At 41.2% G+C, this 56,931-nt stretch carries 50 protein-coding genes; 44 read left to right on the top strand and 6 right to left on the bottom strand.

The window, feature by feature from the left end; genetic code table 11:
• Nucleotides 1-3,653, top strand: a 3,653-nt coding sequence (locus tag HMPREF2987_RS03350) for a ZmpA/ZmpB/ZmpC family metallo-endopeptidase (protein WP_075229331.1), incomplete at its 5' end; no start/stop codon positions are given.
• A 149-nt stretch (nt 3,654-3,802) separates the two neighbouring features.
• Here the strand turns inward: HMPREF2987_RS03350 and HMPREF2987_RS03345 are convergent.
• Both HMPREF2987_RS03345 and sstT read right to left on the bottom strand, forming a co-directional pair.
• Entirely contained in the window at nt 3,803-4,774 is a 972-nt protein-coding gene (locus HMPREF2987_RS03345) for an aromatic acid exporter family protein (RefSeq protein ID WP_075229330.1), read from the bottom strand.
• 63 nt (nt 4,775-4,837) lie between these two features.
• Nucleotides 4,838-6,043: a serine/threonine transporter SstT gene (sstT, locus tag HMPREF2987_RS03340; protein WP_075229329.1), complete on the bottom strand. Its 1,206-nt coding sequence runs from the start codon at nt 6,041-6,043 to the stop codon at nt 4,838-4,840.
• A gap of 149 nt (nt 6,044-6,192) precedes the next feature.
• Between sstT and HMPREF2987_RS03335 the strand changes: the two genes are divergently transcribed.
• From HMPREF2987_RS03335 to HMPREF2987_RS03215, 25 genes are all read left to right on the top strand, one after another.
• On the top strand, nt 6,193-6,759 hold the full coding sequence (locus HMPREF2987_RS03335; protein ID WP_075229328.1) for a mechanosensitive ion channel family protein: 567 nt from the start codon (nt 6,193-6,195) through the stop codon (nt 6,757-6,759).
• 51 nt (nt 6,760-6,810) lie between these two features.
• Nucleotides 6,811-7,716, top strand: a complete 906-nt coding sequence (locus HMPREF2987_RS03330) for a magnesium transporter CorA family protein (protein ID WP_049508908.1) — start codon at nt 6,811-6,813, stop codon at nt 7,714-7,716.
• 24 nt (nt 7,717-7,740) lie between these two features.
• Nucleotides 7,741-8,268, top strand: a complete 528-nt coding sequence (locus HMPREF2987_RS03325) for a YqeG family HAD IIIA-type phosphatase (protein WP_075229327.1) — start codon at nt 7,741-7,743, stop codon at nt 8,266-8,268.
• A 2-nt stretch (nt 8,269-8,270) separates the two neighbouring features.
• Nucleotides 8,271-9,377, top strand: a complete 1,107-nt coding sequence (gene yqeH / locus HMPREF2987_RS03320) for a ribosome biogenesis GTPase YqeH (protein ID WP_075229326.1) — start codon at nt 8,271-8,273, stop codon at nt 9,375-9,377.
• Between the two features lie 213 nt (nt 9,378-9,590).
• The gene (gene yhbY, locus HMPREF2987_RS03315; RefSeq protein ID WP_000060171.1) at nt 9,591-9,902 is read left to right on the top strand and encodes a ribosome assembly RNA-binding protein YhbY; all 312 of its coding nucleotides are present in this window, start codon (nt 9,591-9,593) and stop codon (nt 9,900-9,902) included.
• Between the two features lie 48 nt (nt 9,903-9,950).
• The gene (locus HMPREF2987_RS03310) at nt 9,951-10,580 is read left to right on the top strand and encodes a nicotinate-nucleotide adenylyltransferase (RefSeq protein WP_036759262.1); all 630 of its coding nucleotides are present in this window, start codon (nt 9,951-9,953) and stop codon (nt 10,578-10,580) included.
• Nucleotides 10,580-11,173, top strand: a complete 594-nt coding sequence (yqeK, locus tag HMPREF2987_RS03305) for a bis(5'-nucleosyl)-tetraphosphatase (symmetrical) YqeK (protein ID WP_075229325.1) — start codon at nt 10,580-10,582, stop codon at nt 11,171-11,173. The genes HMPREF2987_RS03310 and yqeK overlap by 1 nt, the downstream gene beginning before the upstream one ends.
• Nucleotides 11,174-11,674 carry a cysteine hydrolase family protein gene (locus HMPREF2987_RS03300; protein ID WP_075229324.1) on the top strand — a complete coding sequence of 167 codons (501 nt, stop codon included), beginning with the start codon at nt 11,174-11,176 and terminating at the stop codon, nt 11,672-11,674. It begins immediately after the preceding gene.
• A 12-nt stretch (nt 11,675-11,686) separates the two neighbouring features.
• On the top strand, nt 11,687-12,037 hold the full coding sequence (gene rsfS, locus HMPREF2987_RS03295; RefSeq protein WP_075229323.1) for a ribosome silencing factor: 351 nt from the start codon (nt 11,687-11,689) through the stop codon (nt 12,035-12,037).
• Between the two features lie 312 nt (nt 12,038-12,349).
• Nucleotides 12,350-13,090, top strand: a complete 741-nt coding sequence (locus HMPREF2987_RS03290) for a class I SAM-dependent DNA methyltransferase (protein WP_075229322.1) — start codon at nt 12,350-12,352, stop codon at nt 13,088-13,090.
• Between the two features lie 9 nt (nt 13,091-13,099).
• On the top strand, nt 13,100-14,197 hold the full coding sequence (locus HMPREF2987_RS03285; RefSeq protein ID WP_075229321.1) for a nucleotidyltransferase: 1,098 nt from the start codon (nt 13,100-13,102) through the stop codon (nt 14,195-14,197).
• A gap of 132 nt (nt 14,198-14,329) precedes the next feature.
• Nucleotides 14,330-14,584, top strand: a complete 255-nt coding sequence (locus tag HMPREF2987_RS03280) for a type II toxin-antitoxin system Phd/YefM family antitoxin (protein WP_180364493.1) — start codon at nt 14,330-14,332, stop codon at nt 14,582-14,584.
• 3 nt (nt 14,585-14,587) lie between these two features.
• Nucleotides 14,588-14,842 carry a Txe/YoeB family addiction module toxin gene (locus HMPREF2987_RS03275; RefSeq protein WP_075229319.1) on the top strand — a complete coding sequence of 85 codons (255 nt, stop codon included), beginning with the start codon at nt 14,588-14,590 and terminating at the stop codon, nt 14,840-14,842.
• Nucleotides 14,843-15,058: 216 nt separating this feature from the next.
• Entirely contained in the window at nt 15,059-16,672 is a 1,614-nt protein-coding gene (locus tag HMPREF2987_RS03270) for a ribonuclease Y (protein ID WP_075229318.1), read from the top strand.
• Nucleotides 16,673-16,808: 136 nt separating this feature from the next.
• Entirely contained in the window at nt 16,809-17,435 is a 627-nt protein-coding gene (gmk, locus tag HMPREF2987_RS03265) for a guanylate kinase (RefSeq protein WP_000775049.1), read from the top strand.
• 24 nt (nt 17,436-17,459) lie between these two features.
• Nucleotides 17,460-17,774, top strand: a complete 315-nt coding sequence (gene rpoZ / locus HMPREF2987_RS03260; protein ID WP_006146546.1) for a DNA-directed RNA polymerase subunit omega — start codon at nt 17,460-17,462, stop codon at nt 17,772-17,774.
• A gap of 84 nt (nt 17,775-17,858) precedes the next feature.
• Complete coding sequence (locus tag HMPREF2987_RS03255; RefSeq protein WP_075229317.1) at nt 17,859-20,255, top strand: primosomal protein N'; 2,397 nt, start codon at nt 17,859-17,861, stop codon at nt 20,253-20,255.
• 12 nt (nt 20,256-20,267) lie between these two features.
• Nucleotides 20,268-21,203: a methionyl-tRNA formyltransferase gene (gene fmt / locus HMPREF2987_RS03250; protein WP_075229316.1), complete on the top strand. Its 936-nt coding sequence runs from the start codon at nt 20,268-20,270 to the stop codon at nt 21,201-21,203.
• The gene (gene rsmB, locus HMPREF2987_RS03245) at nt 21,196-22,509 is read left to right on the top strand and encodes a 16S rRNA (cytosine(967)-C(5))-methyltransferase RsmB (protein ID WP_075229377.1); all 1,314 of its coding nucleotides are present in this window, start codon (nt 21,196-21,198) and stop codon (nt 22,507-22,509) included. The genes fmt and rsmB overlap by 8 nt, the downstream gene beginning before the upstream one ends.
• 15 nt (nt 22,510-22,524) lie before the next feature.
• The gene (locus HMPREF2987_RS03240) at nt 22,525-23,265 is read left to right on the top strand and encodes a Stp1/IreP family PP2C-type Ser/Thr phosphatase (protein WP_075229315.1); all 741 of its coding nucleotides are present in this window, start codon (nt 22,525-22,527) and stop codon (nt 23,263-23,265) included.
• A complete protein-coding gene (gene pknB / locus HMPREF2987_RS03235) occupies nt 23,262-25,145 on the top strand; it encodes a Stk1 family PASTA domain-containing Ser/Thr kinase (protein ID WP_075229314.1) in 1,884 nt (627 codons plus the stop codon). The genes HMPREF2987_RS03240 and pknB overlap by 4 nt, the downstream gene beginning before the upstream one ends.
• Before the next feature lie 86 nt (nt 25,146-25,231).
• Nucleotides 25,232-25,990 (top strand): threonine/serine exporter family protein, encoded by a 759-nt coding sequence (locus HMPREF2987_RS03230; protein WP_075229313.1) that lies wholly within the window; start codon nt 25,232-25,234, stop codon nt 25,988-25,990.
• Between the two features lies 1 nt (nt 25,991).
• Complete coding sequence (locus tag HMPREF2987_RS03225) at nt 25,992-26,441, top strand: threonine/serine exporter family protein (protein ID WP_075229312.1); 450 nt, start codon at nt 25,992-25,994, stop codon at nt 26,439-26,441.
• Nucleotides 26,442-26,621: 180 nt separating this feature from the next.
• Nucleotides 26,622-27,794, top strand: coding sequence for a hydroxymethylglutaryl-CoA synthase (locus tag HMPREF2987_RS03220; RefSeq protein WP_075229311.1), 1,173 nt, complete (start codon nt 26,622-26,624; stop codon nt 27,792-27,794).
• Nucleotides 27,794-29,068 carry a hydroxymethylglutaryl-CoA reductase, degradative gene (locus HMPREF2987_RS03215; protein ID WP_075229310.1) on the top strand — a complete coding sequence of 425 codons (1,275 nt, stop codon included), beginning with the start codon at nt 27,794-27,796 and terminating at the stop codon, nt 29,066-29,068. Before HMPREF2987_RS03220 ends, HMPREF2987_RS03215 begins: the two co-directional genes overlap by 1 nt.
• A gap of 35 nt (nt 29,069-29,103) precedes the next feature.
• On the opposite strand, the gene HMPREF2987_RS03210 is transcribed toward HMPREF2987_RS03215, so the two are convergent.
• Nucleotides 29,104-30,069: a LacI family DNA-binding transcriptional regulator gene (locus HMPREF2987_RS03210; protein ID WP_075229309.1), complete on the bottom strand. Its 966-nt coding sequence runs from the start codon at nt 30,067-30,069 to the stop codon at nt 29,104-29,106.
• Entirely contained in the window at nt 30,050-31,504 is a 1,455-nt protein-coding gene (locus HMPREF2987_RS03205; protein WP_075229308.1) for a sucrose-6-phosphate hydrolase, read from the bottom strand. The genes HMPREF2987_RS03210 and HMPREF2987_RS03205 overlap by 20 nt, the downstream gene beginning before the upstream one ends.
• A gap of 362 nt (nt 31,505-31,866) precedes the next feature.
• On the opposite strand from HMPREF2987_RS03205, the gene HMPREF2987_RS03200 reads away from it, so the two are divergent.
• Complete coding sequence (locus HMPREF2987_RS03200; RefSeq protein WP_075229307.1) at nt 31,867-33,750, top strand: sucrose-specific PTS transporter subunit IIBC; 1,884 nt, start codon at nt 31,867-31,869, stop codon at nt 33,748-33,750.
• A 140-nt stretch (nt 33,751-33,890) separates the two neighbouring features.
• A complete protein-coding gene (scrK, locus tag HMPREF2987_RS03195) occupies nt 33,891-34,778 on the top strand; it encodes a fructokinase ScrK (protein WP_075229306.1) in 888 nt (295 codons plus the stop codon).
• Between the two features lie 39 nt (nt 34,779-34,817).
• Here the strand turns inward: scrK and HMPREF2987_RS03190 are convergent, their stop codons facing one another.
• Entirely contained in the window at nt 34,818-36,008 is a 1,191-nt protein-coding gene (locus tag HMPREF2987_RS03190) for a cation diffusion facilitator family transporter (protein WP_075229305.1), read from the bottom strand.
• Between the two features lie 156 nt (nt 36,009-36,164).
• Between HMPREF2987_RS03190 and HMPREF2987_RS03185 the strand changes: the two genes are divergently transcribed.
• The 13 genes from HMPREF2987_RS03185 to HMPREF2987_RS03125 all read left to right on the top strand — a co-directional run bounded on the left by HMPREF2987_RS03185 (nt 36,165) and on the right by HMPREF2987_RS03125 (nt 52,508).
• Nucleotides 36,165-37,775: a hypothetical protein gene (locus HMPREF2987_RS03185; protein WP_075229304.1), complete on the top strand. Its 1,611-nt coding sequence runs from the start codon at nt 36,165-36,167 to the stop codon at nt 37,773-37,775.
• A gap of 1 nt (nt 37,776) precedes the next feature.
• Nucleotides 37,777-38,808: an acyltransferase family protein gene (locus HMPREF2987_RS03180; RefSeq protein ID WP_075229303.1), complete on the top strand. Its 1,032-nt coding sequence runs from the start codon at nt 37,777-37,779 to the stop codon at nt 38,806-38,808.
• A complete protein-coding gene (locus tag HMPREF2987_RS03175) occupies nt 38,801-39,769 on the top strand; it encodes a glycosyltransferase family 2 protein (RefSeq protein WP_075229302.1) in 969 nt (322 codons plus the stop codon). Before HMPREF2987_RS03180 ends, HMPREF2987_RS03175 begins: the two co-directional genes overlap by 8 nt.
• A gap of 190 nt (nt 39,770-39,959) precedes the next feature.
• On the top strand, nt 39,960-42,644 hold the full coding sequence (locus HMPREF2987_RS03170) for a cation-translocating P-type ATPase (protein WP_075229301.1): 2,685 nt from the start codon (nt 39,960-39,962) through the stop codon (nt 42,642-42,644).
• 108 nt (nt 42,645-42,752) lie between these two features.
• Nucleotides 42,753-43,163: a peptide deformylase gene (locus HMPREF2987_RS03165; RefSeq protein WP_075229300.1), complete on the top strand. Its 411-nt coding sequence runs from the start codon at nt 42,753-42,755 to the stop codon at nt 43,161-43,163.
• Nucleotides 43,164-43,282: 119 nt separating this feature from the next.
• Nucleotides 43,283-43,447, top strand: coding sequence for a DUF3953 domain-containing protein (locus HMPREF2987_RS03160; protein ID WP_060956070.1), 165 nt, complete (start codon nt 43,283-43,285; stop codon nt 43,445-43,447).
• Nucleotides 43,448-43,526: 79 nt separating this feature from the next.
• Entirely contained in the window at nt 43,527-44,249 is a 723-nt protein-coding gene (gene yaaA, locus HMPREF2987_RS03155; RefSeq protein ID WP_075229376.1) for a peroxide stress protein YaaA, read from the top strand.
• Nucleotides 44,250-44,388: 139 nt separating this feature from the next.
• On the top strand, nt 44,389-45,675 hold the full coding sequence (locus HMPREF2987_RS03150) for a homoserine dehydrogenase (RefSeq protein ID WP_075229299.1): 1,287 nt from the start codon (nt 44,389-44,391) through the stop codon (nt 45,673-45,675).
• A 1-nt stretch (nt 45,676) separates the two neighbouring features.
• Nucleotides 45,677-46,546, top strand: a complete 870-nt coding sequence (gene thrB, locus HMPREF2987_RS03145; RefSeq protein WP_075229298.1) for a homoserine kinase — start codon at nt 45,677-45,679, stop codon at nt 46,544-46,546.
• A 122-nt stretch (nt 46,547-46,668) separates the two neighbouring features.
• The gene (gene msrB, locus HMPREF2987_RS03140; protein ID WP_075229297.1) at nt 46,669-47,607 is read left to right on the top strand and encodes a peptide-methionine (R)-S-oxide reductase MsrB; all 939 of its coding nucleotides are present in this window, start codon (nt 46,669-46,671) and stop codon (nt 47,605-47,607) included.
• A 50-nt stretch (nt 47,608-47,657) separates the two neighbouring features.
• On the top strand, nt 47,658-49,382 hold the full coding sequence (locus HMPREF2987_RS03135; RefSeq protein WP_075229296.1) for an ABC transporter ATP-binding protein: 1,725 nt from the start codon (nt 47,658-47,660) through the stop codon (nt 49,380-49,382).
• 1 nt (nt 49,383) lies between these two features.
• Nucleotides 49,384-51,132 carry an ABC transporter ATP-binding protein gene (locus HMPREF2987_RS03130; RefSeq protein ID WP_075229295.1) on the top strand — a complete coding sequence of 583 codons (1,749 nt, stop codon included), beginning with the start codon at nt 49,384-49,386 and terminating at the stop codon, nt 51,130-51,132.
• 116 nt (nt 51,133-51,248) lie between these two features.
• Nucleotides 51,249-52,508 (top strand): TRZ/ATZ family protein, encoded by a 1,260-nt coding sequence (locus HMPREF2987_RS03125; RefSeq protein WP_075229294.1) that lies wholly within the window; start codon nt 51,249-51,251, stop codon nt 52,506-52,508.
• A gap of 335 nt (nt 52,509-52,843) precedes the next feature.
• On the opposite strand, the gene HMPREF2987_RS03120 is transcribed toward HMPREF2987_RS03125, so the two are convergent.
• Nucleotides 52,844-54,322 (bottom strand): oligosaccharide flippase family protein, encoded by a 1,479-nt coding sequence (locus tag HMPREF2987_RS03120; RefSeq protein ID WP_075229293.1) that lies wholly within the window; start codon nt 54,320-54,322, stop codon nt 52,844-52,846.
• A 124-nt stretch (nt 54,323-54,446) separates the two neighbouring features.
• On the opposite strand from HMPREF2987_RS03120, the gene mecA reads away from it, so the two are divergent.
• The 3 genes from mecA to HMPREF2987_RS11215 all read left to right on the top strand — a co-directional run.
• On the top strand, nt 54,447-55,181 hold the full coding sequence (gene mecA / locus HMPREF2987_RS03115) for an adaptor protein MecA (RefSeq protein ID WP_075229292.1): 735 nt from the start codon (nt 54,447-54,449) through the stop codon (nt 55,179-55,181).
• A gap of 512 nt (nt 55,182-55,693) precedes the next feature.
• The gene (locus tag HMPREF2987_RS03110) at nt 55,694-56,257 is read left to right on the top strand and encodes a TIGR01440 family protein (protein ID WP_075229291.1); all 564 of its coding nucleotides are present in this window, start codon (nt 55,694-55,696) and stop codon (nt 56,255-56,257) included.
• A gap of 1 nt (nt 56,258) precedes the next feature.
• Nucleotides 56,259-56,931 (top strand): YSIRK-type signal peptide-containing protein (locus HMPREF2987_RS11215; RefSeq protein ID WP_257375066.1); only part of this gene is annotated, 673 nt, incomplete at its 3' end.

Below are 56,931 nucleotides of genomic sequence, written 5' to 3'. Positions count from 1 at the left end.
GTAAAGTAGTTTCCAATGAAGTCACCACCTCCCCTGTATCAGAAATTATCGCAGTAGGCACTAAGGTAGAGTCCACCTCAATCCCAAGTGAAGGTGCACCAAGCTTGGTCGAGGTGAAACCAGAGCTTGAAGTTACGACAGAAGCCGTTGCTTATGACACTCTTCATCAGGAAGATCCAGACTTGCTTAAGGGTGAAATCCGCCTTATACAAACAGGAGTAGTAGGCGAGCGTACTATTTTAACCGAGGTTACGACTGTAGATGGCAAGGAAGTCCGCCAAGTCAAATCCAACACTGTAACCTTGGCGCCAGTTACCGAAATCATAGCAGTAGGCACTAAGGTAGAGTCCACCTCAATTCCAAGTGAAGGTGCACCAAGTCTTGTTGAAGAAAAACCAGAATTGGAAGTAACAAGAGAGTCAGTTCCTTATGAGACTATTCGAAAGGAAGACCCAACTTTATCTGACGACCAAGTTAGACTTGTTCAAGCTGGAGTCGATGGTGAACGTACCATCTTAACCGAGGTGACGACACCTAACGGCAAGGAAAGTCGCAAACTGGTTTCTAATGAAATAACAAGAGCCCCGGTTCCAGAAATCATCCTTGTAGGGACCAAAAAAGAGCCTCTGCCTGTACCACAACCAAAAATTGAAACCCAAACAATCCCCTACAAAATAATTTATCAAGCAGATGACAGTCAAGAAGTCGGTTCTAGAAAAACGAAAACACATGGTGTCAATGGACAAGTAGAAACCACTACCCGATATACAAGAGATCAAACAAGCGGCCAGATTATAGAGTCTAGTACATCAAAAACCTTGGTGGAAAAGGTAGATGAGGTTGTTCTAGTTGGGACCAAACCAAGTGTAGAAACAAAGGTCATCGCAAATAGTACGATATATGAAGCGGACCCGACACTTCCTTATCAAACAGAAAAAGTTGCTGTTTCCGGTAAGGAAGGAAGCGAAAAAATGACTACCACCTACCAAGTAGATGCTCAGACAGGTCAGGTTACAGAAAGAGATCACCAAAAAGAGGTAACAGCTCCGATTGATAAGGTAGTGAAAGTTGGGAATGTCGAAACCATCGTGATATCAATTCCAATCAAGGAGGAACGCCGTCAGGATTCAAGACTTGATAAGGATCTTGAAAAAGTAGAAAGCCAGGGCGATTCTGGCGAGACCACCACTACCAGAGTCTATGAAGTAAATTCTCAAACAGGTGAATTGCTATCACACACGGAAACAAGTGCTGTGACAAAAGCAATGAAGCCAAAGGTCATCTTGGTGGGAACCAAAGAAAACAAACCACATCTTCTTCCAGTGAATACGGAGTTAGAAAATGCTATCGATGTACGACCTGCTAGCCAAGGAATGAAGGCTGTGGATTTGCTTTCCAATCCTTACGTAACAAATGCCCTCAGACCAAATATTCTGGGACGAGATGTGATTAGTAAGAAAATTGAACTCAAAAAGACAAATCCTACTATTACAGATGAAGAGGTTAAAGAAGTCCTTCGCAAAGAATATCTAGAGAGATTATCTATTAAAGACGCGCTTGAAGAAACGAAAAAGACCCTAGATACAGACCTTAAAAAAGTTGTAGCCCATAGCTTGAGTGTGCTCGGAAATACAGCTGAAACCAGATCTAAGGTTCGGGCAGATCTAGAAGCTAATAAGGAAAAAATTCTCCTAGGTTTAACCTATATCAATCGTTTCTACAATATTGACTTTGGCAAGACCAACATTCGTGATATTCTTGCCTACAATCCAAGTTCCTTTGGTAAAAAGGTGACATCACTAGAGTGGCTAACATCTCTGGGTTCAATGAGCTATGATGAGATGAAGCTGGTCAATAGTCCACGAACATTTGAAAAATACTTTGGAAAGGTAACCGATAAGTCAACTCTATTAGACTTTCTTGACTATAACCGAACTACCTTTACAAGTATGGATGGCGATACTTGGTTGAAGGATGCTACAAAAGCTATCGTTGTAGAGAAGAAATCTAAAGAAAAAACAGACGAAAATGTAAGTCTCTACACGAAATTAACCTCTGACCCTGCCAAGTATGGGGCAGAACCTCAACAGATTGATAATCGCAAACAATATAACCTGGCTACCCTTCTAGGACTAGTGAATATCAAGGAACCAAGTATCTATGCTATTACAAATATGGCAACCGTTTCTTACGGGAATATCGGAACTTATATGGATAGCTCACTGGCTCAGAGCAATCCTACCCAATATAAGGCTGAATTGGAAAAAGTGAAGGCTATGGTTGAATTGACGGCTGAGCGTCAGGCTGCTTATATTGATACGCTTTATAGAATCACTAAAAAAGACAATCAATCAAAACTAGTAACCAACCGTTTGATTGTGGATACTATGAAAAAGTATACTAGCAAGCAAAATGCAGGCATCAAGGAAATCTGGTCTAAGGAGTTTGGTCCAGAGGCGGATAAGGGAGTTAAGGACTTCATGTCTCCGCTAGGCATGTATTCTCCGCCTCAATCAGTAGGTGCTGAGGCTAATGGGGCTGGTGTGCGCTACTTTATTGATAGGGTTTTGGACGATCGAGGGTCAGCAACCTATTCTCATGAAATGACTCACTTGTTGGATCGTACAGTTCTCTTTAACAATTATGGTCGACGAGATGGTACAGGAGCAGAATTCTATGCACGTGGAATCTTTGAAAACTCCTACACTCCTGAAACGGATAGCTACTTTAACTTGAACTTTGTTTATGATGAGAGTGACAAAGAAAGTTTCTACAACAAAACACCAGAACGCTTTAAATCAGCCACAGATTTGAAAGAATATATGCATGGTAGTTTCGATGTTCTCTATACTTTGGATTATCTAGAAGCTGAGGCAAGTCGAGGATTGTCGGCGTCGGATAAGACAGTCTACTTCAAGCAACTCTTGCCGAGTGCGACAAGTGGTTCAAGAACTCCTGTTTCTTATCCAAATCCATCAGTAAAACCAACCCACCAGAGTGAGGAAATCAAGGCTTTAACTGAGGCGGATGCAAGCAAGCTAGGTGATGTTCATAGTTTGATTGATAATCACATCGTAGTAAATCGCTATATTATCAAGGGATTCACGGCTACAGGTAAAGTAGATGCCAATGGCTATTACACCGTTGATATGTTTGATACGATTTATGGTGTCAACGAAAATGACAAGGGGATGAGTGGCGATATCAGCTTTAGAAAACAAGCCTTTGAACTCATATCAGGTCTTGGTTACTACGAAGGTTTCGTTCCTTATGTCTCTAATCAATACAAGCAAGATGCTGAAAATGAGAATCGTCCCTTGTCAGACCAATACATCTTTGAAAAGATCTTAGCTGGCAAAACCTATGCTCAATTCAAGAAGGAACAAATGGATGAACGGATTGCTAAAATCAGTAAGTTAAAATCGATTACTATTGACTATAAAGGTAAGCAAGAAGAGATTTTCAGTCCTGAACGAATGAAGCAATTGATGGAAGAAGCGGTAAAAGAAGAACTTGCTCAAATCAAAGCAGGAAATATCAGCCAAAAACAATACCGTTTTATTGAAACTCCTGTTCAGAAGTTGAAAAAAGCTATTTACAAGGCATATCTCAAGGAATCAAATGAGTTTAGAAATTCCATCTATACTTCCTAAGAGCAAGATAAGTCAATCATTTAAAAGTTTCATAAGAGTTCATGCCAATTTTGATATTCTGTAAGAATGATTTACTAGTTAGCTAGGTTTAAGACAGAAAAACACCTTTTGAATGGCAAGTTTTTGCGGTTCAAAAGGTGTTTTAGTTATTAAGATAAATCGCTATATTCTTTAGCATAGCGTTGATAGAAGTCAGCTTTCAGTTGGATAAAGTTTTCCAATTCGCGCAGGAGTTGGAGCAAGGTTGCGCGTGTTTCAAATTCTTCTCTTGTTTTTGGGAGCGTGCGATGACGAAAAACTTCAAGATAGCCTTCGATAGCAACTAGCAAATCATCGGCAGGATTGGTCTGGCTGAGTTGATCTGCAATTTTCGCAAAAAGTTGAGCAAGGATCAGGCTTTCACTTGCGGCTAGATTACAGGTGTTGATTTGCTGGGCCATATTGCGAAGAATGCGACTCTGTCTCTGTCTCATTTCAAAATAGTGGATATGGTAATCGGTTTGGTGAAAAAGATGATCCGAATGGTCTAGATAGACGAGTTTGAGCGCTTCTTCGAGGAGTTGGTCCAGTTCTTCAACAAGTTGTGCACGGTTTCGGCCATCACCTTTTCCAAGGTAATATTCAAAACGAAGTAGGATATGCTTGAGTTTTTCTTCTACCTTGAGATGATAGAGATAGATCTCTTTTTGCCGAGAAGGCATATAGAGATTGACAGTCAAGGCAAAGCTGGTACCGATGAGAAATAGGAGGAGTTCATTCGCTAGTAGTTCTGGTGAGGTAGACTCTTGAACTAAGAGATGACTGACCAAGACACTACTAGGGGTAATCCCAATTTCCCAACCGAATTTGTAGGCAAGAGGAACATAGAGGGCGAGATAGAGACCAAAACTCCAAATATGGTAGCCAGTCAGTTGAAAGGACAAGACGCCGATAGACAGAGCTAGCAGGGTTGAGAATAAGCGGTTTTTAGCCAATTTGATCGTACTTCTACGGGTATCTGATAAGCTCAAAAGAGCGATGATACCAGCAGAAACAGCCGAAGATAAATCAAGAAAGTAGGCTAGAACACAGGCTAGACAAGTGGCTAAAACAAGTTTAAAAGTACGTTGAGTGATAGACATGAGACATTTCCTAAACTGAATGATAGAAACCAGACAAAACAAGCCCCAAAAGGCTTGCCTTGATTATTTTTTGCGAGCAGAAGCAAATTCGGCAACTGCTGTAAAGAGCACATCGGTTGAAGAGTTGAGGGCCGTTTCGCAAGAGTCTTGAATAACACCAATAACGAAACCAACACCCACAACCTGCATAGCAATATCGTTGGTAATCCCAAAGAGACTGCAGGCAACTGGGATAAGTAGGAGTGAACCTCCGGCGATTCCTGAAGCCCCACAGGCCGAGATAGCTGCAACGATACTGAGCACAAAGGCAGTTGCAAAATCAACAGAGATTCCAAGTGTATTGACTGCTGCGAGGGTTAAGATGTTGATAGTAATAGCAGCGCCAGCCATATTGATGGTTGATCCAAGTGGGATTGAGACAGAGTAAGTATCAGGATTGAGTCCAAGATCTTTACAGAGTTTCATATTGACTGGGATGTTGGCTGCAGAGCTACGTGTGAAAAAGGCGGTGACACCACTGATACGCAAGCATTTCCAGACTAGAGGATAAGGATTTCTCTTGATAAATAGAAAAGAAATCAGAGGATTGATCACTAGGGCAACGAAAACCATAGTGGCAATCAAAAGTCCGAGTAGGATTCCGTAATTTGCTAAACTAGCGATACCTTGGTCTGAGATGGTTTTGAAGACCAAGCCCAGGATACCAAAGGGCGCAAGGTTAATAATCCATTCGACAATTTTTGAAGTCACACTGGCCATTGTTTTGAGTAGTTCCTTGCTATTTTTGCTAGCTTCTCGCATGGCAACTCCAAAGACGATAGCCCAAGATAAAATTCCAATATAGTTAGCTTCGATGATGGCATTGACAGGATTGTCTACGACTTTTAGTAGGAGATTACTAAGCACTTGACCGATACCATCTGGAGGAGAAACTTCAGTGCTAGCGCTACTTAAGACAATCTGAACAGGAAAGAGAAAGCTGGCCATAACCGCCACAAGAGCCGCAGCAAAAGTTCCAAGTAAATATAGGAAAATGACCGTTCTCATATTACTATCTTGGCCTTTTTGGTGTTGAGAGAGGGCGTTAGCAACGAGGGCAAAGACCAGGATAGGAGCAATAGCCTTAAGACCTCCTACAAATAAATCTCCAAGTAAACCGATTCCGGAGACATTGGGAACGAATAGGCCGAGGATAGCTCCGATGGTCATTCCGATCCCTATTCTTTTGATAAGATTTGTTTTATTCCAAGCACGAATGATTCTTTTCATAGAGGTCTCCTTACTGTGTATTGTTTATGATTATAGTATAAATATGCTTGAAAAGCAAGTTAGTTGTAAATTTACATAAAACAAATGAATATTTATGAAAATAATAGCCTGGTAGATTTATGGTATAATGAAAAGGAAAGGAGTTTTGTATGCAAGAATTTTTTCAACGATATCTGGATAAATTAGATCTGACAACTGTTTTAGAGAATCTCTTGACCAAGGTGATTTCTCTTTTACTTCTCATTCTTCTATTTTACATAGCAAAAAAGTGCCTCCATGTTGCTGTAGGAAAGATTGTTAAACCTTCACTTAAGTTTTCAAATCGTGATGCAGGTAGACAAAAGACCATTTCTCGTTTGCTTGAAAATATTTTCAACTACACACTTTATTTCTTTTTGATTTATTGTATTTTATCCATTCTAGGTTTACCTGTCTCTAGCTTACTTGCAGGTGCAGGGATTGCTGGGGTAGCTATCGGTATGGGAGCACAAGGCTTTCTATCAGACGTCATCAACGGCTTCTTTATTCTCTTTGAACGTCAGTTGGATGTGGGAGATGAGGTTGTTTTGACCAATGGTCCTATTACCGTATCAGGTAAAGTTGTCAGTGTTGGAATTCGGACGACTCAACTGAGAAGTGACGACCAAGCCCTTCACTTTGTTCCTAACCGCAATATTACCGTTGTGAGTAATTTTTCAAGGAAAGAAGAGAACTGAAATTTTACTTGATTTATGGTACAATAGAAAGAGTTTGGTAAAGGAGAAACGATGTTTTTAGATAAGCAGTTAGGGAATGGTTGTACCTGGATTAATCTAGATGTGGAAATCATCAAAAATCTTGAAGACCTATCAGAAATCTATGGATTGGATAAAGAAACCATCGAGTATGCGCTGGATAGAAACGAACGAGCCCACATGGATTATAACCGTGAAAATGGGACAGTGACCTTTATCTACAACGTTCTTGACTTAGAAAGGGACAAGGAATACTATGAAGCCATTCCTATGACCTTTATCGTGGAAAAGCAACGAATGATTACCATCAGCAATCATAAGAATGCTTATGTCATTGATCAGATGCTAGGCTATCTTGAAAATCATGAAATCATTTCAATCTACAAGTTTCTATTTGCCGGTTTAGAGCTTATCAGCAATGCTTATTATCCTGTCATTGAACAGATGGATAAAAGTAAGGATGAAATCAGTGCCTTGTTGCGTCAAACAACCACTAAAAAAAATCTCTTTGCCCTCTCTGACTTGGAAACTGGTATGGTTTACTTGACAGCTGCGGCTAAACAAAATCGCCTCCTCTTGGAGCATATCCAGGGACATGCGCTTTATCGGAACTTTAACGAAGTGGAAAGAGAGCAGTTTGATGATGCTATGATTGAAGCTCATCAGTTGGTGTCTATGACAGATTTGATTTCCCAGGTTTTACAACAACTCTCAGGATCTTACAATAATATCCTAAACAACAATCTGAATGATAATTTGACAACCTTGACCATTATCTCAGTTTTGCTAGCCATTCTTGCAGTCATTACAGGATTTTTCGGAATGAATGTCCCTCTGCCATTTACAGAAGAGCCTAATGCCTGGATATATATTTTAATTGCTAGTTTAATTTTATGGGCAATCTTGGCTCAATATCTAAAGAAAATTGCTAGAAACTAAAAAATAGAAAGAAAAGGAGCCAGAATGGCGATTGAAAATTATATGCCAGATTTTGCTGTGGAAGCAGTTTATGATCTGACAGTTCAAAGCCTGCAGGAGCAGGGAATCAAGGCTGTTTTGGTTGATCTGGATAATACCCTCATTGCTTGGAATAATCCAGATGGAACAGCAGAGATGAAGCAATGGTTACATGATCTCCGAGATGCTGGGATACGTATCATTGTGGTATCTAACAATACTCCCAAACGTGTCAAACGAGCAGTTGAAAAATTTGATATTGACTATGTTTACTGGGCACTGAAGCCCTTTACTTTAGGAATTAACCGTGCCATGAAACATTTCCGCTATGAAAAAGACCAAGTGGTCATGGTTGGCGACCAACTCATGACCGATATCCGAGCAGCCCACCGAGCCGGCATTCGCTCGATTTTGGTCAAACCCTTGGTCCAGCACGACTCTATTAAGACTCAGATTAACCGAGCGCGTGAGCGTCGTGTGATGAGAAAAATCGCTGAAAAGTACGGCCCTATTACTTATAAAAAAGGAATCTAATTATGGAAGAAATTCTCTGTATTGGTTGTGGAGCAACTATTCAGACTACAGATAAGACTGGGCTTGGTTTCACCCCCCAGTCGGCACTTGAAAAAGGTTTGGAGACAGGTGAAGTCTATTGTCAACGCTGTTTCCGTCTGCGTCACTACAATGAAATCACGGATGTCCAGTTAACGGATGATGATTTCCTCAAACTCTTGCACGAGGTAGGAGACAGTGATGCCTTGGTAGTTAATGTCATTGATATCTTTGACTTTAATGGTTCTGTCATCCCAGGTTTACCACGCTTTGTATCGGGCAATGATGTCCTCTTGGTCGGGAATAAAAAAGATATCCTGCCTAAGTCAGTTAAGCCGAGCAAGATTAGCCAGTGGCTCATGGAGCGTGCCCACGAAGAAGGGCTTCGTCCTGTGGATGTTGTACTAACTTCAGCCCAAAACAAACATTCCATTAAGGAAGTCATTGACAAGATCGAGCACTACCGTAAGGGACGTGATGTTTACGTAGTTGGTGTGACCAATGTCGGGAAATCAACCCTTATCAATGCCATCATCCAGGAGATTACGGGTGACCAGAACGTCATCACAACTTCACGCTTCCCAGGGACAACTCTAGATAAGATTGAGATTCCACTTGATGACGGTTCCTATATCTATGATACACCAGGAATTATCCATCGTCATCAGATGGCTCACTACTTGACGGCTAAAAACCTCAAGTATGTCAGTCCTAAAAAGGAAATTAAACCTAAAACCTATCAGCTCAATCCAGAGCAAACCCTATTTTTAGGTGGCTTGGGACGCTTTGATTTCATTGCAGGAGAAAAGCAAGGATTTACAGCTTTCTTTGATAATGAACTCAAACTCCATCGTACCAAGCTAGAAGGAGCGAGTGACTTTTACGATAAGCATCTAGGAACCCTCCTTACACCACCAAATAGCAAGGAAAAAGAAGATTTTCCAAAACTGGTCCAACATGTTTTTACTATCAAGGATAAGACAGACCTCGTTATCTCAGGACTAGGCTGGATCCGTGTAACAGGAACTGCAAAAGTAGCCGTCTGGGCACCAGAAGGCGTCGCCGTCGTCACACGAAAAGCAATTATTTAAACACAGAAAGGAAAGAGTTATCTTTATAAAGGCGAGCATGGCGAGCCCATAGAAGATACTTTTCGCCGTGGTGTTAGTTGGTACAAGTGATTGTACCAACTGCGGAAAATTTGAGACCTTAGGCTCAAATTTTAGTCATGAAAGTCCAGAGGACTTTGCTGACGTCCGTCACCACCTCAGAAAAGTATAAAAAAAAACTCTTTTAAATGAATTATGTCATTAACATCGAAACAACGTGCCTTCCTCAACAGCCAGGCACACACCCTCAAGCCCATCATTCAAATCGGGAAAAATGGACTCAACGACCAAATCAAAACCAGCGTTCGTCAGGCACTTGATGCCCGCGAATTGATCAAGGTTACTCTCTTGCAAAACACAGATGAAAACATCCACGAAGTAGCTGAAATCTTGGAAGAAGAAATCGGTGTGGATACAGTCCAAAAAATCGGTCGTATCTTGATTTTGTATAAGCAATCAAGCAAGAAAGAAAATCGTAAGATTTCTAAAAAAGTTAAAGAAATCTAAAAATATACTCCCAAACTGTTTTTACAGAAAAGTAAAGGAGATTAACCTATGGCAATCGAATTATTAACTCCCTTTACAAAAGTGGAGTTAGAGCCAGAAATCAAGGATAAAAAACGTAAGCAAGTTGGAATCTTAGGGGGAAATTTTAACCCTGTTCACAATGCCCACCTTATCGTGGCAGACCAAGTCCGTCAACAGTTGGGATTGGATCAGGTTCTGCTCATGCCCGAATATCAACCACCTCACGTAGACAAAAAAGAAACCATTCCTGAACACCATCGTCTCAAGATGCTTGAATTGGCAATTGACGGAATCGAAGGTTTAGCTATTGAAACTATTGAGCTAGAGCGCAAGGGAATTTCCTACACCTACGACACCATGAAGATTCTGACAGAGAAGAATCCAGATACAGATTATTACTTTATCATCGGCGCTGACATGGTAGACTATTTACCCAAATGGTATAGAATTGATGAACTGGTCGACCTCGTTCAGTTTGTAGGAGTTCAGCGACCACGATACAAGGCTGGGACTTCCTATCCTGTTATCTGGGTGGATGTGCCTCTCATGGATATTTCATCCAGTATGGTGCGTGATTTCATTGCTCAAGGACGCACCCCTAACTTTCTCCTACCTAAGCCTGTACTAGACTATATTGAGAAAGAAGGGCTTTACTGATGGCATACCAAGACTATATCAACTGTTCGCGTGAAGAATTGTTGGAAAAAATGGCAGAGCTCCTACCTGAAAAACGTCTAACCCATTGTCTGGGTGTAGAGCGCGCAGCTATAGAATTGGCTCAGCGCTTTGGTGTAGATGTTGAAAAAGCAGGTCTAGCAGGTCTCCTTCATGACTATGCTAAAAAGCTGTCAGATCAGGAATTTCTAGACTTGATTGACCGTTATCAATTGGATCCAGACCTCAAAAACTGGGGAAATAATGTCTGGCATGGCATGGTTGGCATCTACAAGATTCAGGAAGATTTAGATTTGAAAGATCCTGAAATTTTGCGAGCTATTGAGATTCATACAGTTGGAGCAAGTCAGATGACAGACCTTGATAAGGTTATCTACGTCGCAGACTATATCGAGCACAATCGTGCCTTTCCAGGGGTGGACCAGGCACGTGAGATTGCTGAGCAATCGCTCAATAAGGCTGTGGCCTACGAAACAGCTCGCACTGTCGAGCATTTAGCTCGCCAGGGATTTCCCATCTATCCCCAAACCCTTGAAACCTATAACGCCTATGTGCACTATTTGAAAGAGAATTAAATGAAGACTGCTTTTATCATTATTGATGTACAAAATATTTTAGTGGAAACAGGTTTTAAGACAGATAGTCTATTGGAAAAAATTTCTTATTTACAAAACCAAGCTAGAAGTAAGAATATCGAAATTATCTATGTTCAACATATTGAGAACCCTGAAGCCCAAATATCAGAAGATTGGCAGTTATCTGAGCTTTTAAATCGAAAACCTGATGAAAAGGTCTTTCAGAAGAAGTATAATAGTATTTTCAAAGAAACTGGCTTAAGAGAATACTTGGATAAACAGGGAATTGAAAAATTAGTTTTATGTGGTATGCAGACTGAATATTGTGTGGATACCTCTGTCAAGGTTGCTTTTGAATATGGCTATCAGCTTATTATTCCAGAAGGAACTTGCACAACGTTTGATGGGAAAGACATTCCAGCTGAAACGATAAATAAATTCTATGAGGGCATTTGGGAGGGGCGCTTTGCAGATGTCCTAGATTACAAACATATTTTCTAGAAAGAGGATTAAATGAACGAAAAAGAATTACTAGAACTAGTCGTGAAAGCGGCTGATGAGAAACGTGCTGAGGACATCCTCGCACTTGACGTACAAGATTTGACTAGTGTGACAGACTACTTTGTTATCACTAGCTCAATGAATAGCCGTCAGTTGGATGCTATCGCTGATAATATCCGTGAAAAAGTAGCCCAAGCAGGCTTTAAAGGTAGTCATGTCGAAGGCGATGCGGCTGGAGGCTGGGTCCTATTAGACCTCGGTGGTGTCGTAGTGCATATCTTCTCAGAAGAAATGCGTGCCCACTATAACCTCGAAAAACTATGGCATGAGGCAAATTCTGTAGATTTATCTGAAACTTTATAGTCTTTTCCTTTATCTTTTATTACGGCATTAACTCATTTTGCCTAACTCTAGTTATGCCTGCAATTCGTTGCCTAGTACTAAAAGCAAACGAAGAGACTATAGCGTTACAATTGAACTCAGTTGTAGTCAACTGGGTTTCTTTGCTTATTTTAAAAGAAATTGATGGAAAGGTGAGGGCGTCGTGTTTTGTTCATCTCGAAACTGAACACGAGCTAAAAGCTGCGAGAAAAAAATAAACTTCCTTTGTATCTGACCATACAGCAGAAAGTTTCCTATTTTCTCCTTGCTTTTAACGCTCTTTGTATCTTAATTATGGCAACTTATGAAACCTTTGCGGCTGTTTACGATGCTGTGATGGACGATAGTTTATACGATAAATGGACGGATTTTTCCCTCCGGCATTTGCCCAAGACTAAGGAGAGAAAGAAACTCTTGGAGCTGGCTTGTGGAACAGGAATTCAATCAGTGCGCTTCTCTCAGGCTGGTTTTGATGTGACTGGACTTGATTTGAGTGCGGATATGTTGAAGATTGCTGAGAAGAGAGCTTCTTCAGCCAAGCAAAAGATTGATTTTATGGAAGGCAATATGCTGGATTTGTCCAAGGCAGGGAAATTCGATTTTGTCACATGTTATTCGGACTCAATCTGCTACATGCAGGATGAGGTGGAAGTAGGGGATGTCTTTAAAGAAGTCTATAATGCTCTCAATGAGGACGGGGTCTTTATCTTTGATGTGCATTCGACCTACCAGACAGATGAAGTCTTCCCAGGCTATTCCTACCATGAAAATGCAGAAGACTTTGCCATGCTTTGGGATACCTACGAGGACGATGCTCCTCACTCTATTGTGCATGAGCTGACCTTCTTTATCAAGGAAGCGGATGATTCCTTTAGTCGTCACGATGAAGTGCATGAGGAACGGACTTACGAGGTCTTGACCTATGATATCTTGCTGGAACAGGCTGGTTTTAAGTCCTTCAAACTTTATGCTGACTTTGAGGATAAGGAGCCTACAGAGACCAGTACTCGTTGGTTTTTCGTCGCGCAGAAGTAGGAGAACATCATGACCATTACAGGTATTATCGCAGAGTTCAATCCTTTTCATAATGGCCACAAATACCTGCTAAAACAGGCAGATGAGCTGAAAATCGTTGCCATGTCTGGAAATTTCATGCAACGAGGAGAGCCGGCTATCGTTGACAAGTGGACACGGGCTCAAATGGCACTAGAGAATGGAGCGGACTTAGTTGTAGAATTGCCTTTTTTAGTCAGTGTTCAGGCAGCGGATTTCTTTGGGCAAGGAGCAGTAGATATCTTGGCACGGTTGGGGATTGATAGCCTAGCTTTTGGGACAGAGGAAGTTCTAGATTACCAGAAAATTGCTGACCTGTACACGGAGCAAGGTGCTGAGATGGAGAATTTTGTGGACAATCTACCTGATTCACTCTCCTACCCTCAGAAAACCCAGGCCATGTGGAAGGAATTTGCAGGTCTTGATTTTTCGGGTGATACGCCCAATCATGTCTTAGCTCTTGCCTACGCCAAGGCAGTTGCTGGAAGAGATATCAAACTTCATCCAATCAAGCGTCAGGGGGCAGGCTATCATTCTGTGGACAAGGATGTTGACTTTGCTTCGGCGACAGCTATCCGACAGCATCAATCAGACCAAGATTTCTTAGAACGTTTTATGCCAACTGTTGAGCTCTTTGAAAATGCTAGTAAGGTGAGTTGGGATAATTATTTTCCACTTTTACGCTATCAAATCTTGTCAAATCTAGATTTAAGTACTATTTATCAGGTCAATCAGGAAATGGCAGTGCGTATTAAGGAAGCCATCAAAATAGCAAAATCTATTGAGGAATTGGTTGAGTTAGTGGCTACCAAACGCTACACCAAAGCGCGTGTGCGACGCCTCTTGATCTATATCTTGGTGCAGGCTAGAGAAAGTGACCTGCCAGAAGGTATTCACGTCCTTGGTTTTACCGAAAAAGGCAGACAACACCTTAAAGGTTTGAAAGATCAAATCCAGCTAGTTAGCCGAATCGGCAAAGAACCCTGGGATGCCATGACCCAAAAGGCAGACCAAATTTATCAACTGGGACACCCAAGTATCGCAGAACAAAATTTTGGTCGAGTGCCAATTAAAATCGAATCAAACTAAGTCTACTGAAAGGTAGGCTTTTTTTGGTCTTTTTCGAATAACTAGATAGAAAAGAAAAAACTTGTACAAGTTCCTGACAATTTTTTTCTTTTCGTGTATAATAGATGAAAAGAGGTAAAACGAGGTATGGTTATGGAAGCAGTTCTTTACTCAACATTCCGAAATCATTTAAAAGACTACATGAAGAAGGTAAACGATGAGTTTGAACCTTTGACAGTAGTTAATAAAAATCCTGATGAGGACATTGTAGTCCTTTCAAAGAGCGAGTGGGATAGTATTCAAGAAACCTTGAGAATTGCTCAGAATAAGGAGCTTTCTGACAAGGTCTTGCGAGGAATATCCCAAGTTCGTGCGGGACACACTCAGGTGCATGTGATTGAGGAGTGAGGAATGCTGCTCAAGTTCACAGAAGATGCCTGGGCGGATTATTGCTACTGGCAAACTCAGGACAAGAAAACATTAAAAAGAATCAGCAAACTAATCAAGGATATTCAACGTGATCCATTTACAGGAATTGGTAAACCAGAACCACTCAAGTATGACTATCAAGGAGCTTGGTCACGGCGTATTGACGCAGAAAATCGCTTGATTTACATGATGGATGGAGATAGCATCGCTTTCTTGTCCTTCAAAGATCATTATTAAGTCTACTGAAAGGTGGGCTTTTTCTAATTTGTGTGTAAAAAAATTCTTAAAAAATTTGGTTAGTAACAATAGCCTAGTTTATCAGGGGAAATAAGGATTTTAATCTCTGAAATAACCAAAACAACTTCAAATTAAGGTTTGTTAAAAATCAATTTTTATGGTAAAATGTATAAGAATGTATGTCATTCGGATTAACAAATTTAATGAGGTAAAAACATGGAAATCATGACAATTGCGATTGTTGTTTTTGCCGTCATCATTGGTTTAGTCATTGGATATGTCAGCATCTCAGTCAAGATGAAATCATCACAAGAGGCTGCAGAGTTGATGCTTTTAAATGCTGAACAAGAAGCAACTAATTTACGAGGACAAGCAGAGCGCGAAGCGGATTTATTAATCAATGAAGCTAAGAGCGAAAGCAAATCCCTTAAAAAAGAAGCACTATTGGAGGCTAAAGAGGAAGCCAGAAAATACCGTGAAGAAGTGGACGCTGAATTTAAGTCAGAACGTCAAGAACTCAAGCAAATCGAAAGTCGTTTGACGGAGAGAGCTACGAGCCTTGATCGTAAAGATGACAATTTGACGAACAAAGAAAAAACACTTGAACAAAAAGAACAAAGTATTTCTGATAGAGCAAAAAACCTTGATGTACGTGAAGAACAACTAGAAGAAATTGAGAAACAAAAGCAAGACGAATTAGAGCGTATCGGAACTCTAACTCAGTCGGAAGCAAAAGACATTATCTTGGCTCAGACAGAGGAAAACTTAACTAAGGAAATTGCTGGTCGTATTCGTGAGGCTGAGCAAGAAGTTAAGGAACGTTCAGATAAGCTGGCTAAGGATATCTTGGCTCAAGCCATGCAGAGAATTGCTGGTGAGTATGTGGCTGAGTCTACTAACTCTACGGTTCATCTGCCTGATGATACCATGAAAGGTCGCATCATTGGTCGTGAAGGGCGTAACATCCGTACTTTTGAAAGTTTGACAGGGGTTGATGTCATCATTGATGATACGCCAGAAGTGGTAACCTTGTCAGGTTTTGATCCTATCCGTCGCGAGATTGCCCGTATGACGATGGAAACCTTACTTAAGGATGGACGAATTCACCCAGCTCGTATCGAAGAGTTGGTTGAAAAAAATCGTCAAGAGATTGATAACAAGATTCGTGAATATGGTGAAGCTGCAGCCTATGAAATTGGTGCACCGAACCTTCACCCTGACTTGATGAAGATTATGGGTCGCTTGCAGTTCCGTACTTCATATGGACAAAATGTCTTGCGTCACTCGATTGAAGTGGCTAAGTTAGCTGGTATCATGGCTAGCGAACTTGGTGAAAATGCTACACTTGCCCGTCGTGCTGGATTCCTTCACGATATCGGGAAAGCCATTGACCGTGAAGTAGAAGGTAGCCACGTTGAGATTGGTACGGAGTTGGCTCGCAAGTACAAGGAACACCCAGTTGTGGTCAATACTATTGCCAGTCACCACGGAGATGTAGAACCTGAAAGTGTGATTGCAGTTATCGTTGCTGCAGCGGATGCCTTAAGCGCAGCCCGTCCAGGAGCTCGTAGTGAGTCACTCGAAAGCTACATCAAACGTCTCCATGATTTAGAGGAAATTGCTAATAGCTTTGAAGGTGTTCAAAATAGTTTTGCCCTTCAAGCAGGTCGTGAAATCCGCATCATGGTAAACCCAGGTCAAATCAAGGACGACAAGGTCACAATCTTGGCTCACAAAGTTCGTGAGAAAATCGAAAACAATCTCGATTACCCAGGAAATATCAAGGTAACCGTGATTCGTGAACTTCGTGCAGTTGATTATGCAAAATAAATAAGAAAGAGCAGTTGAAAAATTACTGCTTTTTTGTTACACTAGATAGAAAGATTGTAGTGAGCAGAAATGGCTTTAGACATATAATCTTACGGAAATTTTCAAGTCATTTCACAAACTATATAAAGGAGACATAATGGCAGACCGAGGCTTACTAATCGTTTTTTCAGGTCCTTCTGGAGTTGGAAAAGGAACGGTTAGACGAGAAATTTTTGAGAGTTCTGAAAATCAATTTCAATATTCAGTATCTATGACAACACGGGCACAACGTCCAGGCGAAGTAGATGGTGTTGATTATTTCTTCCGTACACGGGAGGAATTTGAAGAGTTGATCCGTCAAGGGCAAATGTTAGAGTATGCAGAGTATGTAGGCAACTACTACGGAACTCCTCTGACCTATGTCAATGAAACTCTTGATAAGGGAATCGATGTCTTCCTTGAAATTGAAGTGCAGGGAGCTCTCCAGGTTAAGAAAAAAGTTCCAGATGCGGTCTTTATCTTTTTAACACCACCAGATTTGGAAGAATTGCAAGACCGTCTCGTTGGCCGAGGTACAGATAGTGCAGAAGTGATTGCTCAGCGTATCGAAAAAGCCAAGGAAGAAATTGCTTTGATGCGTGAGTATGACTACGCTATTGTCAATGACCATGTTCCTCTTGCCGCAGAACGTGTTAAACGTGTCATTGAAGCTGAACATTTCCGTGTAGACCGCGTGATCGGTCATTATCAGGATATGCTACCAAAGTCTCCGACTATTCGATAAAATTTAGAAAACAGGTACAAACAAATGATGTTAAAACCCTCTATTGATACCTTGCTTGACAAGGTGCCATCAAAATATTCACTCGTCATCTTGGAAGCAAAGCGTGCTCATGAATTAGAAGCTGGAGCACCTGCTACTCAAGAATTCAAATCTGAAAAATCAACTCTTCGTGCCTTGGAAGAAATTGAATCAGGGAATGTAACCATCCACCCAGATCCAGAAGGAAAACGCGAAGCTGTTCGTCGTCGTATCGAAGAAGAAAGACGATTGAAAGAAGAAGAAGAAAAGAAAATTAAAGAGCAAATCGCGAAAGAAAAAGAAGAAGGTGAAAAAATTTAAGGTTGGGGGGACTCAATCTTATTTTTTCTATTGCAAGAATACTCAATCAATTAAAAGGATTTAAGAAGAGAAGGAGGTGAGGATATGGCTATTGCAAAAATCATTGTGGATGTTCCCTTGATGCAGACAGACCAGCCCTATAGCTACAAGATTCCAGAGGAATTTGAAGAGATGCTGGAAGTTGGCATGCGAGTTCATGTACCTTTTGGGAAGGCCAATCGCTTGATTCAGGGAATTGTTCTTGGGTTGGAGTCTCAATCTGATGCAGATGTGGCAGACGAGGACTTAAAAGAAATTGCCGAGGTGCTGGACTTTTCTCCTGTTTTAACAGAGGAACAACTCTGGTTGGCCGAAGAACTACGTAAGTCAGTTTTTTCATACAAGATTTCTATTCTTAAAGCCATGCTTCCAGGATTTTTGAATTCTAGCTATGATAAGATCCTCTATCCTCTGGAAGGCTTGAGTCAGAAAGATAGAGACCGTTTGTTTGGTTCGCAGGAGTCTCTAGCATTTTCATCTCTTGACCTAGAAAAGCAAGCTGAGATGATGCGTTTGACCCGAAAAGGGATCTTGAAGCTAGAGTATCAGGCTGTGGATCAGAAGAAAGTTAAGACGCAGTCTTGGGTTGAAGTTCATCTTGAACAGTTAGAAAAGCTAGAAATCTCAAATCGCGCCAAGAAGAAATTGCAACTGCGAGAATATTTATTAGTACATCCTGAAACAGTTCCTTTAGCTGATTTGTTAGAACATTACTCACGGGAACAAGTCAATTTCTTTGTGGAACAGGGGGCTTTGACGATTCTTCAAAAGGAAGTTCAACGCTCAGCCGCCTACTTTGAAGGAATCGAGTCAAATCAAGCCTTAGAGTTAAACCCAGAGCAAAAACAAGCCTGTGAGGCGGTTGTTGGAGCGATTGGGAAGCAATATCCTCCCTTTCTTCTACAAGGAATCACTGGAAGTGGGAAAACCGAGGTTTATCTGCAGATTATCCAAGGTGCCCTGGATATGGGAAAAACAGCGATTGTTCTAGTGCCAGAGATTTCTCTCACACCTCAAATGACGGAGCGTTTTATTGCTCGTTTCGGTGATAAAGTAGCCATTCTTCACTCAGGCTTGTCCAATGGTGAAAAGTATGATGAGTGGCGCAAGGTGGAGCGTGGAGATGCTCAGGTAGTTGTAGGGGCCAGGTCTGCTATTTTTGCGCCTTTAAAAAATCTAGGTGTTATCATTATCGATGAAGAGCATGAGGCCAGCTACAAGCAAGATAGCAATCCGCGTTATCATGCTAGGGATGTGGCTCTTTTACGAGCCCAGTACAATCAAGCAGCATTAGTCCTTGGTTCTGCAACACCGAGTCTAGAAAGTCGTGCGCGTGCTGGTAAGGGTGTTTATCAGCATCTACGCCTGACGCAACGGGCCAATCCTTTAGCAAGCATTCCTGAAGTGCAACTGATTGACTTCCGTGATTATATTGGGCAAAATGAAACGTCCAACTTTACACCACCACTGATTGAGGCAATTCAAGATCGACTGGATAAAAAAGAGCAGGTTGTTCTCATGCTCAATCGCCGTGGCTATTCTAGCTTTGTTATGTGCCGAGAATGTGGGACCGTTGATACCTGTCCAAACTGCGATATTTCCTTGACGCTGCACATGGATACTAAGACTATGAATTGTCATTATTGTGGTTTTTCTAAGGAAATTCCTCATGTTTGTCCAAACTGTCAAAGTCGTAGTATTCGTTACTATGGAACAGGAACTCAGAAAGCCTACGATGAGCTAGCTGAACTCTTTCCAGAGGCACGTATTCTGCGCATGGATGTGGATACAACTCGCAAAAAAGGTAGTCACCAAGCACTTCTTGAGCAGTTTGGCAAGGGTGAAGCGGATATTCTTCTGGGAACCCAGATGATTGCCAAGGGCTTGGATTTTCCAAATGTGACCCTTGTCGGAGTTCTCAATGCGGACACAGCCTTGAACCTGCCTGATTTCCGTTCTTCTGAGAGAACTTTCCAACTCTTGACCCAGGTGGCAGGACGAGCAGGAAGAGCTGAAAAAGCTGGGCAGGTCTTGATCCAGTCTTACAATCCTCAGCACTATGCTATTCGCTTTGCCAAGGATCAGGACTATGAAGGATTTTATGCCTATGAAATGGGCATCAGACGTCAGTTGGGTTATCCACCTTATTATTTCACTATTGGAATCACCTTATCTCATAAAAAAGAAGAAGAGGTTCTTAGACGTGCTTATCAAGTAATGGGGATTTTGCGATCAGGTTTATCGGATGCTAGTATTATCCTTGGACCAACACCAAAACCTATCGCTCGCACTCATAACCTCTATCATTACCAAATTTTGATTAAATACCGTTTAGAAGATGAGCTTGGCCCAACACTTAACCAAGTTTTGGCCTTGACTCAAGAACGGGAAAATAGCGAACTTCGTCTCAGTATTGACCACGAACCGCAACAATTTTTATAAGAAGGAGAAGATATGACAAAACTAATATTTATGGGAACGCCTGAATTTTCAGCGACTGTTTTAAAGGGACTTTTGACAGATGACCGCTACGAGATTATTGCAGTTGTAACTCAGCCAGACCGTGCGGTTGGACGTAAAAAAGTCATCCAAGAAACCCCAGTCAAACAAGCAGCCAAAGAGGCAGGACTTCCTATTTACCAACCCGAAAAATTATCGGGTAGTCCAGAGATGGAAGCTATTATGAATTTGGGCGCTAATGGGATTGTAACAGCCGCTTTTGGACAATTTCTCCCAAGTAAGCTTCTTGATAGCATGGATTTTGCGGTAAACGTTCATGCTTCGCTCCTTCCTAAACACCGTGGGGGGGCTCCTATTCATTATGCCTTGATTCAGGGTGATGAGGAGGCAGGAGTGACCATTATGGAAATGGTCAAGGAAATGGATGCAGGAGACATGATTTCTCGTCGCAGTATTCCCATTACTGATGAGGACAATGTTGGAACTTTGTTTGAAAAATTGGCGGTTGTTGGTCGTGATTTGCTTTTGGATACTTTGCCTGCTTATATAGCTGGTGAAATTCAGCCTCAACCGCAAGATCCAAGCCAAGTAACTTTCTCGCCAAATATTAAACCAGAGGAAGAAAAACTAGACTGGACTAAAAGCAATCGTCAACTCTTCAACCAAATCCGTGGGATGAATCCATGGCCAGTTGCCCACACCTTCCTCAAAGGAGAACGCTTCAAAATCTATGAAGCACTCCCTGTAGAAGGTCAGGGCAATCCAGGTGAGATTCTTTCCATCGGTAAGAAGGAATTGATTGTCGCAACAGCAGAAGGAGCCCTGTCTTTCAAACAGGTTCAACCAGCAGGAAAACCTAAGATGGACATTGCTTCCTTCCTCAACGGTGTGGGACGAACTTTGGCAGTAGGAGAACGATTTGGTGACTAAAGTAGAAACGGCTAGAAACTTAGCCTTAAAGGTGCTAGAGGATGTCTTTGTCAATCAAGCCTACTCAAATATTGCCTTAAATAAACACTTCAAGGGAAGTCAACTGTCAGCAACAGACAAAGGTTTGGTGACAGAACTTGTTTACGGGACTGTAGCCCGTAAACTAACTTTGGAATGGTACTTGTCTCATTTTATCCAAGATAGGGAGAAGCTAGATAGCTGGCTCTATGTTCTGCTTCTCATGAGCGTCTATCAACTCCAATATTTGGATAAGCTTCCTGACCATGCAGTGGTCAATGAGGCAGTGGAAATTGCAAAATCTCGTAAGAAGGGTAGTGAAAAACTGGTCAATGCTGTTCTTCGTCGTATTTTGCGTGAGGGCTTGCCAGATATTGCCAGTATCAAGCGTAAAAATAAGCGTGATTCCATTGCCTACTCTTTACCAGTTTGGTTGATTTCGAAACTCAAGGAAGAGTATGGAGAAGAGCGAGCTCAAGCTATTTTTGGAAGTCTATTGCAACGGAATAAAGCCAGTATCCGTGTGACCGATTTGAGCCGAAAAGAGGAAATCAAAGCTTTGCTTGGTGCAAGTGATTCTCTTTTATCTCCTGCTGGTCTGGTCAAGGAGCAGGGGCACTTTGCAGGCCATGATTTGTTTGCTGAAGGTGCTATTACTATCCAGGATGAGTCAAGTCAACTGGTTGCACCGACACTAGATCTACAAGGCGACGAGCAGGTTTTGGATGCCTGTGCAGCTCCAGGTGGGAAAACAGCCCATATTGCCTCTTACCTATCGACAGGTCAGGTAACGGCTCTAGATCTCTATGATCATAAACTCAATTTGATTCAAGAAAATGCTCAGCGTTTAGGCGTAGCAGACCGTGTCCAAACGCAAAAATTGGATGCTCGAAAAGTGCATGAATTTTTTGGCAAGGATCAATTTGATAAGATTCTTGTTGATGCCCCTTGTTCAGGGATTGGTCTATTGCGTCGAAAACCAGACATCAAATACAACAAAGACACTGCTGATTTCGCGTCATTACAGGAAATTCAGCTGGAAATATTAGGTAGTGTTTGTCAAACACTACGAAAAGGTGGTATAATAACCTATAGTACCTGCACTATTGTCTCGGAAGAGAACTTTCAAGTGGTTCAAGCATTTTTAGAAAGTCATCCCGAGTTCGAGCAGGTTAAACTAGATCACGAATGCAAGGATATTCTAAAAGATGGCTGTATCCTTATTACTCCAGAATTATACGGAAGTGATGGATTCTTCATCAGCCAATTTCGTAAGATATCCAATTAGGAAGGAACTGACACAATGGAGATTTCATTATTAACAGATGTGGGTCAGAAGCGTACAAATAATCAAGACTATGTCAATCTTTTTGTCAACCGTGCCGGTCGCACGATGATCATCTTGGCTGATGGGATGGGAGGTCATCGCGCAGGAAATATTGCTAGCGAAATGGCTGTGACTGACTTGGGTGTGTCATGGGTAGATACCCAGATCGACACCGTTAATGAAGTTCGCGAATGGTTTGCCCACCATCTAGAAGTTGAAAATCAAAAGATTTATCAACTAGGACGAGATGAAGCCTACAAGGGAATGGGGACAACCCTCGAAGCTCTTGCGGTTATCGGAAATCAGGCAATTTATGCCCATATCGGAGATTCTAGAATCGGTCTCATTCGAGGGGAAGAGTACCGTCAACTGACAAGTGATCATTCCTTGGTTAACGAATTGCTCAAGGCAGGTCAACTGACACCAGAAGAGGCAGAAGCGCATCCACAAAAAAATATTATCACCCAATCTATCGGACAAAAAGACGAAATTCAACCTGACTTAGGAATTGTCAGTTTGGAAGCAGGAGACTATCTCTTGCTCAATAGCGATGGTCTGACAAATATGATTTCAGCTAGTGAAATCTGTGATATTGTCACAAGTGATATCTCACTTGATGATAAAGCGGCGACCTTGATTCGTTTTGCTAACAATGCTGGTGGCCTTGATAATATTACAGTTGCCCTTGTTTCGATTGAGGAGGAGGCGGCACAATGATCCAGATCGGCAAGATTTTTGCCGGGCGGTATCGGATTGTCAAACAAATTGGCCGTGGAGGTATGGCGGATGTCTACCTGGCCAAGGATTTGATTTTAGACGGGGAAGAGGTAGCTGTAAAGGTCCTAAGGACTAACTACCAGACTGACCCGATTGCTGTTGCTCGTTTTCAGCGTGAAGCGCGTGCAATGGCTGACTTAGATCATCCCCATATCGTTCGGATAACGGATATCGGCGAAGAGGACGGTCAACAGTACCTGGCTATGGAATATGTAGCCGGTCTTGATCTCAAGCGCTATATCAAAGAACACTATCCCCTATCAAATGAAGAAGCTGTCCGTATTATGGGTCAGATTCTCTTAGCGATGCGCTTAGCGCACACTAAAGGTATTGTCCATCGTGACTTAAAACCTCAAAACATTCTTTTAACTCCGGATGGGACGGCCAAGGTAACGGACTTTGGAATTGCCGTAGCCTTTGCAGAGACCAGTCTGACTCAGACCAACTCTATGTTGGGTTCTGTGCATTACTTGTCACCTGAGCAGGCTCGTGGTTCTAAAGCAACGGTCCAAAGTGACATCTATGCCATGGGGATTATCTTCTATGAAATGCTGACAGGACATATCCCATATGATGGCGATAGTGCAGTAACCATCGCCCTCCAGCATTTCCAGAAACCACTGCCGTCAGTTATCGCTGAAAACCCATCTGTTCCTCAAGCTTTGGAGAATGTGGTTATCAAGGCAACGGCTAAGAAATTGACTGATCGATACCAGTCGGTTTCAGAGATGTATGTTGATTTATCTAGCAGTCTATCTTATAACCGCAGAAATGAACCTAAACTTGTTTTTGATGATGCTAGTAAGGCAGATACCAAGACCTTGCCAAAAGTTCCTCAGACAACCTTAACATCGATTCCAAAGGTTCAACCACAGCCAGAAATTTCTCAGACTGCTAGAGTCAATCCAGAGGTTGCTGCGAAAGAGCCGCTGGAAAAACCAGTGAAAAAACGTCGCTTTAAGGCACGTTATCTAGTTCTCTTGGCAAGCTTCGTATTGGTCCTGGCTTCCCTTGTCTGGATTTTATCCAGAACACCAGCTACCATTGATATTCCAAATGTAGCAGGTCAAACAGTTGCTGAGGCCAAGGAAACCTTGAAGAAAGCAAACTTTGAAGTTGGTGATGAAAAAACTGAGGCAAGCGAAACAGTGGAGAAAGGTCGTGTCATTCGCACGGATCCTGAGGCAGGTAGTAGCCGTAAAGAGGGAAGTAAGATTAATCTGATTATTTCAACTGGTAAGCAATCCTTTAAGATTGGTGATTACATTGGTAAGAAATCTACAGATGTCATTGCTAAGTTGAAGGAGAACAAAGTTCCCGAAAATCTGATTAAGATTGAGGAAGAAGAGACCAGTGAATGGGAACCAGGGGTGATTTTTAAACAAAGTCTCTCAGAAGGTACGACCTATGATCTCACCAAAGCGACCCCTATTGTTTTGACTGTTGCTAAAAAGGTGACAACTGTTTCTATGCCAGGCTACATTGGTTCAAGTCTTGAATTTACAAAGAACAACTTGATTCAAATTGTAGGTGTGAAGGAGGCTAATATCGAGGTAGTAGAGGTGACGACAGCACCTGAGGGAACTGCCGAAGAAACCGTTTTGGATCAAAGTCCAAAACCAGGTGAAAAAATAGACTTAAGTACAACTCGTATTAAGATTTCTATTTATAAACCGAAAACACCACCATCATCATCTTCTGTCCCATCTTCAAGCCAGCGCAATACTAATAGAACGGACAATACAGTGCCATCACAAGGTCCAACAACACCATCTTCGTCTTCGCAAACTCATGTGGACGAACATAGCACAAATAACTAACCAATCTTTGTCACAGTTTTTGTGACAAAGATTTTTTTTCCTTCAAATTTGTGATAAAATAAAAGAAGCTTATCAAGGAGGGAAATATGGACGAATCAAAAAAACTGAATGCAGTTATTGATGTCATTATGCTTGCAGGAACGATTCTGCTTCGCAATGGCTCTGAGATCCATCGTGTCGAGGATACTATGATTCGTATTGCGCACTCGCAAGGCATTATGGATTGCAATGTCCTAGCTATGCCTGCAGCCATTTTCTTCTCTATTGAAAATACCAATATCTCTCGTATGAAGCGGGTTACTTCCTCTTCCTATAATATTGAAAAGGTTTGTGATGTCAATCAGATTTCACGCCAGATCGTGGCTGGCCAGCTTAATTTAGAGGCAGCTTTCATTGAGCTGAAGGAATTAAATACAAAACCTTCTCCCTATACCAATGTCCAGTTAACAGTGGCAGCGACTCTGAGTGCTCCATTTTTCTCCATCATGTTTGGGGGAAATCCTTACGATGCGATTGGGGCAGGAGTGGCGACCTTGTTTGCCTTCACCTGTTCGCTCTATGTCGAAAAATTTATCCGTATTCCCTTTATGACAGCTTTTGCAGGGGCCTTCGTCTTTGGCTTGATTGCACAATTCTGGGCGCGTTATTCAGGTTTACCATCGACAGCTGATTTGGTTATTGCTGGCGCGGTCATGCCCTTTGTGCCAGGGATTGCCTTGACCAATGCTGTAAGAGATATTATGACCAACCACATCAACTCTGGTATGAGCAAGATGTTTGAATCCTTGCTGATTACCCTAGCTTTAGGGGCTGGAACATCAGTCGCCCTCGTACTAATGAACTAATATGACACTAACAACATTTTTATTGCAAGCTCTGGCAAGTTTGCTTGCCATTATCACGTTTTTAATCGTTTTAAATGTCCAACGTTCCATGCTTATTCCCGGCGGTGTTTTGGGAATGTTCATCTGGCTACTTTATTTGCTCCTCAAGGAGCCGACAAATGTGATTATGGCGACCTTTATTGCTGCTGTGATTGGTTCTTGTCTTAGCCAGATTATGAGTATTATCTATAAAACACCAGCAGTTGTCTTTGCTCTTGCTACCTTGGCGCCTCTAGTGCCAGGATATCTGTCCTATCGAACGACTTCATTTTTTGTGACAGGCGACTATAGAAACGCCATTGCCAGTGCAATGTTGGTGATGATGTTGGCTCTTGTTATCTCTATAGGAATGGCGAGTGGAACGGTTGTCCTCAAATTGTACTATCATCTTAAAAAGAATCGGGCTGCTTAAGACTCGATTTTTTTGTGCTGATCGGTTTATGCTAGGACATTGCTTGATTAAAGTCTGATGTTTAAATTTATGAGTAAACTTGATTTGGGGAATCAAGTCTTTTTTCGCTCATTTGACCTCAATTGTGATAAAATAGAGGTGAACGAATTTTTACAATGAATGATAAAAATAGAGGTAAATATGACAATCGGTATTGATAAGATTGGTTTTGCGACCAGTCAATACGTTTTGAAATTACAAGATTTAGCAGAAGCTCGAGGGACTGATCCTGAAAAATTGAGTAAAGGACTCCTTTTAAAAGAATTGAGTATTGCTCCTTTAACAGAGGATATTGTTACTTTGGCTGCCAGTGCAGGAAATTCTATCCTGACTGAAGAAGATAAGCAAGAGATTGATATGGTTATCGTAGCGACAGAATCTGGAGTCGATCAAAGTAAGGCGGCTGCGGTTTTTGTACACGGTCTACTTGGAATTCAACCTTTTGCACGCAGTTTTGAAATCAAGGAAGCCTGCTATGGTGCAACTGCGGCCCTTCACTATGCTAAGTTACACGTAGAAAATTCTCCTAAATCAAAAGTTTTGGTACTAGCTAGTGATATTGCAAAATATGGTGTCGAAACTCCTGGGGAACCAACTCAAGGTGCAGGGTGTGTTGCCATGTTGATTAGCCAAAATCCACGTGTTATGGTCTTCAACAACGATAACGTTGCGCAGACTCGTGATATTATGGACTTTTGGCGTCCAAATTATTCAACGACACCATTTGTAAATGGAGTCTACTCAACACAGCAGTATTTGGATAGCTTAAAAACGACTTGGGAAGAGTATCAAAAGCGTTATAACTGTACTTTGGATGATTTTGAGGCTATTTGTTTCCACTTGCCTTATCCTAAGCTAGCTCTCAAGGGATTGAAAAAAATTCTTGATAAATCTCTACCTCAAGAGAAAAAGGATTTACTCCAAAAACACTTTGATGAGTCTATTATTTATAGCCAAAAGGTTGGGAACATCTACACAGGTTCACTCTTTTTAGGCCTCTTGTCTCTTCTTGAAAATTCTGATAGTCTCAAAGCAGGGGACAAGTTAGCTCTCTATAGCTACGGAAGTGGTGCTGTATCTGAGTTCTTCAGTGTGGAATTGGTTGAAGGCTATGAACAACAATTGCAGAAAAATCGCTTAGAATTGCTAGACCAGCGTCAAGCATTGAGCGTAGCTGATTATGAACGAATCTTCTTTGAGGAAGCAAACTTGGATGAGTCCGGTTCTGCAACCATGTCAGGCTATGAGGGACAGGACTATGCTCTGGTTGAGATTGTAGAACACCAACGTCGCTACAGCAAGGTTGAAAAATAATGAAAAATAATTGGAATGGATTTGCTAAAAAATCAATTCAAGAGCGCCTTGAGTTCGTTAAGTCTCAGGCGCTTACTTCTATGGAAGCCCAAGAAAGTCTTGAGCAAAATGAAAATCTTAGTATAGCAGTTGCGGACCAACTGAGTGAAAATGTAGTGGGGACCTTCTCACTTCCATACTCAGTAGTTCCAGAAGTGTTGGTAAATGATCAAGAGTACACAGTTCCTTATGTGACCGAAGAGCCATCTGTCGTTGCTGCAGCTAGTTTTGCAAGTAAGATTATCAAACGTGCGGGTGGTTTTACTGCTCAGGTTCATCAACGCCAAATGATTGGTCAGGTAGCTCTTTATCAAGTTCCAGATAGGGATAAAGCTTGTCAGGCTATTCTGAGTCAAAAAGCAGAGTTGCTCGAACAAGCAAACCAAGCCTATCCCTCTATTGTCAAACGTGGTGGTGGAGCGAGAGAGCTAAAAATTGAGAAAATTTCTGGTGAGGCTGACTTTTTAGTGGTTTATCTCCATGTAGATACTCAAGAAGCAATGGGAGCTAATATGCTCAATACCATGCTTGAAGCTTTAAAACCTAGCTTAGAGGTTCTAAGTCAAGGGCAAAGTTTAATGGGCATTTTGTCCAACTATGCAACAGATTCTCTAGTAACTGCAACTTGTCGTATCGCCTTTCGTTATTTGAGTCGCCAGAAGGATGAAGCGCGTGAGTTGGCAGAAAAAATAGTTTTAGCCAGCCAGTTTGCCCAAGCAGATCCTTACAGGGCAGCGACCCACAATAAGGGAATTTTTAACGGAATCGATGCTCTCTTGATTGCGACAGGAAATGATTGGCGTGCCATCGAAGCAGGAGCGCATGCCTATGCCAGTCATGATGGTGCTTATCGAGGTCTTAGTCGTTGGACGATGGATTTGGAAACAGAAGAACTGATTGGAGAGATGACTCTGCCGATGCCAGTTGCTACCAAGGGGGGATCAATTGGTCTCAATCCTCGAGTCGTTCTCAGCCATGACTTGCTAGGTCATCCATCAGCGAAAGAATTGGCCCAAATTATCGTTTCGATTGGTCTCGCTCAAAACTTTGCAGCACTTAAGGCTCTGGTCAGTACAGGAATCCAACACGGACACATGAAACTTCAAGCAAAATCTCTAGCGCTTTTAGCAGGTGCGACTGAGGCAGAAGTACCTAAACTAGTGGAAAGCTTGATTGCTGAAAAAACTTTTAATCTAGAAAAAGCACAAACTCTTTTGAAAAAATTAAGATCATAAGAAAAACTCAGACTGATTCAGTCCGAGTTTTTTGTTTAAATACTTTTACCTGGCAAGAGACTAACCGGCAAGAAATAACCAGTAGTAGCAACCTCTTTGCCTTCAATTTTTTGTAAGAGCAAATCAACTGTTAGGCGAGCAATCTCTTCCAAGGGTTGTTTAATGGTAGTGAGGTGAGGGTAGAAATTCTCAATGAAATAAGTCCCGTCATATCCGATCACCTTGAGTTGTTCAGGAACAGAGAGACCAAGCTCCTGAGCAATCTTAATAACCAAAATAGCAGTCAAATCATCAGAGGCGAAAATCGCATCTGGTTTTTGTTTGGTCAGGATATTTTTAATTTCCATTTCCTTACGAAGGGGTGAAAAGTCACTGGAAACATTGATAATAGGAGCCTTTGGCAAGATTGAAGCAAAACCAGCATGACGAAGTCCAGTTGGTGAATTGGAATTGTCATTTCCTGTAATCATGATAATAGATTTGGCTCCGGTTTTAGCCAAGGTCTGAGCGGCTAGGACACCACCAGCATAGTTGTCAGAAGAAACGACAGGTATGTCTGGTGATAGGTTACGGTCAAATGAAATGATCGGAGCGGTTACGCGATTGTAATCCTCAATCCCAAGGTTGTGACTTCCCGAAATGATGCCGTCCACCTGGTTGGCTTCTAACATTTCGATGTATTCGCGTTCTTTTTCCGAATCGTGTTCACTATTACAGATGATGGTCTTGTAACCTTTTTTGAAGAGTTCGTGTTCCAATTTGTCAATCAATTCAGCATAGAAAACATGGCTGATTTTAGGGAAAATGAGCCCAATTAACTTGGCAGACTTTCCTTGAAGACTGCGAGCTAGGTTGTTGGGTTTATAGCCCAGCTCACGCATAGCTTCATTAACCTTTTGAATGGTTTTTTCTGAAAGATACCCCTTTTTGTTGATGACACGTGAAACAGTAGTAGGGCTGACGCCAGCTAATTTTGCGACATCAGTTAGTTTTGCGACCATATTCTAATTTGTAGTATGTTCCAGTTGGGTTTCCAGATTTAATGAGGATTCCATTTTGATCTTCGAGAGGGAAGACACGACCAGAAAATACTTTTTCTCCTTTATTGATAAAGATTTCAAAGACTGAGTTGTCGATGAAGATATTGACAGTAGTTGCTTGATTAGTAACTGAGCAAGAGCGAGTAGTTCCAAATTCTTGAGCATATTGCTCACCTGCTTTACTGCGGTCAACGGTAACTTGACCATTGACAAGGTCAAAATTGATAGAGAGTCCCTTACCGTCTTTATCAGCAAGAAGAACGATTTCGCTTTGGCTATTTGCTTCAAGGTTAAGCTCAAGTTCATAGGTATTTTTAGTTTCAGAACGATTTGAAAATTCCTCTTTTGAAGCTCGGAGGTCCTGGATAGCTGCTACAGGGTACTGATAGAGTTTGCCATCTTTAATGGTAAGTTCTTTGACTAATGAAAAAGTTCCTTGGTGGTCAAAACGGTCAGATGGGTAAGAAACATCTGGTAAACCAAGCCAGCTGACTGCTAGGGCGCGACCATCAGGAGCGTTAAAAGCTTGAGTAGCATAGGCTTCAAAACCATAATCAAGATTGTGAAGTTCAGAAACATCAATCATACGTGCATTTTCAGGATCAAAGGAAGCACCGATTTTGTACATATTTGGATAGATATTATCATAGTCAAGAACCTTTTTATCCAAACCTTGTGGACAGTAGAGAAGGACAGGCTGTTCTCCAACAAAGACGAGGTTCGGGCACTCCATCATATAGGCAGTACGGTCGTTGTTAAAGTCCAAATCACCAACTTCTTGCCAGTTTGTATAATCGTTATCGACCGCTTTGTAGAGACGGACAAAACCTTTTTTCTCCAAGTCTTGACCACCAACGATAGCGTAGTATTGTCCTTTAAAGTTGAAAATCTGTGGATCGCGGAAGTGGTCAGTAGCATCAGCAGGCTGATCAATCAAGACCTTATCAATCTTTTTAATATTTCCATCCTTATCCATCAAGGCACCAATCTGATAAGGGTGGCGTACCCAATTTTCATCACGGACATTTCCTGTATAGAATAGGAACAATTTATTATCAAACTGCATAGCAGATCCTGAGTAAGCGCCGTGGCTATCCAGTGGAGTATCAGGTAAGATTTTAACACCTGTTTCAGTAAAGTGCACCAAATCATCACTCTCAAGTTGAACCCAAGATTTCAAGCCGTGGGCTGCTCCAAAGGGGAAGTTTTGGTAAAAGACAATCCACTTACCATCAAAATAAGAAAAACCGTTTGGATCGTTGAGAAGTCCTTCCTTTGGTTCAATGTGATAGCTGACATGCCATGGGGATTGCGCCATCTTTTCTTGGATTTCTTTTCTTTCTTCTTGTGTCCAATCTTCATAACGTCTGTAACGACGTTCAGTAGTCCATTCCATTTCTATTTCCTCCATAAATTCTACTATCCTAATAGTAAACGTTTCCTTATAAAAAAGCAAGTCTTTTACACTAAATTAAAGAAAAAAATGTCAAACGATTGACAGAATCTAGGAAGGTAATTTTATGAAAAATGATGAAAACATGGAAGTTTTTGAAAACTTTAAAGTAAAGACCTTGATTTTAGAGGGTGTTATGCTGTGTTGATGAAAAAAATAGCAAAAACAATCAAAAAATAAAAAATAGCAAAATTTTTTCTGCAAAACGCTTGACATATTTTTTAAACGTGATAGAATAATATTCGTGAGGCGAGTAAAATCGCTTTCAAACAAGAACAAATTTTTTTATAAGGAGATTTTTGCAAATGACCAATACAGAAATTGCAAAAAAAGTCATCGAAGCTTTGGGTGGACGTGAGAACGTTAACAGTGTAGCCCACTGTGCGACTCGCCTTCGTGTTATGGTGAAAGATGAAGCGAAGATCAACAAAGATGCTATCGAGAACTTGGAAAAAGTTCAAGGTGCTTTCTTTAACTCAGGTCAATACCAAATCATTTTTGGTACAGGTACAGTAAACAAGATGTACGACGAAGTCGTAGCTCTTGGTTTGCCAACGACATCTAAGGATGAGATGAAGGCAGAAGCTGCTAAACAAGGAAATTGGTTCCAACGTGCCATCCGTACTTTTGGTGACGTCTTTGTTCCAATCATTCCAGTTATCGTAGCAACTGGTCTCTTCATGGGTGTTCGTGGGCTCTTGAATGCTCTTGGAATGACACTTCCTGAAGATGTGACAACTTACACTCAAATTTTGACTGACACAGCCTTTATCATCTTGCCAGGTTTGGTTGTTTGGTCAACCTTCCGTGTATTCGGTGGTAACCCAGCCGTTGGTATCGTTCTTGGTATGATGCTCGTTTCAGGTTCACTTCCAAATGCCTGGGCTGTTGCTTCTGGTGGTGAAGTAACTGCTATGAACTTCTTCGGATTTATCCCAGTTGTTGGTTTGCAAGGTTCAGTTCTTCCAGCCTTCATCATCGGGGTTGTCGGAGCTAAGTTTGAAAAAGCTGTTCGTAAAGTGGTTCCAGATGTACTTGATCTCTTGGTAACACCATTCGTAACACTTCTCGTAATGTCAATTCTTGGTTTGTTTATCATCGGACCAGTCTTCCACGTTGTTGAAAACTACATTCTTCTTGGAACAAAAGCTATCCTTAACTTGCCATTTGGTCTTGGTGGTTTCTTGATTGGTGGAGTTCACCAAGTTATCGTCGTATCAGGTGTTCACCACATCTTCAACTTGCTTGAAGTTCAATTGCTTGCTGCTGACCATGTCAACCCATTCAACGCTATTATCACAGCTGCCATGACTGCTCAAGGTGCTGCTACTGTAGCCGTTGGTGTGAAAACTAAAAATCCAAAACTTAAAACACTTGCTTTCCCAGCTGCTCTTTCTGCCTTCCTAGGTATTACTGAGCCTGCTATCTTCGGGGTTAACTTGCGTTTCCGTAAACCATTCTTCCTTTCATTGATCGCTGGTGCAGTCGGTGGTGGACTTGCTTCAATCCTTGGTCTTGCTGGTACAGGTAATGGTATCACTATCATCCCAGGTACAATGCTTTACATTGGTAACGGACAACTCCCACAATACCTTCTTATGGTAGCTGTATCGTTTGCTCTTGGTTTCGCTCTTACTTACATGTTTGGTTATGAAGATGAAGCAGAAGTAGCTTCAGAAACTACAACTGAACGTTTGGCTGACGAAGCGGTAACTGGTACTGTTGTTGCTCCTAGCGAAGGTGTCATCCAAACTCCAATCGTTGGTGACGTTGTAGCTCTTGCTGATGTGAACGACCCAGTCTTCTCAAGTGGAGCTATGGGACAAGGTATCGCTGTAAAACCTAGTCAAGATGTTGTTTATGCACCAGCTGATGCTGAAGTGACAATCGTCTTCCCAACAGGACATGCTTATGGTTTGAAAACTGCAAACGGAGCTGAAATCTTGATCCACGTGGGTATCGACACTGTTTCAATGAACGGTGAAGGATTTGACCAAAAAGTTGCTCAAGGTGACAAGGTTAAAGCTGGAGATGTTCTTGGAACATTTGATTCAGCTAAGATTGCTGCTGCAGGCCTTGATAATACAACAATGGTTATCGTGACAAACACTGCGGACTTTGCTTCAGTAAATCCAGTTGCTTCTGGATCAGTTGCTAAGGGTGATGCAGTCATTGAAGTTAAAGCTTAATAAATCAATAAAACGAACAAATGTCATGTTTGTTCGTTTTTGATTGAATGGTAAAATTTACAGAGGAAAAACTAAAATATAGAGCAACTTTCCTTCTGGAATTATGCTATAATAAAGAAAATAAATACAAGAGGTTAATCATGACAAAACTATACGGAAGTTTGGAAGCAGGCGGTACAAAATTTGTCTGTGCTGTCGGAGATGAAAACTTTAATATTGTAGAAAAAACACAATTCCCAACAACAACTCCTATCGAGACAATCGATAAAACTATCGAGTTTTTCTCAAAGTTCGACAATCTTGCAGGACTTGCCATTGGTTCATTTGGTCCAATCGATATCGATAAAAACTCAAAAACTTACGGATTTATCACAACAACTCCAAAACCTAACTGGGCAAATGTCGACTTGCTTGGTGCTCTTCGTCGAGCTCTAAACGTTCCGATGTATTTCACGACAGACGTAAATAGTTCTGCATACGGTGAAGTGGTTGCCCGTAACAATGCTGGTGGCCGTATCGAAAACTTGGTTTACTACACAATCGGTACAGGTATCGGTGCAGGTGTTATCCAACGTGGTGAGTTTATTGGCGGTGTTGGTCACCCTGAGATGGGTCATTATTATGTGGCTAGACACCCAATGGATATTGAAAAAGAATTTAAAGGTGTTTGTCCTTTCCATAATGGATGTTTGGAAGGTTATGCAGCTGGTCCAAGTTTGGAAGCTCGTACAGGTGTTCGTGGGGAAAACATTGAACTCAACAACTCTGTCTGGGATGTTCAAGCCTACTACATTGCTCAAGCCGCAGTGAATGCGACTGTAACTTTCCGTCCAGATGTCATCGTCTTTGGTGGTGGGGTTATGGCTCAACAACATATGCTTGACCGTGTACGTGAGAAATTTACAGCCCTACTCAATGGCTACCTACCAGTTCCAGATGTACGTGACTATATCGTGACTCCAGCTGTTGCTGGCAATGGTTCAGCTACACTAGGAAACTTCGTTCTTGCTAAGAGCGTTGCAAAATAAACATGAAAAATGAGGTTGGGAATTATCCCGGCCTCATTTTTAGTCTTTTTCTTTTTTCGTTTCCTGATGGAAAATATTTTGCCAAGTTTCGTGACGGCGCCAGATGCTGGTATGAATGGTATCACCGACTTGGTAGCGGATGAGTTTTGTTTTCTGGCTGATAGAGGTTAAATGAAGCTCTTTAATGGCAGAGGTCAGTTCTTTTTCAGCCTTATAGGCATCCTTGTCCAGTTCTTGTCCGTCCTGGCGGATATAAATGAAATCTTCTGCAAGTAACTCTTCCAGTTGATTTCCTTGGTCGATTAGTTGCTCTCTCATGAGCAATTTTTTATAGACATTATCTAGGATTTCATCATCAGGGATTGGTGCTGGTTCGATATGAATGTCTGTATCAAAGACACCAAATCGATCTGATAACATTGATTCAACCTGGTCCGCAATTTCATGACTCTCATAAACAGAGAGATCTGGGTTCATTTCCAGAGTAATGTCCAGATAAATGTTGCTTCCGTAAGTACGACCGCGTTGAGATTTGACCTTGCTAATCTTAGGAATTTCCATGATAGCCTTTTGGTAATCTTCAAGCAAGTGTTCATCAAAACCGTCCGAAAGGCTGAAGGATGACTCGATAAAGATATCATAAGCAGTCTTCAGAATAAAGAAGGTAATGATAATGGCAACCAACTTATCCACGATTGGATAATTGAAGCTGCTGGCTAGGATAGCAATAGATGTTCCAAGTGATGTTACGGCATCTGTCAAATTATCCTTGGCTGCTGCCTTGAGAGCTTTGGACTTAGATTGCTTACTCAGATGGGTATTGTAGAGATAAACTGCAAACATGATGATGGCAGAGCTGACTCCCAGAGTCGCCCCAAGTGGATCAATGACCGTTTGCTCTCGGCTGAGTATCTTTTGAATGGTGTCGCGTAGAACATCAAAACCAACGTAAAACATGATGATGGAAGTGATGAGACTTGCCAAGTCCTCTATTTTCCAGTGGCCGAAGCGATGATCTCTATCTGCCGGTTGGCGAGCCAAACGAATCCCGATGAGAAGGGCCACGTTTCCGACAATATCTGAAACGTTGTTAAAACCATCTGCCACCAAACTGGATGAATGGAGCAAGTGTCCGGTTGCTAGCTTAGCTGCAGACAAGAATAGATAGGTCAAAATGCTGATAATGGCACCACGCTCAGCCAATTTTAAGTTTGAAACCGATTGATTCATCTAACTCCCCTTCTAGCATTTTAGTATTCTTTCATTATACTGGTTTTCCAAGGAAAATTCAAATGGCTATTAGGGTATTTATTCAGAAATCAACAGATTTTTATTTTGAAATATGATAGAATGATAAGGTAATATTTATTTTAGAAAGAGTTTTTAATGAATCATAAACAAATCATTGATAGAGTGATTCGAATTGGTTTGCTGTTGCTACCATTTCTTGTTTTTTATGGCTATAGAGTAGTTAAGGGGTTTGATTATCCAGTGGTTGATGATATCATGGTTAATCAAACCATATTATCTGGTGATAATATGTTGCTTCCCTATATTGGAATTTTGTTATCATCTGCTTTAGTATTTCTTCAACAATTATTTACAAACTGGAATATTTTTTTTATTTTTTTAGCTATCAGTTTTTGCTTGAGTTTTAGCATCTATTTGGAGTTCTTTTTTAGAAAGAAATATTATTTCTTACTTCCCTTAGTAATGTTACTTCAAATGGTTTTAATGAAGTATTTCTCGTTTTCAGTAATTGCTTACTTGTTATCGACAGCAGCTATACTATTATTATTTGATAGAAAATACCTAACGGGAATGCTTTTGTCTGTAATAGGGTTATCGATTAGGCCACAAATTATTGCCAGTTTATTATTGCTTCTACTCCCCTTCCTAGCTTTTGAAGTCATCAAAGGAAAAAAGAAAAAAGAATTATTCTTGTTATCTGCTGTCATTTTACTTATCTTTGCTTCCAATAAAATTTATACCTTAATGAGACCAGATGTTCAAGAATACCTAACTTGGAATACTCTAAGTACCAATTTGAGAGATTTCCCTGCGATTGATTATGAGAAGCATGCCAAGGAATTTCAGGAATTGGGGGTCAGTGAAAACGACTTATCTGCTTCAACCTACTGGTTGTTTGCAGAAAAAGATGCTTTGAACAATGAGCTGTTAACAAAAATTCAATCAGTACGTTCTTTCTCTGAGAAGTACTCCTTTAATGTATTTCAGATGGTGAAAGATTATTTCCAAAACATTATTTTGACAACCTTTCTTCTTGTTATGGTTGGCTGGTTTTTGTTCTTCAAGCCTAAGAAAGTCTATGGCTGGTTACTCCCGCTTGTTCCATTTGCACTCATCGGTGCACTATTTGTTAGGCAGAGAGTAGTAGAACGTGTCTATATCCCAATTATCATTAGCTTTTTAATCTTTTTCATCTACTATGCGCCCTTATTTTATACCAAGAGAAAACTGTTAGAAAAAAGAGGAGTTTTTTATAGTTTACAACTTGTAGGAATGCTGGCAAGTATGGTCTGGGTGAATAGTATAGGGCAAGAACTTTATTGGTTCCCAATCATCCAATCGTCAATGGTATCAGAGTACCATGATGTAGTGGAAAAACATTCTGATAAATTGCTTGTTTTTGGTGGCTATGGCACACTTGTCAATTCCCAACCTAGTTTGGCTACGATTAGAAGGAAGCCTAATCAGTTGATAGGAAACACTACGACCTTAGGTAATTGGCAGACTTTTTCTCCTCATTACTATCAATTAATGGAAAACTACAATGTGGAGGAGCCTAGTAATCTTCTTTCATCGGCTTTAGATAAGGAGAACATCCTATTCTTTTGGTCGCCTTCCTCAGGAAATATGGATAGAGTAAAAAAAATTATGAAAGAACATTACCAGAAAGATGTTTATTTTGAAAAAGTTGAGGAAGTCACTTCTGATATGAATCTTTATCGACTAAGAACAGGAGAAGATAGATAGGATGAAAAAGCGAATAGGTTACCTAGATATGGCTAAGGGTCTAGCAATCATACTTGTTATTATAGGGCACAGTAGTTTTGTACCTCTTCGTGCCAAAATACTTCTCTATGTTTTTCATATCCCCTTATTTTTCTTCTTGTCAGGTTTTACTTTAAATGTTACTAAATACAAAACATTTAAGGAGTATTTTCTTAGCAAGGTAAAAAGTTTGGTTGTTCCCTTTTTTTGCCTGAATATTTTTGTTTTTCTCTTTCAACTTTTTGTCATGTATCCTGAACAAGTGTTTAGTTTTAATCTTATTCATTTTGCTAAACAATTATTATTATCAGATCGGTTGCATGTTTATTTTCAGTTATGGTTTCTGAATGTCATGTTCTTAGCACATGTTTTTAGTTACTTTATTCTCAGAAAAAAATGGACCATTGTCCAATGGCTATTGATTATTGTATCACTCTTGCTTCTAGTCGTTTTAGGACAAAAAATCTATACTTGGAATTTTTATCTTATCTGGAATATTGACCTAGTCCCTGTAGCCATTATTTTTACACTCTTAGGTGTCGGTGTGAGAAAATATTTAGCGCAACTGGAAAAGTTTTTTGCAATATACTATTTACCAGTTGCCTTATTGCTAACTATATTTGTTGGTAGATTGAACTATCATTTGAGTGGAAAACAGATTGTTGATCTCTACTATCAGCAGATAGGGAACCATCTCTTATTTTACATTGCTGCAATTTCAGGTATATGGTCCACCCTCATATTTTTTAAATCAATCCCTGAACTGACTCTCTTGAAATCAATTGGTCAAAGAACCTTAATATACTATGGTGTACATGCTCCGATTGTTTTAGTACTGGTTGAAAAATTAGTTTTACAATTATCTACAAGATACACCGGTATTTTTGTGAATGGTTATATTACAACAAGTGTTGTGGGAATATTGACTTTAGTAGGGTGTGAATTGATTGTAAGGGTATTTAGAGGGACAAACTTTCCCTTTGGGATTAAAAGGTTAGGAGTCAAAAATGAGTAGAAATAATCCGATTTTATATATCGTCATTCCATGTTATAACGAAGAGCAAGTATTACCTCATACTAACCCAATGTTTGTTGGAAAAATTGAGGGGCTTGTGAAAAACCAAGAAGTCCATCCATTAAGTAAGGTCATGTATGTCAATGATGGCAGTAAGGATCAAACTTGGGAGCTTATCCAAGAATATGCTACATCAAATCCATATGTAGTAGGTATTTCGCAGAGCCGAAATCGAGGCCATCAAAGTAGTGTCCTTGCTGGAATGTATGAAGCTGCAGAATTTGCGGATATCGTGATTACCATTGATGCAGACGGTCAAGATGATATTCATTGTATGAATCAGATGATTGCTGAATATAAGACGGGTTCAGAGATAGTCTACGGCGTTCGTGATAATAGAGATACGGATTCAGCATTTAAGCGTATTACAGCAGAAGGTTTTTATAAAGTGATGCAACTATTTGGAGCGGATGTCGTTTTTAATCATGCTGATTATCGTTTAGTCTCAAAACGATTTCTACAGGAATTATCCAAGTTTAAAGAAGTTAATCTGTTCCTTCGAGGGATTATGCCTCTTGTAGGATTTAAGTATTCCTACGTGACCTATAAACGGCATGAGCGAATTGCTGGTGAGAGCCACTATCCACTCTCTAAAATGCTTGGTCTAGCTATGGATGGAATTACTAGCTTATCGATTAAACCAATCCGTTTGATTACTAGCTTGGGAGTTATGACTTCACTGTTTAGTTTTTTGTTGATTATCTGGGTTTTGTGGAGCAAATTTGCTGGTAATGTAGTAGCTGGATGGGCCAGTACATATGCCATTGTAAGTTTACTTGGCGGAGTTCAGCTGATTAGTCTTGGTGTAATTGGGGAATATATCGGAAAAATCTATCTAGAAACGAAACAACGTCCAAGATATATTATCAGTGACCGCACCTATGATGAGAGTGATGAGTAACCTCACCTCAAAACTTGAAAACTTTTGAAATTCTGATATAATAGAACTACTCAAGGGAGTAGCTGGCGGTTAACCGCGATAGTGTCGTCATTACGAATTATTTCCGGCACTATATTAAACAGCGAGACTTGTTTTTTTAAAAAACAGGTCTCTTTTTTTGTAAAAAGAGGCCAAAAAGGAGGAGACTGTTTTGTCAAAAGAACAAAATAAAGACTTGTTTTACACACAGACCTCAGAAGAAGTCCTAAAGAATTTGGACTCATCTATCGAAGGTTTGTCAACTGCTCAAGCTCAAGAACGCTTAGCGACTTATGGTCGTAATGAGTTGGAAGAGGGAGAGAAACGTAGCCTACTAGCTAAATTCCTTGATCAATTTAAGGATTTGATGATTATCATCTTGCTTGCGGCAGCGGCACTTTCTGTGATTACAGAAGGGATGGATGGTTTAACAGATGCGATTATAATCTTGGCTGTTGTAGTCTTGAATGCTGCCTTTGGGGTTTACCAAGAAGGGCAAGCAGAAGCAGCCATTGAAGCTCTGAAAAATATGTCTAGCCCAATGGCTCGTGTTCGTCGTGATGGTCATGTGATTGAGATTGACTCAAAAGAATTGGTGCCTGGGGACATCGTCTTGCTTGAAGCGGGAGATGTCGTGCCTGCAGATATGCGTTTGTTTGAAGCAGCTTCTCTTAAAATCGAAGAAGCAGCTCTTACAGGGGAGTCTGTCCCAGTTGAAAAAGATGTGACAGGACTTGTTGAAGCAGATGCTGGTATCGGGGATCGTGTTAACATGGGTTACCAAAACTCAAACGTAACATACGGTCGTGGTATCGGTGTCGTAACCAATACTGGTATGTATACAGAAGTTGGTAAGATTGCAGATATGTTGGCTAATGCCGACGAGACAGAGACACCATTGAAGCAAAGCTTGGAACAATTATCTAAGGCCTTGACTTACTTAATCATTGTGATTGCAGTAATTACCTTCTTGGTTGGTGTCTTTGTTCGTGGAGAACATCCATTAGAAGGCTTGATGGTGGCGGTTGCCCTTGCAGTAGCGGCTATTCCAGAAGGGCTTCCTGCCATTGTAACTATCGTTCTATCTTTGGGAACTACAACCCTTGCCAAACGTAATTCGATTGTTCGTAAATTACCAGCGGTTGAAACTCTTGGTTCAACAGAAATCATCGCGTCTGATAAAACAGGTACCTTGACTATGAACCAAATGACTGTTGAAAAAGTTTATACCAACGGTCAATTGCAAAGCTCAGCTGCTGAAATTGCGACTAGCAACAATACCCTTCGTATCATGAACTTTGCCAATGACACCAAGGTGGACCCATCTGGCAAGCTGATTGGGGATCCAACAGAAACTGCCCTTGTACAGTTTGGTTTGGACCACAACTTTGATGTTCGTGAAGTCTTGAAGGATGAGCCACGTGTGGCTGAATTGCCATTTGACTCAGACCGTAAGCTTATGTCGACTATCCATAAGGAAGCAGATGGCTCTTACTTTATCGCTGTCAAGGGTGCGCCTGACCAATTGCTCAAGCGTGTGACTCGTATCGAAGTCAATGGGGAAGTTCGTCCAATCACTGAGGAAGACAAACAAGCCATCCTTGCAACCAACAAAGACTTGGCTAAACAAGCCCTTCGTGTCTTGATGATGGCTTACAAGACAAGTAACGAAATTCCAACCTTGGAATCTGAAATTGTTGAGTCTGACCTCATCTTCTCTGGTTTGGTCGGCATGATTGACCCTGAGCGCCCAGAAGCTGCAGAAGCTGTACGTGTCGCTAAAGAAGCAGGTATCCGTCCAATTATGATCACTGGTGACCACCAAGATACAGCGGAAGCTATCGCTAAACGTCTCGGTATCATCGATCCAAATGATACAGAAGACCATGTCTTCACGGGTGCTGAGTTGAATGAACTCACGGATGAAGAATTCCAAAAAGTCTTCAAGCAATACTCTGTTTATGCTCGTGTATCACCTGAGCACAAGGTTCGTATCGTGAAAGCATGGCAAAATGAAGGTAAGGTTGTTGCCATGACAGGTGACGGGGTCAACGATGCACCATCACTTAAGACAGCGGATATTGGTATAGGTATGGGGATTACAGGTACAGAAGTTTCTAAGGGAGCTTCGGATATGGTCCTTGCTGATGATAACTTTGCAACCATTATCGTAGCAGTAGAAGAAGGACGTAAGGTCTTCTCAAATATCCAAAAATCAATCCAATACCTCTTGTCTGCTAATATGGCTGAAGTCTTCACCATCTTCTTTGCAACCTTGTTAGGTTGGGATGTGCTTCAACCAGTGCATTTGCTATGGATTAACCTGGTAACAGATACACTACCAGCCATCGCCCTTGGTGTTGAACCGGCTGAACCAGGTGTCATGACTCACAAACCTCGTGGCCGTAAATCTAACTTCTTTGATGGTGGTGTCTTCGGAGCAATCATTTATCAAGGAATCTTCCAAACCATGCTAGTTCTAGGTGTTTATGGTTGGGCTCTTCTCTTCCCAGAGCACCAAAGTCATACTGAAATCCATGCGGATGCCCTTACCATGGCTTTTGCAACTCTCGGTTTGATCCAATTGCTCCATGCCTTTAACGTTAAGTCGGTTTACCAATCGATCTTTAAAGTGGGACTCTTTACAAACAAGACCTTTAACTGGTCTATCCCAGTTGCCTTCGTCCTCTTTGTGGTGACAATTTTGGTTCCTGGATTTAATAATCTCTTCCACGTTTCACACTTGAGCTTGACTCAATGGATGGTGGTCGCTGTAGGAGCGCTTATGATTGTAGTCCTTGTTGAGATTGTCAAAGCAGTCCAACGAGCACTTGGAAAAGATAAAAACGCTATTTAAGCATTATGAAAGTCATCTTCGGATGGCTTTTTAGATTTTATATAAAGATAAACTGACTAAGCATTTTATGCTATAATCAAGTAGAGAGAAAGATGGAGGAAATAGTAGTTGGAAAAGAAAATTGTAAAAGATATGATGTTTTTGTCGCAGGTATCCCAGCCTGCTAGTCAGGAAGATTTACCCCTAGCAAAGGATTTACAGGATACCCTATTGGCTAACCGAGAAAGCTGTGTTGGACTAGCGGCCAATATGATTGGGGTACAAAAACGCGTCATTATTTTTAATATCGGAATGATTCCCATGGTTATGTTTAATCCTGTTCTCAAATCTTTTGAAGGACCATACGAGACAGAGGAAGGTTGTTTGTCTTTGACAGGTGTAAGACCGACAACTCGGTATGAGAAGATTACGGTAAGCTACAGAGACATCCATTGGCAAGAGCAAACCATTATCCTGACAGGATTTCCTGCTCAGATTTGTCAGCATGAATTGGATCATTTGGAAGGGATTATCATATAGGCTTTGTATCCCAGATCAGGGTCCATCCTTCAAGCTTAAGGAAACAACCTCGTTTTTCTTGCACTCTTGTTTGAAATTTGTGATAATAAATGAAAGAAACATAAATGGAGGACAGTCAAATGGGATTTTATCTGATGATTGGTTCGATGTTGCTTGGTCTTTTCGCTTTGAAGATAGGATTTTCTCATCTAAAGGAGAAAAAGGTTACTCTTTCATCTATCTTGACAAGCTGCCTTGGGACAGCACTAGTTCTCTTTGCAATCTGGTTAGGATTGCCAAAATAAGGAAAGAAACCTCGGTAGTCACCGAGGTTTTTAGGTGCAAATCCTTGGTAGTCCTAAAAAAATATGCTACACTAACACTATGAAAATTCTAATCCCAACTGCAAAAGAAATGAATACCGAAATCCCTAGTTTAGAGGCTAGACCTTTACGTCCTGGAAGTCAGGCGGTGCTAGATGAATTGGCCAGATATTCTGCCCAAGAGCTGGAGAGTTTTTACAAAATATCTGTCGAAAAAGCGCAAGAGGAGTATGACCATATCCAGGCCTTGAAAAATGGAACTGCGATAAACTGTTCAGCCTTGCACCTCTTTGATGGACTCATGTATCGCAACATCAAACGGGACGATCTCACCAAAGAGGAGCAAACCTATCTGGAGAAACACCTCATGATAACGTCAGCTCTCTATGGTGTGATTCCAGCCGTTGAACCGATTGCGCCTCACAGACTGGACTTTTTGATGAAACTAAAAGTCGCTGGGAAAAGCCTGAAAAGTCACTGGCAGTCAGCTTATGAAGAGTCGGTGAAGGGTGAAGAACTAATCTTTTCACTCTTGTCATCGGAGTTTGAAACTGTCTTTCCTAAAGAAATCCGTGAGAAAATGGTGACCTTCAAGTTTATGGAAGAGCGAGATGGAAATCTTAAAATCCACTCAACTATTTCTAAAAAATCCCGAGGAGCCTTTTTAACAGCCTTGATGGAAAATCAGGTAACCTCAGTTGAAGAGATTAAAAAGCTCAGCTTTGCAGATTTCAATTATCGAGAAGACTTGTCTAGTGATAAGGAATTGGCTTTTGTGAAATAGATAGAAAATAGAGCCTGTCCTAAATTGTATCAGGGCAGGCTTTTTGTGATTTGGTGCTTCTATTTTTAGTTCAGAATGGTAGGAATTTTCGCACAATTTTGGTATAATAGGACTATTAGAAAATTTCGAGGAGACAAACATGTCAGTTAAGATTGCTTTACTTGGATTTGGTACAGTAGCCAGTGGTGTGCCATTCTTGCTAAAGGAAAATGGAGAAAAAATTGTTCAAGCAGCACATTCAGAAATTGAAGTAGCCAAAGTTTTGGTCAAAGACGATGAAGAGAAAGCACGCTTGCTTGAAGCAGGAAATGATTTTAATTTTGTAACGAATATTGACGAAATTTTGTCAGATAAAGACATAGCGATTGTTGTTGAGTTGATGGGACGTATCGAACCGGCAAAAACATTTATCACTCGTGCCTTAGAAGCAGGGAAACATGTCGTGACAGCCAACAAGGATCTTTTGGCTGTTCATGGTGCAGAATTGCTTGAGATTGCCAAAGCTCATAATGTTGCTCTTTATTATGAAGCAGCTGTTGCGGGAGGAATCCCAATCCTTCGTACCTTGGTCAACTCACTAGCATCAGACAAAATTACTCGTGTTCTTGGTGTTGTCAATGGAACATCTAACTTCATGATGACCAAAATGGTAGAAGAAGGCTGGTCTTATGCTGATGCCCTTGCTGAAGCGCAACGACTTGGCTTTGCTGAAAGCGACCCAACCAATGATGTGGACGGGATTGATGCAGCCTACAAGATGGTTATCCTTAGCCAGTTTGCTTTTGGGATGAATGTCAAGTTTGAAGATGTTGCCCATCAAGGAATCCGCAATATCACTCCAGAAGATGTGGCAGTTGCCCAAGATCTTGGGTACGTGGTTAAACTAGTAGGTTCTATCGAAGAAACACCTTCTGGAATCGCTGCCGAGGTTACTCCAACCTTCCTTCCTAAAGCTCATCCACTTGCAAGTGTTAACGGTGTTATGAATGCGGTCTTTGTGGAATCTATCGGTATCGGCGAGTCTATGTACTATGGACCAGGTGCAGGTCAAAAACCAACTGCAACAAGTGTTGTGGCTGATATTGCCCGTATCGTTCGTCGTTTGAATGACGGCACCATTGGCAAAGCCTTTAACGAATACCATCGTGACCTTGTTTTGGCTCAGCCAGAAGATGTCAAAGCCAACTACTATTTCTCAATCCTGGCTCCAGATTCAAAAGGGCAAGTCTTGAAATTGGCAGAGCTCTTTAATGCGGAAGATATCTCCTTCAAGCAAATCCTTCAAGATGGTAAGCAAGAAGGCAAGGCTCGTATTGTCATCATTACCCATAAGATTAACAAGGCACAGCTTGAAAATATTACAGACGCTTTGAAGGGTGTAGCTGAATTTGAACTTCTCAACACCTTCAAGGTTTTAGGAGACTAAGATGAAGATTATTGTACCTGCTACAAGTGCCAATGTGGGTCCTGGTTTTGACTCTGTTGGTGTAGCTGTAACTAAGTATCTAGAAATTCAGGTTTGTGAGGAACGTGAAGAATGGATGATTGAGCATCAACTAGGCAAATGGATTCCACGTGACGAGCGTAATCTTTTGCTGAAGATTGCTTTACAAATTGTTCCAGACCTCCAACCTAGACGTTTGAAGATGGTCAGTGATATTCCTCTTGCGCGTGGACTTGGTTCTTCTAGTTCAGTCATCGTTGCAGGAATTGAGCTGGCAAATCAATTAGGGAACCTAAAATTAACGGATCACGATAAGTTGCAATTGGCGACTAAGATTGAAGGACATCCTGATAATGTTGCACCTGCTATCTATGGAAATCTGGTCATTGCCAGCTCAGTCGAGGGTCAGGTTTCAGCAGTTGTAGCGCCTTTTCCAGAGTGTGCCTTTCTAGCCTACATTCCAAATTATGAATTGCGTACTCGAGATAGTCGTGGTGTCTTGCCCAAGAAACTTTCTTATAAAGAAGCTGTTGCAGCAAGTTCTATCGCCAATGTAGCGATTGCAGCCTTGCTGACTGGAGACATGGTCAAAGCAGGACAAGCTATTGAGAGTGATCTTTTCCACGAGCGTTACCGCCAAGATTTGGTGCGAGAATTTGCGACGATCAAGAAAGTTGCTAAGAGAAATGGTGCTTATGCAACCTACTTGTCTGGTGCTGGTCCGACTGTTATGGTCTTGGCTGATCCTGACAAGATGCCTAAGATTAAGGCAGAGCTTGAAAAGCAACCTTTCAAAGGTAAGCTTCATGATTTGCAAGTAGATACACAAGGCGTTCGCGTCGAAGCAAGATAAACAGAACAATAGGATGGGGAAACTCTCTATTAGAGGGCTTCCTGTCCTTTTTTTGAAAATGAAACATGGGATATGAAATGATTCCCAGTTTTGTCGGCCGCTGGACGGTCAAGGAGGATGAAATGGCAGAAATATATTTAGCAGGTGGTTGTTTTTGGGGCTTAGAGGAATACTTTTCCCGTATTTCTGGAGTGCTGCAAACAAGTGTTGGTTATGCTAATGGTCAAGTAGAAACCACCAATTATCAATTGATTAAAGAAACAGATCATGCCGAGACTGTGCAAATCATTTATGATGAAAAGGCAGTCTCGCTCCGTGAGATTTTACTCTATTATTTCCGAGTCATTGATCCTCTATCTGTCAACCAACAAGGGAATGACCGTGGTCGTCAATACCGCACAGGGATTTATTACAAAGATGAAGAGGATTTACCGACTATCAATACAGTAGTTCGTGAACAAGAACTCCTCATCGGTCGTAAAATTGCAGTAGAAGTGGAGAAACTACGTCACTATATCTTGGCTGAAGACTATCACCAAGACTATCTCAAGAAAAATCCTGGTGGCTATTGCCACATTGATGTGAGAGATGCTGAGAAACCACTGATAGACGCTGCCAACTACGAAAAGCCTAGTCAGGCAGTTTTACGAGAAAATTTGTCAGAAGAGTCCTACCGAGTTACGCAAGAAGCTGCGACGGAAGCTCCTTTTACTAATGCTTATGACCAAACTTTTGAGGAAGGAATTTATGTCGATATCACGACTGGTGAGCCCCTCTTCTTTGCCAAGGATAAGTTTGCCTCAGGCTGTGGTTGGCCAAGTTTTAGCCGTCCAATCTCTAAAGAGCTTATCCACTACTATCAAGACTTGAGTCACGGGATGGAGCGAATTGAAGTTCGTTCACGTTCAGGAAATGCTCACTTGGGACATGTCTTTACAGACGGACCTCAGGAACTAGGTGGTTTACGCTATTGTATCAATTCTGCATCCTTACGATTCATTGCTAAGGATGAAATGGAAGAGGCTGGATATGGCTATCTACTTCCATATTTGAACAAATAAAAAAGATGGTGGTTTTTCCACCTTCTTCATTTTGAAAATAGAAGGGACACATGAAACAATTACTTTCATACTTTAAACCCTACCTCAAGGAGTCATTTCTAGCGCCCTTGTTTAAGCTGCTAGAAGCCGTTTTTGAACTCTTGGTTCCCATGGTGATAGCTGGGATTGTCGACCAATCTATCCCTCACAAAGATCAAGGGCATCTGTGGCTGCAAATGGGTCTCCTCTTTGTTTTTGCAGTTATCGGCGTCCTAGTAGCCTTAGTTGCTCAGTTTTACTCAGCCAAGGCAGCAGTAGGATTTGCCAAGGAGTTGACCAATGACCTCTATCGTCATATTCTCTCTTTGCCCAAGGATAGTAGAGACCGTTTGACGACTTCGAGTTTGGTGACGCGTTTGACTTCAGATACCTATCAGATTCAGACAGGGATTAATCAATTTTTACGCCTATTTTTAAGGGCGCCTATTATCGTCTTTGGGGCTATCTTTATGGCCTATCGTCTCTCGCCTGAATTGACCTTCTGGTTTTTGGTCATGGTTGCCATTTTGTCCTTTGTCATTGTCGTGTTATCACGCTTGGTCAATCCTCTCTATAGTATTTTGAGAAAGAAAACAGACCAGCTGGTTCAGGAAACACGCCAACAGATACAGGGGATGCGCGTGATTCGTGCCTTTGGCCAAGAAAAACGAGAAATCGAGAATTTCCAAGTACTTAATCAAGTCTATACGGCTATCCAAATGAAAACAGGCTACTGGTCCAGTCTCTTGACCCCCTTGACCTATTTGATCGTCAATGGAACTTTGCTGGTGATTAACTGGAATGGTTATATTTCTATCCAGGGAGGCTGGCTCAGTCAAGGTGCCTTGATTGCCTTAATCAACTATCTCCTGCAAATCTTGGTAGAGTTAATAAAACTAGCCATGCTCATTAATTCACTCAACCAGTCCTATATTTCTGCCAAGCGGATTGAAGAAGTCTTTGCAGAAAAGCCTGAAGATATACTGGCAGAAATTGCTCAAAAAGAAACTTCCTCGAACCAGTCCTTACGAGTTGAACACTTGAGCTTTACCTACCCAGACGCTGCTCAACCATCCTTGCGAAATCTTTCTTTTGCTATGCAACAAGGACAAGTTCTTGGAATCATCGGGGGGACTGGTTCTGGTAAGTCAAGTTTGGTACAGGTTCTACTTGGTCTTTATACGGCAGATAAGGGAAGTATTTCCCTTTATCGAGATGGACGTAGTCCTCGCAATCTTTCTGAATGGCGGTCCTGGATGGCCTATGTCCCTCAAAAGGTTGAACTCTTTAAGGGGACAATCCGTTCCAATTTGACTTTGGGTATGGAAGGGCCTGTCTCTGACCAAGAACTCTGGCAGGCTTTGGAAATTGCTCAGGCCAAGGACTTTGTCAGTGAAAAGGAAGGTCAGTTGGACGCAGAGGTTCAAGCAGGCGGTCGTAATTTTTCAGGTGGACAAAAGCAACGCTTGTCGATTGCCCGAGCAGTCTTGCATCAAGCATCTTTTCTCATCTTGGATGATGCGACTTCAGCCCTTGATACCATCACCGAGTCCAATCTTCTGAAGGCTGTTCAAGATAACCTACCAAACACCAGCTTGATCTTGATTTCCCAACGAACTTCAACCTTGAAGATTTCTGATCAAATTCTCCTTTTAGAGAAAGGGGAGCAATTAGCACTTGGAAATCATAAGGAATTGATGGAGACTAGCCAAGTCTATCGTGAAATTAATGCATCCCAACATGGAAAGGAGGACTAGAATGAAAGGCAAACATGCAAGTCAACCCCTTAAACGATTAGCAAAAGATTTAGCTGGCCATCCCGTCCTTCTTTTCCTGGCTTTCTTGGGTACTATTGCTCAGGTAGCCCTATCAATCTATCTACCAATCTTGATAGGACAGGTGATTGACCAAGTCCTAGTCGATGGTTCATCCCAGCTATTTTGGCAGATTTTCCTCCAGATGATATTGGTGGTGATAGGAAATACGCTGGTACAATGGGCCAATCCTCTCCTCTATAATCGACTGATTTTCTCCTATACCAGAGATTTGCGCGAAAAAATCATTGAAAAGCTCCATCGTCTTCCGATTGCCCTTGTAGATAGACAAGGTAGTGGGGAAATGGTCAGCCGTGTAACGATAGATATCGAGCAGTTGGCAGCGGGTCTGAATATGATTTTCAACCAATTTTTCATAGGAGTTTTGATGATTTTGGTCAGCATCCTTGCTATGCTCCAAATCCATCTATTGATGACTCTCTTGGTTCTGCTCTTAACACCTCTATCTATGGTCATTTCACGCTTTATCGCTAAGAAATCCTACCATCTCTTTCAAAAGCAGACAGAGACTAGGGGGATTCAGACTCAGTTGATAGAAGAATCGCTCACCCAACAGAACATTATCCAGTCCTTCAATGCTCAGGAAGAATTTATCGAGAGACTTCATGAGGCAAATGACAACTACGCAGGTTATTCTCAGTCGGCAATCTTTTATTCATCGACAGTCAATCCTTCCACCCGTTTTGTCAATGCCCTCATTTATGCTCTACTTGCTGGTGTTGGAGCCTTGCGCATCATGGTGGGTTCAACTTTGACGGTTGGTCGATTGGTAACCTTTTTAAACTATGTGCAGCAGTACACAAAGCCTTTTAACGATATCTCATCAGTCTTAGCAGAGTTGCAAAGCGCCTTAGCTTGTGCAGAACGTGTTTATGCTGTTCTAAAAAGTCCAGAGGTTACAGAAACTGGTCTTAAAGAATTGAACAGCGACCAAGTCAAGGGAGCTATTTCCTTTAAGCATGTTTCTTTTGGTTACAATCCTGAAAAAATCTTGATCAAGGATTTGTCTATTGATATTCCAGCTGGTAGCAAGGTTGCCATCGTTGGACCAACGGGTGCTGGTAAGTCTACCCTTATCAATCTCCTCATGCGTTTTTATCCGATTAATTCAGGAGATATTTTGCTAGATGGTCGCTCCATTTATGACTATACCCGAGCTTCTCTTCGACAGCAGTTTGGGATGGTGCTCCAAGAAACGTGGCTCAAGCAGGGAACCATTCATGACAATATTGCCTTTGGCAATCCTGATGCTAGCCGAGAGCAGGTCATTGCAGCAGCCAAGGCAGCAAATGCAGATTTCTTTATCCAACAGTTGCCACAGGGTTATAATACCAAGCTTGAAAATGCAGGGGAATCCTTGTCTGTTGGTCAAGCTCAGCTTTTGACCATTGCCCGCGTCTTTCTAGCCATTCCTAAGATTCTGATCTTAGACGAAGCGACATCCTCCATCGATACTCGGACAGAGGTGCTGGTTCAGGACGCCTTTGCCAAACTCATGAAAGGTCGGACAAGCTTTATCATTGCCCACCGTTTATCGACCATTCAAGATGCTGATTTGATTCTTGTCTTGTTCGATGGAGATATTGTCGAATATGGCAATCATGAGGAACTCATGACGAGAAAAGGCAAATACTATCAAATGCAAGAAGCAGTAGCCTTTAGTCCAGAATAGACTTTACCTAGTTTCTTAAGCAAATACAAAATAAAAGTTGGCTTAGGGTGACTTTTTTGTTACAATAGCTAGAAAAATTATCTGGTATGAAAGCTAATTTAGAAAAGGAGCCTAGTATGAAAGTCTTTCAGCATGTAAATATCGTGACTTGTGACCAAGATTTCCACGTCTACCTGGATGGGATTTTAGCTATTAAAGAATCCCAAATCGTCTATGTCGGCCAGAAAAATCAAGAGATTCTCGAGCAAGCAGATCAAATCATAGACTATCAAGGTGCCTGGATTATGCTTGGCTTGGTTAACTGCCATACCCACTCTGCCATGACAGGTTTGAGAGGGATTCGTGACGATAGCAATCTCCACGAATGGCTGGAGGACTATATCTGGCCAGCAGAAGCAGAGTTCACACCTGACATGACTACAAAGGCCGTCAAAGAGGCGCTAACAGAGATGCTCCAGTCAGGAACGACAACCTTCAATGACATGTATAATCCTAATGGAGTGGATATAGCTAAGATTTATGAGGTAGTCAAGGCTTCCAAGATGCGTTGCTATTTCTCTCCAACCCTCTTTTCTTCAGAACTGGAGACGACAGATGAGACCATAGTCAGAACTCGTGCTGTCATCGGGACAATCAAAAGCTATCAGGATCCCAATTTCAAGGTTATGGTGGCTCCTCATTCGCCCTACAGTTGTAGCCGAGAATTGCTGGAAGCTAGCTTAGAACTAGCAAAAGAAGAAGACATTCCCCTTCATATCCATGTAGCTGAGACCCAGGAAGAGTCAGGCATTATCCTGAAACGCTATGGCAGAAGACCAATAGCCTTTCTAGATGAACTTGGGTATTTAGATCATCAGGCTGTATTTGCTCACGGTGTTGAGTTAAATGAAGCAGAAATTACCCGCTTGGCAGATTCGCAAGTCGCTATCGCCCACAATCCTATCAGCAACCTCAAACTAGTCTCAGGGATTGCACCAGTCGTCCAACTTCAAAAGGCAGGAGTGCCAGTTGGTATTGCAACAGACTCAGTTGCCTCTAACAATAACCTTGATATGTTTGAGGAAGGGCGGACTGCAGCACTCTTACAGAAGATGAAGAGTGGTGATGCCAGCCAATTTCCAATCGAAACTGCCCTTAAGGCCCTGACCATTGAAGGAGCTAAGGTGTTGGGAATGGAAGATGAGATTGGTAGTTTGGAAATCGGCAAGCAAGCTGATTTCCTAGTCATCCAACCCCAAGGCAAAATCCACCTTCAACCTCAAGAAAATATGCTATCTCACCTCGTTTATGCCGTCAAATCCAGTGATGTTAATGACGTCTACATTGCAGGTGAACAAGTCGTGAGAGCTGGGCAGGTACTAACAGTAGATTTGTAAGTGATACTCTTTCTAATTTTTTAAAGCTAGGTTAGTCTAGCCTTGACCTAGTTTAACATGTTCATTGAGTGAGTATGTATTGTCCATGATGCTCTTGGATGCATAGTAAAGAGAGTGGGACAGAAATCGGTAATTCGTTAGAATTCGATTTCGTCGTCCCACCTCCGCACAGTTGAGTAGGGCTGTAAAAGCTTATGAAATCAGCGTAGAAGAGCCCACTCAACCACTGCGTCTTGCTCGGCAATCCAAAGACAATTGAGAGGCTAGGACTTTTGTCCCAGCCTCTTTTGTTGTATCATATTTAATTTGAATATTTTTGAGAAGGATAAAGACCTCTATCCTCTTTTAATCTTAGCACAAACTAAGTCAAGCGCATAATGAAGTGTTTTATCTTTGATAATAAAGAGGGTGATAGCGTAATAGATGCCACAAGCTGCGATTGTAGAAAGAACCATGCTAATCATCTTCATTGTAACTTCATAGCTATGAACTTGGAAGAGGGTTTTAAAAACATAATAAATTGGGATGAAACCAAGTGACACGATTGTGTAGCGAGCCAAGGTTGTAAAAATTTCTCTCAAATCCAATAGTTTGTGCTTCTGAATAAAGCTAATTTCTAGCAGTACCACGATTGATTCAGCTATAATGGTTGTTCCAATGTAGTATTCAGGACTAAAGATATTATTGAAAAGGAGTAGTGAGTTTAGGACTACATTGACACCGCCACCGATAAAGTAGAAAGCAGTCAAACGATTTTCATGGTCATTAATAAAGATAATCTGTTTTCCAAGGATTAATTCGATAGCCCAGATAATGGTACGAAAGGCAAAGATACTCGTTACGATTCCTGCTTCTAGATATTTCTCAGAAGAGTAGATAACTGTAGCATAGGTTCCCAAAACCATAATACCAATACTGGTAGGAACCATGAGGAAGTAAAAGAGGGATGCGCCCTGATTGACCAAATTTTTATAAGAAGTAAAATCTTTTTTTCCTAGATAATAACCCAGTCGTGGGATGCTGACGTTGATAGCTCCACTGAGGACACTGGCAATCAGCATAACGATACTGGAGGCAATGGTGTAGTAGGAGATAAAATTCTCATCAGGTCCTTTAGTGATGAACATACGGTCTAGCAAGGTATAGAGCATATTAGCATTTGCTAGAAGGAGCATGGTTAAGAGTGGTTTAGATGACTTGAGAAGTTCGATGAACTCAATCTTAACAAAGGAAACCTCTCTTTTAATCCAGAGGAAGCTGAGCAGATAGTTGATAATGGTTGTCGCACTCATGATTGTGGCATAAGGAACAATATCATCAGGTGTCTTGACGAAGGCAAAGATAGCCACTAACATTCCAATTCGGATAACCAGTGTTTTATAAAGGATAAAAGAATAGTTCTCGTAGGCTTCATTCATCCACTCGATATTCAGAAATTGGAAGAGGGCCTGGATTCCAAGGATATAGTAAAGGATTTTCAGATTGACAATACTAGTATCAAAATGAATAAAGAGGAAGTAAATTGCAGTTGTCAGAATTGAAGTAATCAGGGAAATATAGAACAACTTAGAAAAGACATAATTGATCTTATTCTCATCATCCTTAACCTTACTGATAGCTCGAATCCCATAATTATAAATCCCAAAGGCGGCGAGTGGAATGACAAAGCTCGCCCAGGTGTTGGCAGTGTTGAAGTAGCCGTAATTCGATTTGCTAAGAATCCGCGTTAGATAGGGATTAGTAATCAAAGGAAAAACGATATTTAAGATATTGACCAGCAAGCTAGCCAAAGCGTTAATTTTTATATTTTTCATGAAACTTTCTTTCTTACATTCTAAAATAGATACTAGTATTATATCACATTCCAACGCCATTCTTTTGATAAAATCTGTGAAATCTTGTATAATAGATAGAACTGAAAGTATGAGGTTACGAACTATGAAAATGAAACAAATCAGTGATACGACTTTGAAAATCACCATGTCTTTAGAAGATTTGATGGATCGAGGGATGGAAATCGCAGACTTTCTCGTTCCACAAGAGAAAACAGAAGAATTTTTCTACGCAATTTTGGATGAACTAGAAATGCCAGACAGTTTCTTGGACACAGGTATGCTTAGCTTCCGAGTGACTCCAAAGCCTGACAAGGTTGATGTCTTTGTAACCAAGTCAAAGATTGACCAAAATTTGGACTTTGAAGATTTGGCAGATCTTCCAGATATGGATGAATTGGCTAAAATGTCTCCAGATGAGTTCTTGAAAACATTGGAGAAAACCATGGCAGAAAAAACTAAAGACGATATTGAAGCCATTCAATCTTTAGAACAGGTTGAAAAGGAAGAGGAAGCAGCGTTTGATGAAGCCCTCGAAGAAGAAGGAAAAAGAGAACCTTATATCTACTACATCCTACGCTTTGACAACTTAACTAGTTTGGTTTCTTTTGCCAAAACAGTTACTTATCAAATGGAAACTTCAGAACTCTATAAGATGAATGACCAGTATTATCTGACAGTCTTAGTGGATGTAGAGGATCGACCAAATCTTTATCCAGCTTGGTTACTGGCTCGTATGCGAGAATTTGCGGATGATAGCGACATCAGCCGTTCGGTTCTACAAGAATATGGTCAAGTGCTCATCAATCATGATGCGGTTCAAGGACTCCAAAAAGTTTAATAGAGAAAAAGACAGGGAAGGAGAACTTCTCTGTTTTGTTGTAAATTTTAGATTTTTGAAAAATTGGATTTAGTTTGTATTTAAAAATCTGCCATAGTATAATTTGAGAGTGAAATTAAAGGTTATGCATCATTTCATGAAAGTTTTCTGATATGATTAAAGATTAATACAAGGTAGAAAAAAAGTCCAAAAAATTAAACAAAGTAGTAGCTTTAATGGAAGAAATGGGGTAGAATGATAGAAGTTGCTTTTCGGTAGTTTAGAATCGAATCAACTGACAAATCTTTTAGGTGTAAATGTTGTTAAATCAACTATTTTACTAAACTATTATATTTTTTTTGTTTTCAAGATGGCGTTTTATGTTGTCTTGGGAAGTGAAAGAGATTAGAATCAGTTTTTGAAAAAAGCCCTCATATAGTTTTTGAATCCTAGCAAATGGACCCCTATCTTTTCCAACCTTGCTAAAATTGATGAAAAACGATATGATAGAATGAAAAAAAGCGAGGTGAAAAATGGACCAAAGACGGATTCAAACAGAAACACAGCAGATACTTGAAGATGTTTTAGACAAGGCTTCTATACAGGAAGGTGCACTATTTGTCTTAGGTTTGTCTTCGAGTGAAGTGCTGGGAGGACACATTGGCAAAGATTCGAGTCAGGAGATTGGTGAGCTAATCGTCAAGACAATGTTGGAGCTGTTGACGGCTAAGGGGATTCACCTAGCTGTTCAAGGTTGTGAACATGTCAATCGCGCTCTAGTTGTTGAACGAGAAGTGGCTATAAAATATCAGTTGGAGATTGTGAGTGTACTCCCGACCTTACATGCAGGAGGTTCTGGTCAATTGGCCGCCTTTCGCTATATGAAGGATCCAGTGGAGGTCGAATTTATTAGAGCTGATGCTGGTTTGGACATCGGAGATACTGCTATTGGGATGCATATCAAACATGTTCAGGTACCCATTCGCCCAGTCCTAAGAGAGATTGGTCATGCTCATGTAACGGCACTTGCAAGCCGACCAAAACTCATTGGAGGAGCGCGTGCTCAATATCCAATAGATCACATTAGAAAGATTTAAAATGAAAAACAGAAAAATGCAGTTTGATAGAGTCATTAAATACTCTATTCGGAAGTTCTCAGTTGGTGTAGGTTCTGTGGTTATCGGGACATTTCTTTTGGGGGCAAATAACTTTTTAGTTGAAACTGTTGCAGCTAACGAAGTAGCGACACCTAGCCAAGTTCATTACCGTTATTTGGCTGAGCAAGAATTGACAGAAGCAGAAAAAGCTTTGATCCATCGCGAACTTCCTTCTGATTTAAAGCAAGATGATGTTGTCTATCTTGTTTACAGAAAGAAAGAAATGAATTCTCAACAATTGCCTAACACTGGAAGCAAGGAGTTGGCATTGGCAACTCTCGGTTTTGCAACAGCGTCTATGGTTGTCGTTGTGATGTCTAAAAAACACCGCAATAAAATGTTGGGTATTCTCTTTATTGGAGCTCTAGGTGGTAGTTACTTTATCCCTCAGTCAGCTCAAGCATTTGAGAATAACATCTTAGTGTCCTACAACCAAACGATTGCTGCAAGTAGTCAAGAGGACTTAGCCAAAGGTGTCATTCAGATCGAAGGATACGAATACGTAGGTTACTTTAAAGCATCAGATTTCCAAGACCAACCAGAACAAATTGCTACTGCTAAGGGAACGCAAGAATCAGGGCATGAAGGTGAATCACTGGTTCAACCAGAATTGC

The sequence above is a fragment of the Streptococcus sp. HMSC067H01 genome (assembly GCF_001814775.1).
In the GTDB taxonomy this organism is placed as follows: Bacteria; Bacillota; Bacilli; order Lactobacillales; family Streptococcaceae; genus Streptococcus.
The sequence above is the reverse complement of the archived record's forward strand: the minus strand, read 5'-3'. Positions and strand labels throughout refer to the sequence as shown.

Excerpts from the sequence above, each read along its gene's own strand:
- HMPREF2987_RS03270 (WP_075229318.1), top strand. The coding sequence starts at position 15,059 with ATGGAAATCATGACAATTGCGATTGTTGTTTTTGCCGTCATCATTGGT.
- HMPREF2987_RS03120 (WP_075229293.1), bottom strand. The coding sequence starts at position 54,322 with ATGAAAAATATAAAAATTAACGCTTTGGCTAGCTTGCTGGTCAATATC.
- yqeK (WP_075229325.1), top strand. The coding sequence starts at position 10,580 with ATGGCATACCAAGACTATATCAACTGTTCGCGTGAAGAATTGTTGGAA.
- HMPREF2987_RS03240 (WP_075229315.1), top strand. The coding sequence starts at position 22,525 with ATGGAGATTTCATTATTAACAGATGTGGGTCAGAAGCGTACAAATAAT.
- thrB (WP_075229298.1), top strand. The coding sequence starts at position 45,677 with ATGAAGATTATTGTACCTGCTACAAGTGCCAATGTGGGTCCTGGTTTT.
- rpoZ (WP_006146546.1), top strand. The coding sequence starts at position 17,460 with ATGATGTTAAAACCCTCTATTGATACCTTGCTTGACAAGGTGCCATCA.
- yaaA (WP_075229376.1), top strand. The coding sequence starts at position 43,527 with ATGAAAATTCTAATCCCAACTGCAAAAGAAATGAATACCGAAATCCCT.
- HMPREF2987_RS03180 (WP_075229303.1), top strand. The coding sequence starts at position 37,777 with ATGAAAAAGCGAATAGGTTACCTAGATATGGCTAAGGGTCTAGCAATC.
- sstT (WP_075229329.1), bottom strand. The coding sequence starts at position 6,043 with ATGAAAAGAATCATTCGTGCTTGGAATAAAACAAATCTTATCAAAAGA.
- HMPREF2987_RS03135 (WP_075229296.1), top strand. The coding sequence starts at position 47,658 with ATGAAACAATTACTTTCATACTTTAAACCCTACCTCAAGGAGTCATTT.
- yhbY (WP_000060171.1), top strand. The coding sequence starts at position 9,591 with ATGTCATTAACATCGAAACAACGTGCCTTCCTCAACAGCCAGGCACAC.
- HMPREF2987_RS03325 (WP_075229327.1), top strand. The coding sequence starts at position 7,741 with ATGGCGATTGAAAATTATATGCCAGATTTTGCTGTGGAAGCAGTTTAT.
- HMPREF2987_RS03130 (WP_075229295.1), top strand. The coding sequence starts at position 49,384 with ATGAAAGGCAAACATGCAAGTCAACCCCTTAAACGATTAGCAAAAGAT.
- HMPREF2987_RS03200 (WP_075229307.1), top strand. The coding sequence starts at position 31,867 with ATGACCAATACAGAAATTGCAAAAAAAGTCATCGAAGCTTTGGGTGGA.
- msrB (WP_075229297.1), top strand. The coding sequence starts at position 46,669 with ATGGCAGAAATATATTTAGCAGGTGGTTGTTTTTGGGGCTTAGAGGAA.
- HMPREF2987_RS03150 (WP_075229299.1), top strand. The coding sequence starts at position 44,389 with ATGTCAGTTAAGATTGCTTTACTTGGATTTGGTACAGTAGCCAGTGGT.
- HMPREF2987_RS03160 (WP_060956070.1), top strand. The coding sequence starts at position 43,283 with ATGGGATTTTATCTGATGATTGGTTCGATGTTGCTTGGTCTTTTCGCT.
- HMPREF2987_RS03345 (WP_075229330.1), bottom strand. The coding sequence starts at position 4,774 with ATGTCTATCACTCAACGTACTTTTAAACTTGTTTTAGCCACTTGTCTA.
- fmt (WP_075229316.1), top strand. The coding sequence starts at position 20,268 with ATGACAAAACTAATATTTATGGGAACGCCTGAATTTTCAGCGACTGTT.
- HMPREF2987_RS03310 (WP_036759262.1), top strand. The coding sequence starts at position 9,951 with ATGGCAATCGAATTATTAACTCCCTTTACAAAAGTGGAGTTAGAGCCA.
- HMPREF2987_RS03280 (WP_180364493.1), top strand. The coding sequence starts at position 14,330 with ATGGAAGCAGTTCTTTACTCAACATTCCGAAATCATTTAAAAGACTAC.
- HMPREF2987_RS03110 (WP_075229291.1), top strand. The coding sequence starts at position 55,694 with ATGGACCAAAGACGGATTCAAACAGAAACACAGCAGATACTTGAAGAT.
- HMPREF2987_RS03215 (WP_075229310.1), top strand. The coding sequence starts at position 27,794 with ATGAAAAATAATTGGAATGGATTTGCTAAAAAATCAATTCAAGAGCGC.
- yqeH (WP_075229326.1), top strand. The coding sequence starts at position 8,271 with ATGGAAGAAATTCTCTGTATTGGTTGTGGAGCAACTATTCAGACTACA.
- HMPREF2987_RS03290 (WP_075229322.1), top strand. The coding sequence starts at position 12,350 with ATGGCAACTTATGAAACCTTTGCGGCTGTTTACGATGCTGTGATGGAC.
- HMPREF2987_RS03230 (WP_075229313.1), top strand. The coding sequence starts at position 25,232 with ATGGACGAATCAAAAAAACTGAATGCAGTTATTGATGTCATTATGCTT.
- rsfS (WP_075229323.1), top strand. The coding sequence starts at position 11,687 with ATGAACGAAAAAGAATTACTAGAACTAGTCGTGAAAGCGGCTGATGAG.
- HMPREF2987_RS03225 (WP_075229312.1), top strand. The coding sequence starts at position 25,992 with ATGACACTAACAACATTTTTATTGCAAGCTCTGGCAAGTTTGCTTGCC.
- HMPREF2987_RS03220 (WP_075229311.1), top strand. The coding sequence starts at position 26,622 with ATGACAATCGGTATTGATAAGATTGGTTTTGCGACCAGTCAATACGTT.
- HMPREF2987_RS03335 (WP_075229328.1), top strand. The coding sequence starts at position 6,193 with ATGCAAGAATTTTTTCAACGATATCTGGATAAATTAGATCTGACAACT.
- HMPREF2987_RS03210 (WP_075229309.1), bottom strand. The coding sequence starts at position 30,069 with ATGGTCGCAAAACTAACTGATGTCGCAAAATTAGCTGGCGTCAGCCCT.
- pknB (WP_075229314.1), top strand. The coding sequence starts at position 23,262 with ATGATCCAGATCGGCAAGATTTTTGCCGGGCGGTATCGGATTGTCAAA.
- HMPREF2987_RS03125 (WP_075229294.1), top strand. The coding sequence starts at position 51,249 with ATGAAAGTCTTTCAGCATGTAAATATCGTGACTTGTGACCAAGATTTC.
- HMPREF2987_RS03190 (WP_075229305.1), bottom strand. The coding sequence starts at position 36,008 with ATGAATCAATCGGTTTCAAACTTAAAATTGGCTGAGCGTGGTGCCATT.
- HMPREF2987_RS03330 (WP_049508908.1), top strand. The coding sequence starts at position 6,811 with ATGTTTTTAGATAAGCAGTTAGGGAATGGTTGTACCTGGATTAATCTA.
- HMPREF2987_RS03205 (WP_075229308.1), bottom strand. The coding sequence starts at position 31,504 with ATGGAATGGACTACTGAACGTCGTTACAGACGTTATGAAGATTGGACA.
- HMPREF2987_RS03175 (WP_075229302.1), top strand. The coding sequence starts at position 38,801 with ATGAGTAGAAATAATCCGATTTTATATATCGTCATTCCATGTTATAAC.
- HMPREF2987_RS03300 (WP_075229324.1), top strand. The coding sequence starts at position 11,174 with ATGAAGACTGCTTTTATCATTATTGATGTACAAAATATTTTAGTGGAA.
- gmk (WP_000775049.1), top strand. The coding sequence starts at position 16,809 with ATGGCAGACCGAGGCTTACTAATCGTTTTTTCAGGTCCTTCTGGAGTT.
- HMPREF2987_RS03255 (WP_075229317.1), top strand. The coding sequence starts at position 17,859 with ATGGCTATTGCAAAAATCATTGTGGATGTTCCCTTGATGCAGACAGAC.
- HMPREF2987_RS03285 (WP_075229321.1), top strand. The coding sequence starts at position 13,100 with ATGACCATTACAGGTATTATCGCAGAGTTCAATCCTTTTCATAATGGC.
- scrK (WP_075229306.1), top strand. The coding sequence starts at position 33,891 with ATGACAAAACTATACGGAAGTTTGGAAGCAGGCGGTACAAAATTTGTC.
- mecA (WP_075229292.1), top strand. The coding sequence starts at position 54,447 with ATGAAAATGAAACAAATCAGTGATACGACTTTGAAAATCACCATGTCT.
- HMPREF2987_RS03275 (WP_075229319.1), top strand. The coding sequence starts at position 14,588 with ATGCTGCTCAAGTTCACAGAAGATGCCTGGGCGGATTATTGCTACTGG.
- HMPREF2987_RS03185 (WP_075229304.1), top strand. The coding sequence starts at position 36,165 with ATGAATCATAAACAAATCATTGATAGAGTGATTCGAATTGGTTTGCTG.